56 protein-coding genes (1 of these 56 cut by a window edge) are annotated in these 56,782 nt (G+C 57.2%); 26 read left to right on the forward strand and 30 right to left on the reverse strand.

Annotation, left to right across the window (positions count from 1 at the left end):
• Positions 1–283 precede the first annotated feature (283 nt).
• The 6 genes from ABJZ52_RS12885 to ABJZ52_RS12910 form a co-directional block, all read right to left on the reverse strand.
• Positions 284–1,441, reverse strand: coding sequence for an acetyl-CoA C-acyltransferase (locus ABJZ52_RS12885; RefSeq protein WP_348190111.1), 1,158 nt, complete (start codon positions 1,439–1,441; stop codon positions 284–286).
• Entirely contained in the window at positions 1,438–2,880 is a 1,443-nt protein-coding gene (locus ABJZ52_RS12890) for an AMP-binding protein (protein WP_348190113.1), read from the reverse strand. The genes ABJZ52_RS12885 and ABJZ52_RS12890 overlap by 4 nt, the downstream gene beginning before the upstream one ends.
• A gap of 20 nt (positions 2,881–2,900) precedes the next feature.
• Positions 2,901–3,455, reverse strand: a complete 555-nt coding sequence (locus ABJZ52_RS12895) for a biotin transporter BioY (protein WP_348190115.1) — start codon at positions 3,453–3,455, stop codon at positions 2,901–2,903.
• A 62-nt stretch (positions 3,456–3,517) separates the two neighbouring features.
• Positions 3,518–4,135 (reverse strand): energy-coupling factor transporter transmembrane protein EcfT, encoded by a 618-nt coding sequence (locus tag ABJZ52_RS12900; RefSeq protein WP_348190117.1) that lies wholly within the window; start codon positions 4,133–4,135, stop codon positions 3,518–3,520.
• Entirely contained in the window at positions 4,132–4,977 is an 846-nt protein-coding gene (locus tag ABJZ52_RS12905) for an ABC transporter ATP-binding protein (protein WP_348190119.1), read from the reverse strand. The genes ABJZ52_RS12900 and ABJZ52_RS12905 overlap by 4 nt, the downstream gene beginning before the upstream one ends.
• 56 nt (positions 4,978–5,033) lie before the next feature.
• Positions 5,034–6,416 (reverse strand): PLP-dependent aminotransferase family protein, encoded by a 1,383-nt coding sequence (locus ABJZ52_RS12910; RefSeq protein WP_348190121.1) that lies wholly within the window; start codon positions 6,414–6,416, stop codon positions 5,034–5,036.
• Positions 6,417–6,525: 109 nt separating this feature from the next.
• On the opposite strand from ABJZ52_RS12910, the gene ABJZ52_RS12915 reads away from it, so the two are divergent.
• The gene (locus ABJZ52_RS12915; RefSeq protein WP_348190123.1) at positions 6,526–7,122 is read left to right on the forward strand and encodes a LysE family transporter; all 597 of its coding nucleotides are present in this window, start codon (positions 6,526–6,528) and stop codon (positions 7,120–7,122) included.
• Here the strand turns inward: ABJZ52_RS12915 and ABJZ52_RS12920 are convergent.
• Complete coding sequence (locus ABJZ52_RS12920; protein ID WP_348190125.1) at positions 7,119–7,397, reverse strand: hypothetical protein; 279 nt, start codon at positions 7,395–7,397, stop codon at positions 7,119–7,121. The two genes, ABJZ52_RS12915 and ABJZ52_RS12920, sit on opposite strands and share 4 nt — an antisense overlap.
• Before the next feature lie 101 nt (positions 7,398–7,498).
• Here ABJZ52_RS12920 and ABJZ52_RS12925 point away from each other — a divergent pair, with 101 nt between their 5' ends.
• On the forward strand, positions 7,499–8,410 hold the full coding sequence (locus tag ABJZ52_RS12925) for a LysR family transcriptional regulator (protein ID WP_348190127.1): 912 nt from the start codon (positions 7,499–7,501) through the stop codon (positions 8,408–8,410).
• 2 nt (positions 8,411–8,412) lie between these two features.
• On the opposite strand, the gene ABJZ52_RS12930 is transcribed toward ABJZ52_RS12925, so the two are convergent.
• Positions 8,413–9,186 (reverse strand): 3-keto-5-aminohexanoate cleavage protein, encoded by a 774-nt coding sequence (locus tag ABJZ52_RS12930; protein ID WP_348190129.1) that lies wholly within the window; start codon positions 9,184–9,186, stop codon positions 8,413–8,415.
• A 5-nt stretch (positions 9,187–9,191) separates the two neighbouring features.
• Positions 9,192–10,508: an aspartate aminotransferase family protein gene (locus ABJZ52_RS12935; RefSeq protein WP_348190131.1), complete on the reverse strand. Its 1,317-nt coding sequence runs from the start codon at positions 10,506–10,508 to the stop codon at positions 9,192–9,194.
• Positions 10,509–10,774: 266 nt separating this feature from the next.
• Between ABJZ52_RS12935 and ABJZ52_RS12940 the strand changes: the two genes are divergently transcribed.
• On the forward strand, positions 10,775–11,191 hold the full coding sequence (locus ABJZ52_RS12940) for a D-Ala-D-Ala carboxypeptidase family metallohydrolase (RefSeq protein WP_348190133.1): 417 nt from the start codon (positions 10,775–10,777) through the stop codon (positions 11,189–11,191).
• A gap of 6 nt (positions 11,192–11,197) precedes the next feature.
• Here the strand turns inward: ABJZ52_RS12940 and ABJZ52_RS12945 are convergent, their stop codons facing one another.
• Positions 11,198–11,569 (reverse strand): ArsC family reductase, encoded by a 372-nt coding sequence (locus tag ABJZ52_RS12945; RefSeq protein ID WP_348190135.1) that lies wholly within the window; start codon positions 11,567–11,569, stop codon positions 11,198–11,200.
• A 99-nt stretch (positions 11,570–11,668) separates the two neighbouring features.
• Positions 11,669–13,015, reverse strand: coding sequence for an FAD-binding oxidoreductase (locus ABJZ52_RS12950; protein ID WP_348190137.1), 1,347 nt, complete (start codon positions 13,013–13,015; stop codon positions 11,669–11,671).
• Positions 13,016–13,148: 133 nt separating this feature from the next.
• Here ABJZ52_RS12950 and ABJZ52_RS12955 point away from each other — a divergent pair, with 133 nt between their 5' ends.
• The 12 genes from ABJZ52_RS12955 (at position 13,149) to denD (ending at position 28,335) form a co-directional block, all read left to right on the forward strand.
• On the forward strand, positions 13,149–14,858 hold the full coding sequence (locus ABJZ52_RS12955) for an adenylate/guanylate cyclase domain-containing protein (protein ID WP_348190139.1): 1,710 nt from the start codon (positions 13,149–13,151) through the stop codon (positions 14,856–14,858).
• A 92-nt stretch (positions 14,859–14,950) separates the two neighbouring features.
• Entirely contained in the window at positions 14,951–16,108 is a 1,158-nt protein-coding gene (gene argE, locus ABJZ52_RS12960; protein WP_348190141.1) for an acetylornithine deacetylase, read from the forward strand.
• Positions 16,109–16,255: 147 nt separating this feature from the next.
• Positions 16,256–17,842 (forward strand): ABC transporter substrate-binding protein, encoded by a 1,587-nt coding sequence (locus tag ABJZ52_RS12965; protein ID WP_348190143.1) that lies wholly within the window; start codon positions 16,256–16,258, stop codon positions 17,840–17,842.
• A 60-nt stretch (positions 17,843–17,902) separates the two neighbouring features.
• Positions 17,903–18,877 (forward strand): ABC transporter permease, encoded by a 975-nt coding sequence (locus tag ABJZ52_RS12970; protein ID WP_348190145.1) that lies wholly within the window; start codon positions 17,903–17,905, stop codon positions 18,875–18,877.
• A 97-nt stretch (positions 18,878–18,974) separates the two neighbouring features.
• Positions 18,975–19,877, forward strand: a complete 903-nt coding sequence (locus ABJZ52_RS12975) for an ABC transporter permease (RefSeq protein WP_348190256.1) — start codon at positions 18,975–18,977, stop codon at positions 19,875–19,877.
• A 10-nt stretch (positions 19,878–19,887) separates the two neighbouring features.
• Positions 19,888–21,609 carry an ABC transporter ATP-binding protein gene (locus tag ABJZ52_RS12980; RefSeq protein WP_348190147.1) on the forward strand — a complete coding sequence of 574 codons (1,722 nt, stop codon included), beginning with the start codon at positions 19,888–19,890 and terminating at the stop codon, positions 21,607–21,609.
• Positions 21,610–21,962: 353 nt separating this feature from the next.
• Positions 21,963–23,504 carry an HAD family hydrolase gene (locus tag ABJZ52_RS12985; RefSeq protein ID WP_348190149.1) on the forward strand — a complete coding sequence of 514 codons (1,542 nt, stop codon included), beginning with the start codon at positions 21,963–21,965 and terminating at the stop codon, positions 23,502–23,504.
• A 122-nt stretch (positions 23,505–23,626) separates the two neighbouring features.
• Positions 23,627–25,426, forward strand: a complete 1,800-nt coding sequence (locus tag ABJZ52_RS12990) for an IlvD/Edd family dehydratase (RefSeq protein WP_348190151.1) — start codon at positions 23,627–23,629, stop codon at positions 25,424–25,426.
• Positions 25,427–25,555: 129 nt separating this feature from the next.
• Positions 25,556–25,837, forward strand: coding sequence for an SCP2 sterol-binding domain-containing protein (locus tag ABJZ52_RS12995; RefSeq protein ID WP_348190153.1), 282 nt, complete (start codon positions 25,556–25,558; stop codon positions 25,835–25,837).
• A 159-nt stretch (positions 25,838–25,996) separates the two neighbouring features.
• Positions 25,997–26,830, forward strand: a complete 834-nt coding sequence (locus tag ABJZ52_RS13000; RefSeq protein WP_348190155.1) for an isocitrate lyase/phosphoenolpyruvate mutase family protein — start codon at positions 25,997–25,999, stop codon at positions 26,828–26,830.
• Positions 26,827–27,288: a GNAT family N-acetyltransferase gene (locus tag ABJZ52_RS13005; RefSeq protein ID WP_348190157.1), complete on the forward strand. Its 462-nt coding sequence runs from the start codon at positions 26,827–26,829 to the stop codon at positions 27,286–27,288. Before ABJZ52_RS13000 ends, ABJZ52_RS13005 begins: the two co-directional genes overlap by 4 nt.
• Before the next feature lie 69 nt (positions 27,289–27,357).
• Positions 27,358–28,335, forward strand: a complete 978-nt coding sequence (denD, locus tag ABJZ52_RS13010; protein ID WP_348190159.1) for a D-erythronate dehydrogenase — start codon at positions 27,358–27,360, stop codon at positions 28,333–28,335.
• Positions 28,336–28,344: 9 nt separating this feature from the next.
• Here denD and ABJZ52_RS13015 read toward each other — a convergent pair whose 3' ends face one another.
• Complete coding sequence (locus ABJZ52_RS13015; RefSeq protein WP_348190161.1) at positions 28,345–29,544, reverse strand: citrate synthase family protein; 1,200 nt, start codon at positions 29,542–29,544, stop codon at positions 28,345–28,347.
• Between the two features lie 78 nt (positions 29,545–29,622).
• On the opposite strand from ABJZ52_RS13015, the gene ABJZ52_RS13020 reads away from it, so the two are divergent.
• The 4 genes from ABJZ52_RS13020 to ABJZ52_RS13035 all read left to right on the forward strand — a co-directional run bounded on the left by ABJZ52_RS13020 (position 29,623) and on the right by ABJZ52_RS13035 (position 31,922).
• Positions 29,623–30,732 (forward strand): citrate synthase, encoded by a 1,110-nt coding sequence (locus ABJZ52_RS13020; RefSeq protein ID WP_348190163.1) that lies wholly within the window; start codon positions 29,623–29,625, stop codon positions 30,730–30,732.
• Between the two features lie 141 nt (positions 30,733–30,873).
• Entirely contained in the window at positions 30,874–31,152 is a 279-nt protein-coding gene (locus ABJZ52_RS13025; protein ID WP_348190165.1) for a hypothetical protein, read from the forward strand.
• Positions 31,145–31,642 (forward strand): hypothetical protein, encoded by a 498-nt coding sequence (locus ABJZ52_RS13030; RefSeq protein WP_348190167.1) that lies wholly within the window; start codon positions 31,145–31,147, stop codon positions 31,640–31,642. Before ABJZ52_RS13025 ends, ABJZ52_RS13030 begins: the two co-directional genes overlap by 8 nt.
• Before the next feature lie 67 nt (positions 31,643–31,709).
• Positions 31,710–31,922 carry a hypothetical protein gene (locus tag ABJZ52_RS13035; RefSeq protein WP_348190169.1) on the forward strand — a complete coding sequence of 71 codons (213 nt, stop codon included), beginning with the start codon at positions 31,710–31,712 and terminating at the stop codon, positions 31,920–31,922.
• 206 nt (positions 31,923–32,128) lie between these two features.
• Here ABJZ52_RS13035 and ABJZ52_RS13040 read toward each other — a convergent pair whose 3' ends face one another.
• The 6 genes from ABJZ52_RS13040 to ABJZ52_RS13065 all read right to left on the reverse strand — a co-directional run bounded on the left by ABJZ52_RS13040 (position 32,129) and on the right by ABJZ52_RS13065 (position 37,634).
• On the reverse strand, positions 32,129–32,539 hold the full coding sequence (locus tag ABJZ52_RS13040; RefSeq protein ID WP_348190171.1) for a GNAT family N-acetyltransferase: 411 nt from the start codon (positions 32,537–32,539) through the stop codon (positions 32,129–32,131).
• Positions 32,540–32,655: 116 nt separating this feature from the next.
• Positions 32,656–34,257, reverse strand: a complete 1,602-nt coding sequence (locus ABJZ52_RS13045; RefSeq protein ID WP_348190173.1) for a TRAP transporter large permease — start codon at positions 34,255–34,257, stop codon at positions 32,656–32,658.
• Between the two features lie 5 nt (positions 34,258–34,262).
• Entirely contained in the window at positions 34,263–34,895 is a 633-nt protein-coding gene (locus tag ABJZ52_RS13050; protein WP_348190175.1) for a TRAP transporter small permease, read from the reverse strand.
• Between the two features lie 123 nt (positions 34,896–35,018).
• A complete protein-coding gene (locus ABJZ52_RS13055; protein WP_348190177.1) occupies positions 35,019–36,026 on the reverse strand; it encodes a DctP family TRAP transporter solute-binding subunit in 1,008 nt (335 codons plus the stop codon).
• Between the two features lie 248 nt (positions 36,027–36,274).
• Complete coding sequence (sigJ, locus tag ABJZ52_RS13060) at positions 36,275–37,198, reverse strand: RNA polymerase sigma factor SigJ (protein WP_348190179.1); 924 nt, start codon at positions 37,196–37,198, stop codon at positions 36,275–36,277.
• A gap of 1 nt (position 37,199) precedes the next feature.
• The gene (locus ABJZ52_RS13065) at positions 37,200–37,634 is read right to left on the reverse strand and encodes a carboxymuconolactone decarboxylase family protein (protein ID WP_348190181.1); all 435 of its coding nucleotides are present in this window, start codon (positions 37,632–37,634) and stop codon (positions 37,200–37,202) included.
• A 241-nt stretch (positions 37,635–37,875) separates the two neighbouring features.
• Between ABJZ52_RS13065 and ABJZ52_RS13070 the strand changes: the two genes are divergently transcribed.
• Positions 37,876–38,148, forward strand: coding sequence for a hypothetical protein (locus tag ABJZ52_RS13070; RefSeq protein ID WP_348190183.1), 273 nt, complete (start codon positions 37,876–37,878; stop codon positions 38,146–38,148).
• A 76-nt stretch (positions 38,149–38,224) separates the two neighbouring features.
• Here the strand turns inward: ABJZ52_RS13070 and ABJZ52_RS13075 are convergent, their stop codons facing one another.
• From ABJZ52_RS13075 to ABJZ52_RS13100, 6 genes are all read right to left on the reverse strand, one after another.
• Positions 38,225–39,553 (reverse strand): sigma-54 dependent transcriptional regulator, encoded by a 1,329-nt coding sequence (locus ABJZ52_RS13075; RefSeq protein WP_348190185.1) that lies wholly within the window; start codon positions 39,551–39,553, stop codon positions 38,225–38,227.
• Positions 39,554–39,559: 6 nt separating this feature from the next.
• A complete protein-coding gene (locus ABJZ52_RS13080) occupies positions 39,560–41,350 on the reverse strand; it encodes an ATP-binding protein (protein WP_348190186.1) in 1,791 nt (596 codons plus the stop codon).
• Between the two features lie 7 nt (positions 41,351–41,357).
• Positions 41,358–42,491, reverse strand: a complete 1,134-nt coding sequence (gene modC, locus ABJZ52_RS13085) for a molybdenum ABC transporter ATP-binding protein (protein ID WP_348190187.1) — start codon at positions 42,489–42,491, stop codon at positions 41,358–41,360.
• Positions 42,484–43,191, reverse strand: a complete 708-nt coding sequence (modB, locus tag ABJZ52_RS13090; protein WP_348190188.1) for a molybdate ABC transporter permease subunit — start codon at positions 43,189–43,191, stop codon at positions 42,484–42,486. Before modB ends, modC begins: the two co-directional genes overlap by 8 nt.
• A 39-nt stretch (positions 43,192–43,230) precedes the next feature.
• Entirely contained in the window at positions 43,231–44,004 is a 774-nt protein-coding gene (gene modA, locus ABJZ52_RS13095; protein ID WP_348190190.1) for a molybdate ABC transporter substrate-binding protein, read from the reverse strand.
• Positions 44,005–44,130: 126 nt separating this feature from the next.
• Positions 44,131–45,744 (reverse strand): GMC family oxidoreductase N-terminal domain-containing protein, encoded by a 1,614-nt coding sequence (locus ABJZ52_RS13100; RefSeq protein ID WP_348190192.1) that lies wholly within the window; start codon positions 45,742–45,744, stop codon positions 44,131–44,133.
• Between the two features lie 208 nt (positions 45,745–45,952).
• Between ABJZ52_RS13100 and ABJZ52_RS13105 the strand changes: the two genes are divergently transcribed.
• Positions 45,953–47,134 carry a hypothetical protein gene (locus ABJZ52_RS13105; protein WP_348190193.1) on the forward strand — a complete coding sequence of 394 codons (1,182 nt, stop codon included), beginning with the start codon at positions 45,953–45,955 and terminating at the stop codon, positions 47,132–47,134.
• Here the strand turns inward: ABJZ52_RS13105 and ABJZ52_RS13110 are convergent.
• A complete protein-coding gene (locus tag ABJZ52_RS13110; RefSeq protein ID WP_348190195.1) occupies positions 47,121–47,585 on the reverse strand; it encodes a DUF1203 domain-containing protein in 465 nt (154 codons plus the stop codon). The two genes, ABJZ52_RS13105 and ABJZ52_RS13110, sit on opposite strands and share 14 nt — an antisense overlap.
• Positions 47,586–47,666: 81 nt before the next feature.
• Here ABJZ52_RS13110 and ABJZ52_RS13115 point away from each other — a divergent pair, with 81 nt between their 5' ends.
• Entirely contained in the window at positions 47,667–48,263 is a 597-nt protein-coding gene (locus ABJZ52_RS13115) for a class I SAM-dependent methyltransferase (protein WP_348190197.1), read from the forward strand.
• On the opposite strand, the gene ABJZ52_RS13120 is transcribed toward ABJZ52_RS13115, so the two are convergent.
• Together ABJZ52_RS13120 and ABJZ52_RS13125 are read right to left on the reverse strand one after the other, a co-directional pair.
• Positions 48,260–49,003, reverse strand: coding sequence for a tellurite resistance TerB family protein (locus tag ABJZ52_RS13120; protein ID WP_348190199.1), 744 nt, complete (start codon positions 49,001–49,003; stop codon positions 48,260–48,262). The two genes, ABJZ52_RS13115 and ABJZ52_RS13120, sit on opposite strands and share 4 nt — an antisense overlap.
• A 97-nt stretch (positions 49,004–49,100) precedes the next feature.
• Positions 49,101–49,568: an Lrp/AsnC family transcriptional regulator gene (locus tag ABJZ52_RS13125; protein ID WP_348190200.1), complete on the reverse strand. Its 468-nt coding sequence runs from the start codon at positions 49,566–49,568 to the stop codon at positions 49,101–49,103.
• A 121-nt stretch (positions 49,569–49,689) separates the two neighbouring features.
• Here ABJZ52_RS13125 and hppD point away from each other — a divergent pair, with 121 nt between their 5' ends.
• Together hppD and ABJZ52_RS13135 are read left to right on the forward strand one after the other, a co-directional pair.
• Positions 49,690–50,802, forward strand: a complete 1,113-nt coding sequence (hppD, locus tag ABJZ52_RS13130; RefSeq protein ID WP_348190202.1) for a 4-hydroxyphenylpyruvate dioxygenase — start codon at positions 49,690–49,692, stop codon at positions 50,800–50,802.
• A 109-nt stretch (positions 50,803–50,911) separates the two neighbouring features.
• Positions 50,912–51,661, forward strand: a complete 750-nt coding sequence (locus tag ABJZ52_RS13135; RefSeq protein WP_348190203.1) for a DUF3800 domain-containing protein — start codon at positions 50,912–50,914, stop codon at positions 51,659–51,661.
• A gap of 155 nt (positions 51,662–51,816) precedes the next feature.
• Here the strand turns inward: ABJZ52_RS13135 and gshB are convergent, their stop codons facing one another.
• The 3 genes from gshB to rsmI all read right to left on the reverse strand — a co-directional run bounded on the left by gshB (position 51,817) and on the right by rsmI (position 54,617).
• On the reverse strand, positions 51,817–52,761 hold the full coding sequence (gene gshB, locus ABJZ52_RS13140; protein ID WP_348190204.1) for a glutathione synthase: 945 nt from the start codon (positions 52,759–52,761) through the stop codon (positions 51,817–51,819).
• 538 nt (positions 52,762–53,299) lie between these two features.
• Positions 53,300–53,689 carry a YraN family protein gene (locus ABJZ52_RS13145; RefSeq protein ID WP_348190206.1) on the reverse strand — a complete coding sequence of 130 codons (390 nt, stop codon included), beginning with the start codon at positions 53,687–53,689 and terminating at the stop codon, positions 53,300–53,302.
• 19 nt (positions 53,690–53,708) lie between these two features.
• Positions 53,709–54,617: a 16S rRNA (cytidine(1402)-2'-O)-methyltransferase gene (gene rsmI, locus ABJZ52_RS13150; protein ID WP_348190208.1), complete on the reverse strand. Its 909-nt coding sequence runs from the start codon at positions 54,615–54,617 to the stop codon at positions 53,709–53,711.
• Positions 54,618–54,843: 226 nt separating this feature from the next.
• Here rsmI and ABJZ52_RS13155 point away from each other — a divergent pair, with 226 nt between their 5' ends.
• Entirely contained in the window at positions 54,844–56,076 is a 1,233-nt protein-coding gene (locus tag ABJZ52_RS13155; RefSeq protein WP_348190210.1) for a penicillin-binding protein activator, read from the forward strand.
• A 23-nt stretch (positions 56,077–56,099) separates the two neighbouring features.
• On the forward strand, positions 56,100–56,782 hold the 5' portion of the coding sequence (coaBC, locus tag ABJZ52_RS13160) for a bifunctional phosphopantothenoylcysteine decarboxylase/phosphopantothenate--cysteine ligase CoaBC (RefSeq protein ID WP_348190212.1). It continues 553 nt past the right edge of the window; 683 of the gene's 1,236 nt are visible here — the first part of the coding sequence; it begins with the start codon at positions 56,100–56,102; its stop codon lies beyond the right edge, outside the window.

Consider the following 56,782-nt stretch of genomic DNA (forward strand, 5'->3'; position numbering starts at 1 on the left):
TAATTTTGGACGCAGTGTCCGTCCGCCAGCGACGTTGCCGCCGTCGATGAACGTGGTTATAGGTCCACTCCCCATAACCGTCAACGCCTAAATCCAAAAAAAACAAACTAAATAAAAATTCAAAACATCAATTGTGGACAACGACAAAAAGGGGACAGGGAAAGGCAGCAAAACTCTACGTAATTCAATGACATGGTAAATTTCAGGGACATTCTCCTTCGGCGCTTGAGTGCCTTTCCCGGCCTCAGGTCCATGCGCTGGCAAAGGAATTCATCGAAGCCCTCTAGCGCATGAACGCCAATGCCGTGCCGAGCCCGCCGGCGGCCGCGATGCTGCAAAGTCCCTGAGCACCGTCGACCTCGTGCTGAAGCTCCTGAACGAGACGGACCGCCAGTATGGCACCCGACGCGCCGATTGGATGTCCACGGCCAAGAGCCCCTCCTGAACGGTTGATGCTGTCTTCGGGCCAACCCATCGCCGCCGCCGTAGCCATGGCCTGAACCGCATAGGCCTCCATCAACTCAAGACACGCAAAATCCTCAGGTTTCTTGTCGTGAGCCGCGAGCAGGGTTCGCATGGCGTCAATCGGCACGCGTGCCGTATCCTCAGGCGGGCCGCCGCGAGAGACACCGTCCAAGATGACCGGCGGAGCAGGAAGGCTGGTGGAGGAACTCAGCTCCTGTGCGAAACCTTCTGCCACCACGAGAACGGCGGCAGCTGCGTCCGCCTCGACCGCGACTGTCGCGACTGAGACACCCGTCCCTCTATCACCTGCAAGGATCGGGGCCCTCAAAGCCGTTGCCTGTGTGAGCGATCTCGCAAAGGCGTCCTGCTCAAGAGGAGCGACTGGCAGGATGACAAGTTCGGCAAGGCCGGGAGCCTGCTTCCTGGTGGCCAGTGCCTTTGCATGCGATTGAACCGCGTAATCGGCCTGGGCCCGCCGCGAGATCTGCAACTCCGCGGCCAAATCTGCAGCCGCCACGGTCAGATCCGGGTCGCGCTCGGGGAAAGGCGCGAAGGACGGGCGGTCATAGGCCACCGGCTCTTCTTTGCTTGTCGCTGGTCGATGCATCCGGATCGGCGCACGTGAATAACTCTCCATGCCACCGGCAATCACGCAACGGGCGGCACCCGAGCGGACCAAATGGGATGCCATCAAGATCGCATCGAGGCCGGAGCAACACTGGGTGTCAAGCGTCAAAGCCGGAACACAATCTGGAAGGCCGGCACGCAAAGCTGCCAATCGGGCCGGATTTCCCCCGCCATAGAGCGCGTTGCCGAAAATGACATGATCGACCGATGCCCGCTCGACACCAGAGTCCAACAGCAGTGCCTCGATCACCGGCGCAGCCAGTTCGTCGGCTTGCAGGGCTCGGAAAGCACCGCCGCGCGGTGCCACCGCCGTTCTACGTGCGGCCAGGATCAGCGGATGTGCGGTCATTGGGCTTGCTCGGAGTTCTGAAGCTCGGCCTCGAGCCTCATCAGATCAATCTTGCCGCCAGGTGTCAGCGGAAATTCAGAGCGAAACAGGAAAGCGCGTGGCGTTCTGGACCGTCCCAAACGTTCGGCACAATGGCGGCGAAGATCAGCCTCCGAGACGACAGCACCCGTTTCAAGACTTACGACCGCAACGAGCTCGCTGCCGCGAATAGGGTCAGGTCGCGCTACGACCGCTGCGAGCGCCACACCTTCATGGGAGAGAAGCGTGTGTTCGACTTCTTCCGGGTAGATATTTACGCCAGAGGTCACAATCATGCGCTTTTCCCGGCCGCTCAGGAACAGGAAGCCGTTTGCGTCGATGAACCCAAGATCTCCGACCGTCAGCCAGCCGTCCTCCCAGGCAATTTCAGATCCGCCGCCGCAAATATAGCCATCGAACAGCATGTCGCTCCGCGCCCAAATCAAGCCAGTCTGACCCGGCGCCAGCGTTTCGCCCGCACTGCTCCGGATGTCGAGCGACACGCCGTTGGCTGCGCGGCCAACGGAACCGGAGGGAACGTTGTCTTCCGGTGTTGCAAGGGTCAGGAAGCTCATTTCAGATGCCCCATAAAACTCGACCAACCGAGCCGCCGGAAAGACGGCTGCCATCGCGATGCGGTCAGCGTCACGCCACTTGGCCCCACTCGCAAGAACGAGACGGAGGTTCAGGGCAGGGCCAGACCGTCGCAGTTCCTGGGCGACATAATGGATCTGGGTCGGCGTCGCATAGAAGACCGCCGACACGGATTGACGCAAATTTGCCGCCACCAGACGAGGGTTGAAGCGCTCCGCCACATCAACATGCGCCCCGGAGCAAAGCCCCTGCACCGCGCCATAGAGATGCAGCGAATGCACCATATTACCTGGAATGATGACCTGATCGCCCGCCGCGATGGCAAATTCACACGCACTGACGTTGAAGCTCTCCAGCCACGACTGGTGCGACCGGCAATAGCCCTTTGGCACACCTGTGGAGCCGGAGGTAAAGCCCACATAGAACGGATCTTGCGCATCCGGCTGGCGTCGCGGCCCCTGTGAAAGGAGCCCCTCGTCCATCAATGCGGTCAAAACATCGTCGAAGCTGTCCTTCTCCAGAGTAAGGGCAGGCTGCACCGATTGATCAATCCATGCACGGCGCTCCTGAGGCCACTCCGGGTCATAAATCATTGCGATTGCGCCTGATCTTGCAACCGCGAAAAAAGCAATCAGCAGAAGGACAGGGTCGTCCAGGCACAAAGCGACCCGCGCTCCTTTCGGAACGCGGGCCTGAAGGGCCTCTGCAAGAACAAGAACCTCGGAGAAAAACTGCGCTCTCGTCCAAAGGCGGCCTGCGCAACTTATCGCGGGAACCTGGGGATCAGACTTGGCGAGGGTTTCAAGTGTCTCGCCAACAAAAGCCATCCCGGTGCACCTTACCGCCGTCAGGCGCGCGAAAGCAGTGCGCGTGGAAGTCCACGAGCAACCGTTTCCGCGACCACAGCCGTGATGGCGACCTTGATCAGATCACCTGGAATATAGGCTGCACTGCCGATCGCCGCGGACACCAAAGGCAAATCAGCCATAAAGGCGACGCCCGGAATACCAATCAGATAGACAATGCCGATGCCGCCAACGGATGCGGCGATGGCCGCCGCAGGCAAAACCCGCAACGTACCGGTGGTCTGCATGATCAGACCGGCGACAAACGCTCCAATCGGCCATCCGATGAGAAAGCCGACCGATGGCGAGGCGAAAACACCAAGGCCGCCACGGCCGCCGGCCAAAAGCGGCGCGCCCACAGCAACGAGAAACAGAAAAAGCAACACAGCCAATGCGCCGCGAACCGGGCCAAGCATGACACCGGCAAGCATGACACCGAGCGTTTGTGCGGTGATCGGCACACCGCCCATAACGGGAATTGCAACCTTGGGCAGGAGCCCCAGCGCCGCGATCAACGCGGCGTAAAATGCAATCTGGACCAGGGAACGGTCGTTCATCATGTCTTCCTCATCAAGACGCCCTGAGGCGCAGTATTGTCTGCCTGTAAACCCAATAAGGGTCAGGCTTTGTCTTGGCGCAGGCCATCTGCTCCACCACGGGCGCTCAGTGCCTCGGCGACATTTTCCGACATCGCCAGCGACTGCAGGAGGAACGGCGCCATCAGTCGCCAGCTCGTTCGCTTGCCGCAGCGTGCCTGATAGGCTTCGCGCAGGGAGGAATATACCGACAGCAACACGGGCGCAAACCGCAGAACCAATGTGACCGCAAGTGCCGGTTTTCGCGGCGACATTCCGAACACCTTCAGGGGGGCGAACAGCGTCATCACCGCTTCCATCATGTCGTCCATGCGTGTCGTGATCGAAACAAGGTTTGCAAGCAGGACCATAGCGACAAGCCGTAGGACAGCTGTAACGCCCTCGAGCCAACTGCCGGCGACCACATGGAGAAGAAAGATAATGGCAACCAGCGAAGCGAGCGGCTTCAGGGCCTTCAACTGGCGCAGACCCTGCGGGCCCAGACTGCCATAGAGCGCCACGACGACGATCAACACAACGCCCAGAAGGCGTGGATCGGAGATCGGAAAAATCAGCAGGCTCGCGACAGCAAGAGAGAACAGCTTCAAACGGACCGAGCAGCGATGGAGCCAGCTTTGACCCGGAAGATAGAGGGAGATCAAGGCTGAAGCCCCTCAGGGTCGCGCGCGGCACGCTGCTCCAGATCCGCTTCGTAGGCCGGAAGGACGTCACCGGGTGCACCGTCCATGTATATCTTGCCGTCACCCACCCAAAGCACACGATCAAAATTCCGCAACAAGCCCAGATCGTGGCTGATCATGACGATTTTCTGGTCCAGTTCGGCCAGTTTCCGCTCGATCCTCCTGGTCGCCAATCCATCCAGCGATGACATGGGCTCATCCAGAATCAGGAGTTTCGGCTTCATCACAAGAACCGCCAACAGACAAATGAGCTGCTTCTGCCCCTCGGACAGATCGGCGAACGGTTTTTCCGCCAAATGTCCGCAGTGATGCCGGACCAAAAACGCCAGGGCCTGATCACGCGCCTCGGCCCTGGCAAAACCCAGCTGTGTCAGGCCGAAGGCAATCTCTTCCTCAACTGTCGGGAAAATAGCCTGATGATCCGGGTTCTGAAACACAAAGCCAACATAACGCGGCAACTCCGCGCGCATGGCTTCCGTCGAAACGCCGAACATGCGCACTTCACCGCCGGTCGGAAGACGCAAGCCGTTCAAAAGACGCACAAGACTGCTTTTGCCAGATCCATTCAGTCCGACGATCCCGACACGCGCTTCTTGCAGCGACAAGGAAATGTCCTGCAGCACCGTGCGTCCCTCAAGCTCCAGCGAAACATTTTGCAGCACCGCATATGGCTTGCCCGAGGCGTCGAAGTCCGCGGCAATAGCCTCTTCCTTCGACTTGGTATCTTTGCTTTTTCGGGTCCAGAACGCCATTTTCCATCCGGTTCCATCCGGCTGATCAGCCGTAGACAGACAGTTGCTCAACAGTTTTCCTGCTTATTGACGCAGACCAAGACAATGTCAAAGAGAGGCTGCGGTGACTAACCAACCGGCAACGCCCTGAACCGCTCTCCAGGCTCGGATGTACGGGCCCAGTCAAGAAGCTCCAGGGCCCTGCGAAATTCGATATCGCCAACGATTGAACCGAAAGTCACGCGCATATATGGCTTCACACCCCGATCAGAGACCTGGAAGTATCTTGACGAAAGCGCCGCGACGCCCTGATGAGCCAGACTAGCCTCAACCCTACCAGGATCAACGCCATCAGGGAGGCGCAACCAGGCGAACACCTTGTCAGTTGCACCTTGCAAACAAGACGTTCCAAGAACCGTGGACGCCAATTCGTAACGTATTGCATTGGCCTTGCGCTTTTCGGCGAGCGTACGTTTGAGAGTTCCATCGCGCACCCAGCCCGAGATCAATTCTCCGGTGATGGGCGATGCCATCCAGGTGCTTTCGCCGATCAGGTTCCGAACCGAGTTGCCATATTCACGCGGCACATGAACGAAACCAATGCGGCTTCCTGGTGAAATGAGCTTGGAAATGCTGGCAATTGAGGCCGTGAGTTCTGGCGCCAGCACACCGAAGGCTGGAAGGCTTGTTTCGACGAACGGCGTGTAGGGATCATCCTCAATAATTTTCAGCCCGAACTCGCGTGCAACTACGACAATCGCCTCCCGCTCTTCCAGCGTCATCGTGTGGGTCGTCGGATTGTGCATGTTCGGCATCAGAAAGACGCCTTTGACGTCCTGGGTCCTTGCAGCTTCAGCCAAAGCCGAAGGATCCATGCCGATAAACTCTCCACTTACCGCCTGCATCAATGGAATTGGCACAAGCTTAAGGCCGAGATGCGGAGCGGAATTCAGGATCGAGGGATAGGTAAACTCGTCGACGGCCACAGCATCACCGGGACGAAAGAGCGCCTGCAGCAGGACCTGAATCCCATGTTGGGCGCCGCAAGTCAGAGCGATGTTGGAGGGGTCCGCCTTGAGATGAAACAGATCGAACAGTAACGCTCCCGTTTCCCGGTGACTGGCAAGACCTTCGGATGGCACAAAGCCGTTCAACCTGTCGATGCCAGGGGTCCTGGCGAGCCGTGCAAGCCCCTTGCTCAGGTCCGGATTAAGATGCGGATAAGCAAAATTCCGAGCCAGATCGAGATCCGAGCTCCTGTCCTCGCGCGGGATCAGCGGCGAAACATCCATTTCTTCGGGTGCAACGTAGGTTCCCCGCCCTGTTTCGCCGCGCAAAAGCCTCCGGCGTTCCGCTTCACGATATGCCCGCGTCACTGTGCCGAGGGTAACGCCCAGCTGGTAGGCCAGCTCCCTTTGCGGCGGCAGACGCTCACCAACCGCAAGTGCGCCGGAGCGAATGTCTGCTTCGATGGCGTCTGCAACGGCCAGATAGATCGGCCCGGAGGCCATGCTGAGGTCAGGGCACCATATTGTCATGACTACAATAAATACATTGACCCAAGACATCGATCAAGCAATAGCTTTTTAGCGACTTAATTGTATCTATTGTAGCGAAATTATGGATCTCTCGACCCTTGCCGCCTTCGCCCTCTTCGTAGCGGTCATGACCGGAACGCCCGGTCCGGGCAATCTGACCTTCATGGCAATCGGAGCAACATCAGGCTACCGAACCGCTTTTCCCGTGATTGTCGCCTCGCAGCTGGGATCACTGGTGCTGAACCTCTGCGTCGCCTTCGGTCTGGGGCAAGTGATGACCGAGGGCGGGCCGCTGGTGACCGTCTTCAAGGTGTTGAGCATGACCTATATGGTCTATCTCGCCTGGCGCATCGTCTCCTTGAGCATCAAACCGAAGGGAGATGTCCGTCTGCCAAGCTTTTGGGAAGGAGTCCTGATCCACCCTCTCAGCCCCAAGACATGGGCCATGAGCCTCGTTGCATTCACAACGTTTTTCGCCGGCAATGGCTTGGCACTTGAGCAGAACGCCGTACTTCTGACCGGCGGTTTTCTCATCGGCGGCACAATAGCCCATTCCATCTGGGCTCTCGTTGGAGTCTCAATCCTCGCGATTCTGGGAGATGGCCCGCTCCTTCGAGTGACAACCATCACCATGGCTTTCGGGATGCTCGCAGCGACAGCCTGGGCGATGCTGCTTTAGTATCTGGCCTTACGGCGCTGTTCATTCGCCGCCTTGCACGCCAGCATCACCTGCAGCTCACGCCGCCACTTGTCATCCAGATCAGTCCCATCCGAACCAGCTCGATCCAAGCCAATATCTGCGAGCGCGTGGGTCGGGGACTGAGGGTCGATCAAGTTGATGCGCCCCGGTGAATTGCGACCACCGAGGAACTTCCGCAAAAGACCCCAAATTTTGGACAAGAGGCGCAAAGGCAAAACGGTAGCGCCCCGCCGAGCCGATCGGTTGGCGGTCATTTAACTAATTTCTCCAATGTATTGATGATTTCAGGATGTCAAGGAACAGGCTTTTGCACCAACCGGTTTTACGCTATTCTGCATAAGGAGACCTTATGCATATGACCCACCCTCTGCCCCCACTCGCTGCTATACGTGCCTTTGATGCTGTCAGCCGGCATGTGAGTTTTACCCGTGCCGCAGATGAACTAGGCATGACCCAGGCGGCGGTGAGCTACCAGATCAAGTTGCTGGAAGAAAAACTCGGCTTTGCGTTGTTTGTGAGAAAGCCGAGGCAGATCGAACTTACTGAGAAGGGCAAGCGCCTGGCAGGCCGCATCACATGGGCGTTTGAGGAAATCCGACAGTCGTTCGACGAAATTCGCGAGGAAACCGCCAACACGCTGATTGTCTCCAGCAACACCACCTTTGCCGTCAATTGGCTCGCGCACCGGATCCACGCCTTCGAGGCACAACACCCGAACCTCAATGTCCGGATCATTCCCTACGGTCCCGCTGCAAGTCCCGAATTCGACACCGCCGACGTAGTCGTCTCGGCCTGCTATCCGCCGCCACCGGACTGGACCAACCACGCCATTGTCCGAGCGCAATTCACTCCCATGCTGAGCCCAGCGCTCGCTGACACGATCGGCGGCGTCAAAGAGCCCGCCGACATTCTGAAATTACCAATCATAGATGCGCGCGACCCCTGGTGGGGCATCTGGTTCAAGGCAGCTGGCATTCCGGAGGTCAAGCTGGACCATCTACCGTTTTCGCGGATGGGCTCTCAAGCCCTTGAAGCAAACCGTGCCATTGCCGGGCAGGGAGTTGCGATCCTCACGCCTTATTTTTGCAGGGAGGCGTTGGCACAGGGCCTTCTTATTCAACCGTTCGGCATTCTGGCCGAAGTGCCAGACGAAAAGTGGTCACTCTGTTACGCGCCAACTGTCCGGAACAAGCGTAAGGTTCGCCTGTTCCGGGATTGGGTTCTCGCGGAGTTGGAAAAAGACAAAGCTGCTGAACAGGCTGCCTGAGGTCAGCTGCTCACCGCGGCAACGAGTTCACGAACCCGGTCGGCATTGTCTGCGGCAAGCTCGCCGTTTCTGTTCCAAAGCCCGTTCTCAAAGCCGATACGCGCCTTGCCCCCATTGGATATCGCATATGCCAGACAATCGGTTTCACGGTGCCCGAAGGCGCAAACACCCCAATCAAGTTCAAGCTCAATCGACGCGTTTGCCTTGGTTGCCAGAAACGCATCGAGATCAGAAGGCGCACTTTCCTGCTGTTCTGCGTATCGTCCGAGTACAAAAAGCAGCTGATGCTCGTGGCCTTCAAAGACCCCCAGCTCGACCATTTTATAGAAACGGCCAAGATCTTCCACGCTGTAGAGAATGTGTTGGACCGCAATGCCAGCTTCACGAGTCCAGGAATAGAAGTCACGAACTTCGCTTGAAGGGTCATCCGGGATCATTTCCCGCACCGCGATTGAAACAAACTCAGGCACGACATCATGGACCAGCTTGCGTTGCTCGGCGGGGCTGTAGCGCCCAACGGCTTCCGTGGTGATCTGGACTGCCATCTTTGGCGCCTGTTCGCGCATCTCAGTCAGGAGCTCACGATAAAGGCCCGCATCCAGAACATGGGCGCCTGCTTCGTCGCGTACGTGGGCATGCAAGCCCTCGGCCCCGGCCTCATAACAGGCAACAGCGGCCGCGACGGTCTCGCCAATCGTCACGGGAAGGGCCGGATGATCGGCCTTGGTCCGGCGCGCACCGTTGGGCGCCACCATGATCTTGGGCAGGGAATTCATGAAACTTAAAGCTCCTTCTTGAAGGCAACAGCCAATTTATCGACCACTTCGCCGATCTGTGCCTCAGTCATGATGAAGGGAGGAGCCAGAAGAATATGGTCTCCTCGAACACCATCGATCGTGCCTCCCATTGGATAGCAGGCCAAACCGGCTTCAAATGCAGCCTTTTTCAGTGCCTTGTTGACGCCCCGCTTCGGATCGAACGGCGCCTTGGTATCACGATCTTCGACAATTTCCATGCCACGAAACAGGCCGCGGCCGCGAATGTCGCCAATATGCGGGTGCTGGCCGAATGCATCCCGCAAAGCTCCATCCAGCATGTTTCCCAGCGGATTGACCTGATCGACCAATCCTCCAGTCAACTTCCTGAGCACGGCAAGCGACGCCGCACAGGCCGTTGGATGGCCGATGTAGGTATGGCCATGCTGGAAAAAGCCCGAGCCGTTTTCGATCGCCTCATAGATCTTGCCGGAACAAAGCATCGCGCCGATTGGCTGATAACCAGCGCCAAGACCCTTGGCAATCGCCAGAATGTCAGCAGTTACACCATCCTGCTCACAGGCAAAAAGGGTTCCGGTGCGCCCCATGCCGCACATGACCTCATCGAGAATCAGCAGGATGCCGTTGGCGTCGCAAATTTCTCGGATCCGCTTGAAATAGCCATCAACGGGAGGCACTGCGCCCGCCGTCGCGCCGACCACGGGCTCGGCGACAAACGCCATGACATTCTCAGGCCCCAGACGCTGGATCTCTGCTTCCAGTTCGTTTGCAACCCTCTGCCCGTAGTCAAAGGCGCTCTCACCATCTTCGCGTCCTCGGTACTCGTAGCAGGGCGAGATATGAGAGGTTTCGATCATCATGGGCGCGAAGGGTTCACGCCGCCAGGCGTTGCCACCGGTCGCCAGGGCTCCCAGGGTGTTGCCGTGGTAGCTCTGGCGACGTGCAATCACCCGGTGCCGACCAGGCTCGCCGATCTCGAGAAAATACTGACGGGCCAGCTTGAGCGCAGCTTCCATCGCTTCGGACCCGCCCGATACAAAATAAACACGCTCAAGCCCGTCCGGCGCATGTTCAATCAGAAGATCTGCAAGTTCCTCGGCAGGCTCGGAAGTGAAAAACCCGGTGTGTGCAAAGGCAATCTTCTCGACCTGTGCCTTGATCGCCGCCGTCACATCCGGATCGCTATGGCCAAGGCAAGAGACAGCCGCGCCACCTGACCCGTCAAAATACCTCTTGCCGGCGCTGTCGATCACATAGCAGCCATCGCCGGCCACGGCGACGGGGTGACTGGCCTTCGTGTGACGTGGAAATACGTGAGACATCGGGATTGTTCCTGGCAGAAATCATCATCCTGCCGCGCGGTACGAGGCAGATTTTCAACATAAATGCCTAGCGTATCGTCAGATACCCCGCCATAGGCAATTGCGCGCTGCGACAAGATCGTTGTGCGACTTAGTCGATTTTCTTAACAAATCTCGGCATTTGCATCTCGGATTTGCCTGAGCCTTAACCACGTTTTTCATGACAATTTTAACTTTCAGGCCGGAAAATGGACGCTTAAATCCCCAGCTCAAACGTGGTCTGCGTCATGGTTTCGCGTATCAGATCCATCCTCATCATCAGCGCCGTTTCACTCGTCCTTGCGGGATGCGGAAGCGTTGCGGGCGTGACTGGTTTCGGCTGGATGACCGGGTCCCACAGCGCGGTTTCCTACAACGACACCGCCTGGTGCGTTCCGCGCAAGTTGAAGAAAGTCCTCAACCGGGTAGCAAAGCGCTACGGCTCGGTACAGGTTCACTCGACAAAGCGTTGGTGGCTGGAAAACTGGTGGAAGGGCGGAGCGAAAGATTCCTACCACCTGAACTGTCGCGCCGTGGACTTTTCCGTTCGCGGCAGTCCGTCTTCGGTTATCGCCTTTTTGAAGGCACAGCCCGAGGTAGGAGGATACAAACACTATTCCTCGGGCCACTATCACATCGACACGGGACCCAGACGCACCTGGTAGGCTGGTCTATTTCAACTCACCAAGTTCGAGGGACATTTCCCAGGCGACGGGATCGAACCCGATAAAATTCTTGCTCTGAGCTTCAACGATCGGCCGCTTGATGGTTGATGGATTGTCGATCATCACCGCCATCGCGCTTTGCGCGTCGGTCACACTCTCCTTCACTTCGTCATCGAGCTTGCGCCAGGTGGTGCCTTTTTTATTCAGGACCGTATCCCAGCCAAACTCTGACACGAACGCCGCCAATTTATCCGCGTCCACACCTTCCTTCTTGTAGTCGTGAAAGCTGTATTCCACACCGGCTTCCTCCAGGAATTTCCGGGCTTTCTTGACGGTGTCGCAGTTTCGGATGCCATAGAGCTTCACAGCGCTCTCCATATTCTAGATATCTTTGAGCCGGACCTTTGCCGCTCTGCCAACAGCTTTCAAGGGCGCTGATCGAAAGGACGGGGAAAACCAGCCCGCCAAACTACGCGCCTAAGGGAGAAGCTTGCCCGGATTCATGAGCGCGTGAGGATCGGCAATCCGTTTGAACTCGGGCTGCGGCGCGTCGACCCTCTTCCAGCCCGCGTTATCCAGAACATAGGTATGGGGATTGGAAACCTGAGCCCCGAGGGCTTCGATCCGCTCAATGACCTCATATAGCCGCTCGTCAGTCGAATAGGTAACAAGCGGAAGTGCAGAGCAGGTCACGCGGCCGAAACGCCTTTGAAATTCAAGATGAAACTGAACTTCATCGCCAAATTCTGACGCCACCCGGTTCACGATCTCCAGATTGTTTTCAGGCGGAAACTTGACCTGCAGATAGGTTATCGCCGGATCACGCTTCAAGGCATGCAGCGTGGTGTGGTTCCAAGTGTATTCATAAAGGGGTCCGTAGGTTCCGTGACCCTCAAAGGCCGCGCTCTCCGCCTCCTTTGCGCCCCGTTCGAAAACCACGTCTCCATTGTGAAGCCGGGCGAATTCGGTCATGGCCCCCGCCTGAGGCTCACTGACCATCACGATCGCCGCAGCTTTTCCCTCGGGCACAAGTTTGCCGACGCGCCCCAGCTTGGGCGGTATCCGCGGATCGAAAACCGACACAAGCTTTTTTGCAATGCCATCAGCTTCTGTAAAAGCCTGTCCGAAAGCTGCAGCCTCTTCAAACGTCGGGAAAGCCACGATTCTCTCCGCCCATGGGTGCGCGGGAGCCAGGGGAACCGTAACAGAGACGATAATCCCGTTGACGCCGTAGGCGTGGAGCACCTTGCGCACATCTGAGCCCTCCAGGGTCATGACACGGGGCTCTTCTTCAATAGTTACGACATCAACGGCCAGGACAGCGCCAGGATCAGCGAGCTGACCCCAGGTGCAAGAGCCCGCTCCTGCAGCACCCCCGGCAACAAACCCGCCAATGGTCGCCTGCTTACGGGTCGAGGGATAAAACCGCAGCTCCCACCCCCTCGGGGCGAGCGCCTTGTCGATCTCCAGCATGGTCGCACCTGCCTCAAACGTACCCACGCCAGGAGCAGCCGAGATTACACCATCCAGCGAGCCCATATCGAGGATGACTCCACCCTCGAGCGGCACCGCCTGACCATAGTTACCCGTGCCGCCGCCACGCACTGTGATCTTGCTGCGTGTTTTTGCGACAACCGCCGCGATTTTCATCACCTCTTCGATGTTTCGCGGCCTTACGACCACGTCCCCTCGACATTCCTCGAGTTGGCGCTTCAGTAGTGGGGAGAACCAGAAAAAGTCCCGGCTTTTCAGCCGCAAGGTTGCCGGATCATCGGCAATTTCAATGCCGCCGAGCTCTGCAATCAATGCAGGCAAATAGTCCATCAAGATTTCTCCTTGGAGGGGCTTGCATCCGGGCGCAAGGCGGTCAGAATCTGCGCAACACCTTTTCAAAGCAAGGCGTGCGCCAGATTTTGACCCAGACCGGAAAGACATCTCCAGATAAATGACGGCGAAGATGAAACGACACCCGCCTGGTGCAGGTCCGATCGAACAACAGCTCCGCCTTTACGCCGGGCTGGTTCTCTTCGTTTTCGTGTCGCTGCATTTTCTCAATCATGCGCTTGGCAATATTTCGCTGGCGGCCATGAGCTGGGGGCAGGATCTGCGCTATTCCATCTGGCACTCAAGGATTGGCAGCTGGGTTCTCTATGGCGCCATGTTCACTCACGTCTCGCTGGCACTGTGGAAAATTGCGAAACGCAGAACCTTCAAGATGCCGGTCTGGGAAGCCGTTCAAATCGCTCTCGGCCTTTTGATTCCTTACGTTCTGATCCAGCACATTGTCTCGACGCGCGGGGCAGAAGTCGCCTTTAATTCTTATATCGATTACCAGCACGAGCTTTCTGTTCTCTGGCCAAACCACGCCTTCTTGCAAAGCAGTCTTCTTATCATCGTCTGGCTTCACGGCTGCATCGGGCTGCACTACTGGCTAAGAATGAAAAGCTGGTATGCTGCTGTCAGGGCTCCGCTGTTGCTCCTTGCGGTGATGACCCCGCTGCTCGCCCTCACAGGCTGGATTTCAGCCGCACGTCGGCTCGTCCTTGAAGGCCAGGTCAAGGTCAACGTAACCGCATCCCAGAAGGCCGAGCTTCTTGCGATCACAGAAGCAGCAAGAGGCGTCTTCTACGCGATCGCAGCGGGAATCCTTCTGTTTTTCATCCTTCGCAAGGTCGCAGATGCCCTGCGTCATCGCATTTCCATTCGCTATCTGGACAAGCGCACGATCAAAACGGCCCCAGGCCCGACGCTTCTGGAGATCAGCCGGATGAAAGGCATTCCCCACATGTCGATTTGCGGCGGACGGGCACGCTGCTCGACCTGCCGCACGCTTATCTTGTCAGGGCAGGCGACAATCAAGGAACCGGGCAACACAGAGGCGCAGGTGCTTAAACGCATCGGGGCCAGCAGCAACATCCGGCTCGCCTGCCAAATACGCCCGACATCGGACATGACTGTCCGTCCCCTATTCTCTGTCGGACGAGCCATCAGCGGGGAAGGCCTTCTGGATCGCTACCGCTGGGGTGTCGAGCAAAAGATCGCGATCATGTTCATCGATTTGCGCGGTTTTACGTCACTGAGCGAGGGTAAGCTGCCGTTTGACGTGGTGTTTATTCTCAATCGCTACGTGGACGGCGTTGTCCGCATCATCAAGAATAACGGCGGAATGGTCGACAAGATCATGGGCGACGGCATCATGGCCCTGTATGGCGTCGAAACCTCTTTCGAAGCCGGGGTTCACTCGGCGCTCGCAACGCTTGCCGATCTTTCCGAGGAACTCAGACGCGTGAATGACGACCTGTCCGGTCATCTCAACACTCCCTTGCGGGTCGCCGTGGGCCTTCATGGTGGAACTGCCATTCTTGGCCGCATCGGACTTGACGGCAAAAACGGGGTTGCATCCGGACTGACCGCCCTTGGAGACGTTGTCAATGTAGCGGCCCGACTTGAAGGCGTTGCCAAGGAAGAAGACGCCATGGCTGCGATTTCACGCGAGTTGCTGGAGGTTGCTGCCGTCAGCCCAGGCGCCGACGGCTCTCGCCGATCGGTCGTTGTGCGCGGCCGCCAGGCAGCTCTTGAAGTGGTCTGCTTTTCAGACTTTACGCCTTTTGAAAGGCAAACCCAGATACCGGGTGACCTCTCACAAAAACAAAATGCCAGTCTTTAAAGGGCCTTGAAAAAGAGGGCCTCAAAGCGTCTCATTCGCGCGTCGGACCCGATGTTTCGACCACATACACACTCTCCAAACCGGAGGTGCCTTTGGCAACCCGCTATTCTCCCACCGAAATGCTGGCGAAACTCGTCAGCTTTCCGACAGTTTCCGATCGCAGCAATCTTGACCTGATCGACTTTGTTGAGGCCTACCTTGCCGAACATGGCATTGGCTCAACCCGTGTCTATGACGAGACCGGTCAAAAGGCGGCCCTTTTTGCGACCATAGGTCCGGAAGTGAACGGCGGTGTGGTGCTGTCAGCCCATACGGATGTCGTTCCGGTTGCCGGGCAGGACTGGACGTCAGACCCCTTTGTTTTGCGCGCAGACAATGGCCGGCTCTATGGACGGGGCTCGGCCGACATGAAGGGCTTTGCCGCGAGCGCGCTCGCCGATGTGCCGAATATGCTGGCATCAGACCTCAAGGCCCCTATTCACATAGCTCTTTCGTACGACGAGGAAGTCGGCTGTCTTGGTGCGCCCCCGATGATCGACCGCATGCTTGAGGCGGGGTTAAAACCCCGGTGTGTCATCGTTGGCGAGCCGACCAATATGCAGGTCGTCACGGGTCACAAGGGTATCAAGGTGCTGCAGACCCGCGTACTCGGTCATCCTGTGCACTCCAGCCAGCTGGACCGCGGCGTCTCGGCAATCTCGGTGGCAGCCCGGCTGATTTCATGGATGGATGCCCGCACCGCAGAGAACAGGGAGCGGGCTGATCCCGACTGTCCCTTCGATCCACCTTACACAACGCTCCATTGCGGCATGATCAAAGGCGGCAGTGCCCACAACATCACCGCCGCAGAATGCGAGTTCGTGACGGACATCCGCCTTTTGCCTACAGAGAACGGCGACGAATGGGTCGCGCGGTACCGCAGCTTCATCGAAGAGGACGTGCTCCCGGACATGAAAGCGATCTCCGAAGCATGTGATATCGAGGTGACGAAGACAGCCGATGTTCCAGGCCTGAAACCCGAGGAGAACGGTCCGGCCGAGGAGCTTGTGCGTCAGCTGACTGGCGACAATGCGAGTCACGTGGTGGTCTACGGGACGGAAGGCGGACAGTTTCAGGAACGAGGGCTCTCCAGCGTGGTTTGTGGTCCGGGATCCATCGATCAGGCGCACCAGCCCGATGAGTTCATCGAAGTTGTGGAACTTGAGAAGTGTCAGGCTTTTCTCGAACGCTTGCGAACGAAATTGTCTTGAAATTTCTTCAAGATAGGGCTGGACTGCCAAAAAATGTCGCGCCATGATGCATGCTGAAATTTTTCGCAGATCGCAATATCTGCATTCACGTTCGAGCCTCGGCTGCGAGGCTTGCAAATCCGGAAACCGGAACACCACGAGGGGAACATGAAAAAATTCAATCTGGGGCTCGCTTCGGCCATTTTGGCTGCCGGCCTTTCCACTTCCGCCGCACAGGCCGAAACGCTGAAATTCGCCTTCCAGGGCGCATTGAACCAGCTTGACCCGTATAGCTTGAACGAGACCTTCACCCTGTCGGCGCTCGGCAACGTATACGAGGGCCTGACCCGCCGTAACGAAAATCTGGAAATCGAGCCGTCCCTGGCCGAGAGCTGGGAAGTGGTCGAGCCGAACCGCTGGCGCTTCCATCTGCGCAAGGGCGTCAAGTTCCACAACGGCAACGATTTCACGGCTGAAGATGTCGCGTTCTCCGTCGAGCGCCTGCATGGCGAAGGCTCCGACCTTGCCAAGCGCGTTGGCGCCGAAGTGAAGGTCGAGATCGTCGACGATCACACGGTCGACTTCGTTCTGCCTGGCCCGAACCCGATCCTGCACTACGAGTGGGACACCTGGTACATCATGGACAAGGAATGGACCGAGGCGAACAACGCCGTGGCCATCACGTCCGCATCCGACACCACTCCTAACCACGCTGCCCTGAACGCCAATGGCACCGGCCCCTTCAAGCTGGTCAGCCACGAGCCGGGCGTGAAGACCGTCTACGAAAAGTATGACGGCTGGTGGGACGAAGCCAAGCACAACCTGGATGGCGTAGAATTCACCCCGATCAGCTCCGACGCAACCCGCGTCGCGGCCCTGCTGTCCGGCGAACTGGACATGGTCTACCCGATCCCGGTTCAGGACGTTAAGCGCGTCAACGACAATGCCGGCACCAAGGCAATGACCGGCCCGGAACTGCGCACCATCTTCCTCGGCATGGACCAGATGCGCGATGAGCTGCTCTATTCCGATGTGAAGGGCAAGAACCCGTTCAAGGACGTTCGTGTCCGCAAGGCGTTCTATCAGGCGATCGACATCGAGGGCATCAAGCGCAAGATCATGCGCGACCTGTCCACGCCGTCCGCAATCATGATTTCGCCGTTCCTCTTCTCCAAATCTGGTGATTTCGAGCGTCTTCCCTATGACCCGGATGCAGCCAAGGCGCTTCTTGCCGAAGCCGGTTATGGCGACGGTTTCTCTGTTGGCATGGACTGCCCGAATGATCGCTACGTCAACGACGAAGCCATCTGTCAGGCTGTTGCTTCCATGCTGGCCCGCATCGGCGTCAAGGTTGATCTGAACGCCCAGCCAAAGGCTAAATATTTCGCCAAGGTTCTGGCTTCCGCCGGTTATGACACCTCGTTCTACCTGCTCGGCTGGACCCCCGGTTCCTTCGACAGCTGGAACATTCTGGACAACCTGATCCAGTGCCGCGACGAAACTGGCAAGGGCGGTGCCTTCAACCTCGGCGGCTATTGCAGCGCCGAAGTCGACGCTCTCGCAGACAAGATCCTTGTCGAGAACGATCCGGACAAGCGTGATGCCCTGATCGCCGAAGCCTACACCCTGTCAAACAATGACGTAGCTCACATCCCGCTTCATCAGCAGGGTCTGGCATGGGGTGTTGCTGAAGGCGTGGAGCTCGCCCAGCGTGCTGACAACCAGTTCCACTTCCGGTTCGTCACCAAGAACTAAATCGATCACCATGCCCCCGGCGCAGGCTGGGGGCATGGCATATCCCTGGAAAGAGCCGCCATGTTTGGTTTTGCAATACGTCGCCTGCTGCAGGCGATGATTGTCATGTTGGTCGTCGCCCTGCTCGCATTCACGTTGTTTCGTTTTGTCGGCGATCCCGTCAACCAGATGGTCGGCATTGAGACATCCATCGAGGAACGTGAAGCCCTGCGCGAGCGACTTGGGCTTAATGACCCGATCCCCGTCCAGTTTTTCCGGTTCGTGACCGACGCTGCGCGGTTCGACTTCGGAACCTCCTACCAGTTCCGGCAGCCTGTCTCGGATCTGTTCGCCAAGCGAATCCCGGCGACGCTTGAGCTCAGTTTCATGTCCGCCCTCTTCGCCTTGGTTGTCGGCATTCCGATGGGTATTTACGCGGGCCTGAACCGCGAATCCGCCCTTTCGAAACTGTTCCTGTCGGTTTCACTGGTCGGCATTTCCCTACCGACATTCTTCATCGGCATTCTGCTGATTTTCCTGTTTTCGGTGACCTTGCAGTGGCTGCCCAGCTTCGGCCGTGGTGAAGTGGTCGAGGTTGGTTCCTGGTGGACCACCGGCTTCCTCACGATCTCTGGCCTGAAAGCGCTGGTTCTGCCATCGATCACCCTTGGCCTCTACCAGATGACGCTGATCATGCGCCTGATCCGCGCAGAGATGCTGGAGGTCATTCGGACCGACTACATCAAGTTCGCAAGAGCCCGTGGCCTGCCTGACCGGATCGTGCACTTCCGCCATGCGCTCAAGAACACCATGGTCCCGGTCATTACCATCACGGGCCTGCAACTCGGCTCGATCATCGCCTTTGCGACCATCACGGAAACGGTTTTCCAATGGCCCGGCATGGGGCTGATGTTCCTGCAGGCGGTACAGAACGTCGACATCCCGATCATGGCAGCCTACCTGCTTTTGACCGCTTTCCTTTTCGTCGCGATCAACTTCATCGTCGACATCCTGTATTTCGTGATCGACCCGCGTCTGCGGATCGGACGGGCCTGAGCGGAGAAACATCATGCCTTTATTCGGCAACGAAGACGTCAAGGCCGCGGTCGCAGACAGAACTCCGGATGGCTCTACAGAGCCTCGGCGCAGCAGCATGTCTGCATTCCTGGACAGTGACATCTTTCACTCTTTCCTGCGGTCGAAGGTAACGGTCGCAGCTGCGCTCGGAACTGCGATCCTGTTCCTGCTGGCGCTTCTGGCTCCCTGGATTTCACCTCACGATCCCTTTGATCTGGCCTCTCTATCGATCATGGACGCCCGTGTGCCGCCGGTATGGATGGAATATGCGGATCCTCGTTTCATTCTGGGAACAGATGACCAAGGTCGCGACCTGCTGTCCGGCATCTTTTACGGCATGCGGATCTCGCTAATCGTGGGCTTTTGCTCGGTGATCGCAGCGGCAGTTCTCGGTATCAGCCTTGGTCTGGTTGCAGGCTATATGGGTGGACGCGTGGATGCCGTTATCATGCGCATCGCCGACATCCAGCTGACCTTTCCGGCGATCCTGATCGCTCTTCTCGTGGACGGGGCCGCGCGCGGTATCTTCGGCGGCATCGACCGCGAAGTCTTCTCTTTCTGGATTTTGATCTTTTCCCTCGCTCTCTCCTTCTGGGTTCAATACGCCCGCACAGTGCGAGGTTCGACAATGGTGGAAAAGAACAAGGAATATGTTCAGGCCGCACGCGTGATCGGCATTCCGTCTGTGATCATCATGGTCCGACATATCCTGCCGAACGTTACCGGGCCGGTACTCGTCATCGCAACGATCAACCTGGCCCTGGCGATCGTGACTGAAGCAACGCTGTCGTTCCTCGGTGTCGGCATGCCGCCCACCCAGCCTTCGCTGGGCACACTGATCTCCATCGGCAACGACTTCCTTTACTCCGGAGAGTGGTGGATCGCGATCTTCCCCGGGGTCGCCCTGGCGATGCTGGTTCTCAACGTCAACCTTCTGGGCGATTGGCTGCGCGACGCCCTGAACCCGAAACTGCGATAGGGAGGTCAGCATGAGCGTTCTCGATATTCATGACCTCAAGGTCGAGTTCCCGGGCCGGAAGTCGACATTTGTCGCCGTGGAAGGCGTCACGTTGAAGCTTGAAGCGGGCAAGGTCCTTGGCGTCGTCGGGGAATCCGGCGCCGGCAAGTCAACCGTTGGCAATGCGGTGATCGGGCTTTTGCAGGAGCCAGGCCGGATTGCCGAGGGTGAAATCTTTTTGCACGGCCAGCGCATCGACAATCTCCCCGACAAGGAGAAGCGCCTGATGCGCGGCCGTCGGATCGGGATGATTTTCCAGGATCCGCTCACCTCGCTTGATCCGCTTCAAACGGTCGAATCCCAGCTGGTCGAGACGATCCGCACCCATATGCCCTTCAACGCGGATGAGGCGCGAAAGCGGGCGATTGAACTGATTGATGCGGTCGGCATCCCCGACCCCGCCGAACGGATCAAACAGTATCCACACCAGTTTTCAGGCGGCATGCGCCAACGCGTCGTGATTGCGCTCGCGCTGTGTGCGGAGCCCGAGCTGGTGATCGCCGACGAGCCGACAACCGCACTCGATGTTTCGATCCAGGCGCAAATCCTCGAGCTGATGAAGAAGCTCTGCGAGGAGCGGAATGTCGCCATGCTTGTGATCACGCACGACATGGGCGTGATTGCCGACATCACCGACCATGTTGCCGTGATGTATCAAGGCAAGCTGGTGGAATACGGCGAGACAACACAAGTGTTGGGTGCCCCGAACCATCCCTATACCCAGAGTCTGATTTCAGCCGTGCCGCGGCCTGACGTTCGCATCAACCGCTTTCCGGTCGTGAACTACATAGAAAAGGCAGGAGTTCCGACCAAACACATCGACATTTCGACACATTGGCTGGGACAGTCCCGCAATTATGAGAAGGCGAGCGGTGCGCTTCTGTCGATCAAAGACCTTGAGATGCGGTTTGAAACCCACGGGTCAATCATCCCCTCCAGGCGTCGTTATTTCCATGCCGTCAAGAAGGTGAGTTTCGACATTCACGAAGGCGAGACCTTTGGCCTCGTAGGCGAATCCGGATCCGGAAAATCGACCATCGCACGACTTGTTACCGGGCTTTATCACCCGAGCGGCGGATCCATTCTCTTTGCGGGGCAGGAGCTTACGTCTCTGAAAGACCGCAAGCAGGTGCTTGCCATGCGGCGCCAGATGCAGATGATCTTCCAGGATCCGTTCTCGTCGCTGAACGCGCGCATGCGTGTCCGTGACATCATCGCCGAGCCGATCAAGTTCCACAAATTGGCGTCGTCCAATTCAGAGGTCCATCAAATCGTGGCCGACCTTCTTGATCATGTGGGTCTCGGCGCGGCCGCTGGCCAGAAGTTCCCGCATGAGTTTTCGGGCGGACAACGGCAGAGGATCTCGATTGCCAGGGCTTTGGCGACACGTCCCCGGTTCCTGATCTGCGACGAACCGACCTCGGCTCTGGACGTGTCGATCCAGGCCCAGATCCTGAACCTCTTGAAGGATCTGCAGGAAGAGCTTGGTTTGACCATGCTCTTTATCAGTCACGACCTGGCCGTCATACGCCAGATGTGCAAGCGAATCGGTGTCATGCGCCACGGAGAACTTTGTGAGGTGTCGGATTGCGACGCGTTGTTTGATGCGCCCCAGCATGACTACACGCGCCAACTGCTCGGTCTGATGCCGTCCCTTGACCTGCTGTCGCGGGACAAGTTGCAAACGGTCTAGCTTTTTTGAAGCGATCGGCGCCTGCATTAAAAAAGGAGGGGGCAAGCCCCCTCCTGTCTGAAACGCTCAAAAAACAACACAGAATATAATGTTCTGATCCCTAAATATCGCGGATCAACTCAAATTCCGTAGGGTAATACTAGCAATTCTTGCCATGGTTTAAAACCCATAATTGCACCAATTTTATTCAAATCCTTTTTTTGATCGCCAAAATCGAGTCCATCGTGCCTCATTCTTGACAGATCCAGCCTGTTGATCGGCGTGCGGGACGGACGACAACAATGCCGTTCTCCCGTAAAGTGAGCAGCTCGAGTCTGCTTCCGGACTCCGATTTCCCATTTCAGGCCTCTTTGATGACCGCGATACGTTTCAACGTACTCTCTCGACTGCTGTCTGGCGCATGCGCCCTGCTTTTTGCCGCTTCCCTTCTCCTGACTGTCCTCTCGACAATCCGCGGGTCAATCATGCCGGGTGCAACGATAGAGCTGATCACGCTGATCGTGGCCTTCGCCAGTGGAGCCGGTCTTCTGGCTTGGCAAATGGCGGGCGACTTGCGCCGCAAACTGGACGTGGCGAGCATGGCTACCGCGATCCTTAGCCTCGCAGGCTCCGGAACGTTCTACCTGACCGGCACCGAGCCGGAGCAGATCATCAGCCCCCTCTTCGGCACCGTCTGTCTTGCAAGTGGACGCGCGCTTGCAAACGCAGCACGCCAAGGGTTCCTCGATGCCGCGGACCAGTTTGAAGCACCGGCGCTGCGGCAAGCCTATGGCGCGATTGTCCTTGCCCTCGTCAGCCTGATTGGCTGGTGGGCGGTCTCCGACCCTATGGACGGTTTGATAGCCGGAACAGCAGCCCTTGCGCTTGCGTGGCCATATGCGCCGGAGCTCACGAGGGCCCTGATCCTGCAAATTGGAGCTCGAAAAGCACAAGACATCGGTGTGGAGTTAAACGGGGCCGATGCACTCAGTGTCTTAGCCTCCAGCACTGCCATCGCCTTTGACAATCCAACTTTGCTTGCGGACGATCAGTTGGTCGTCACCGATGTTCATGCCTTCGACAAGGGGTCAGAGCGCCTGCTGGCCGTCGCAGCCACCACAGAACGCTATGCAAGACATCCGATCGGTGCTGCCATCTGCTCCATTTCAGAGGATTGGTCCCTGCCCCGGAACGCACCCGACGAGTGGGAAGAAGTTCCGGGTCTCGGGGCCGTGGCCCTGATTAACGGAAGATCTGTTGCAGTTGGAAACACGGCTCTCATGGCCCAGCTGAAAGTCGACTGTTTCATGGCCAATTCGCTCTGCAAACCGCTTCAGGCCGCCGGAAAGGCCTGCGTGATCGTCTCGGTCGGCGAGCGGGCCGTCGGTATTCTTGGTCTTCAGGGCACATCACATCCGCAAGCACATGAGCTTATCGGCCGACTCAAGACAATCGGCATCGAAAGCCTCCTTCTCACAGGAGCAAACCTTCAAACGGCGGAAGCGGTCGGTGCAAGTCTTGGCATTGACAACGTGACCGGCGACATCAGGCAAAGAGACCGTTTCGCGGTCGCGCAATCGAAGTTGTCCGAGGCAAGGGGGCTCTATGTCGGGATCGGGGCAAGCGACCGGCGCGGTGTTTTTGCCCTGTCCTCGGAAACAAGAGACGAAGCCGATCTGCTGGCCACCCTGCCCGAGGGGCAACTCGAACCTCTCGGCGATCTGTTGACCATGGTCTCGAGACTGGCTGAACAAACACGCCTGGCGCAGGGCTTCAATCTTGGACTGGGCGTAATTTCAGGCCTCCTGGGTGCCGCCGCACTTGTTCCCACGACAGCGGTACCGGTGGTATTTGCCGTCGGGCTTTTGGGAACCTGGCTCATCGCGGACAGACTCGCGAACCGGCTGAAGTTCTGAAGCAACTGTATTTCGACAATCGAACCACTTTGGTGAAATCGCGACTTTACAGACGTTGGGGTCGGTGGTGTTAATCGGTTCAAATTCAACTGCGCCGCAAAAATCCTGAGGGGGAGAAACTCATGTCCAGCAAGAAGACACCCAAGTTGCGATCAACTGCCTGGTTCGACAATCCGGACAACCCGGGCATGACGGCGCTTTACATCGAACGCTATCTCAACTTCGGCCTGACCCGGGAAGAACTTCAATCCGGCAAACCGATTATCGGGATCGCGCAGACTGGCTCAGACCTTTCGCCCTGCAATCGCCATCACCTCGAGCTTGCCAAGCGCGTGCGCGAAGGCATCCGCGAGGCCGGCGGCATCTGTTTTGAATTTCCGGTGCACCCGATCCAGGAAACCGGCAAACGTCCCGGCGCCGCGCTGGACAGGAACCTCGCATACCTCGGTCTTGTTGAGCTGCTCTACGGCTACCCGATTGACGGCGTCGTACTGACGATTGGTTGCGACAAGACCACCCCCGCCTGTTTGATGGCGGCGTCAACCGTAAACATTCCGGCCATCGCCCTTTCAGTTGGCCCAATGCTCAACGGTTGGCACAAGGGTGAACGGACAGGATCAGGCACCATCGTGTGGAAAGCGCGCGAGATGCTGGCTGCAGGCGAGATCGACTACACCGGCTTCATGGATCTTGTGTCCTCGTCCGCGCCATCTGTCGGCTATTGCAACACCATGGGCACGGCCACAACGATGAATTCCCTGGCCGAGGCGCTCGGCATGCAGTTGCCAGGATCTGCCGCGATTCCAGCTCCTTACCGTGAACGTGGCCAAATATCCTACGAAACCGGCCGGCGCATCGTCGACATGGTGCATCAGGATATCAAGCCTTCCGACATCATGACCCGAGAGGCGTTTGAAAACGCGATCGTGGTGAATTCAGCAATCGGCGGCTCGACCAATGCCCCGATCCATCTCAACGCAATCGCCAGCCACCTTGGTGTGCCGCTCGACAATGACGATTGGCAGGATCTGGGCCACGAAATTCCCCTCATGGCCAACCTTCAGCCGGCTGGCGAATACCTTGGCGAGGACTATCATCACGCTGGCGGTGTTCCCGCGGTCGTTGGCGAATTGATGAAACACGGCAAGCTGCCCCATCCGGGCGCCATGACGGTCAACGGAAAAAGCATTGGCGATAACTGCGGCAATGCCGAGATCGAGATGGCAGAGGTCATCCTGCCGTTTGACGAGCCATTGAAGGAAAGCGCCGGCTTCATCAACCTGAAAGGCAATCTCTTCAACAGCGCAATCATGAAGACCAGCGTGATCTCCGAGGAATTCCGCGATCGCTACCTTTTGAACCCGGATGATCTGAACGCCTTTGAAGGACGCGCGGTCGTGTTCGAAGGCCCTGAAGATTATCATGACAACATAGACAACCCCGAGCTCAACATCGACGAGCATTGCATGTTGTTCATCCGCGGCACGGGCCCGATCGGCTATCCGGGCGGAGCTGAAGTCGTCAACATGCAGCCGCCGGCAGCCCTGATCAAACGCGGCATTCATTCGCTGCCTTGCATCGGTGATGGCCGCCAATCCGGGACCTCCGGCTCTCCCTCGATCCTCAATGCATCGCCAGAGGCTGCGGCGATGGGCGGCCTCGCCCTGATCCAGACAGGCGACCGGGTGCGGATCGATCTTGGCAAGGGCACGGCCAACATCCTGATCTCAGACGGGGAACTGGCTGAGCGGCGCGCGACCCTCGAAGCCGAAGGCGGGTTTGCCTACGCGGAGCACCAAACGCCATGGCAGGAAATTCAGCGTGGCATGGTGGATCAGTTCGACAAGGGCATGGTGTTGAAACCCGCCGTCAAATATCAGGACGTTGCGCACACGAAGGGCCTTCCACGCGACAATCACTAAGCGCCCTTCGGTCAGGACATGAATAAAGCCAGACAACAGCGCGCTTCTGACTTGACGATTACGTAAAGGTCATGCTTCATCTCTCCCGAACCGGCGCTGCTGGCGCCGTAGTGTTTACGGAGGAATGACATGAGCCTGGAACAATTGACCGAGACAGTACGCGGCAAGGTCGCAGGCGGCGGCATCGACGAGAGCGTGAAGTTTGACCTGGGCGAAACCGGCAAGATCTTCGTTCAAGGCGCGAACGTCAGTAACGAAGATGCCGATGCCGACTGCACCATCACGATGTCACCAGAGGATCTTTCAGAGATGCTGGCAGGTGACCTCAACCCGACGGCGGCCTTCATGGGCGGCAAACTCAAGGTCGATGGTGACATGAGCGTCGCCATGAAGCTCGGCAGCATCGTCTAAAAGATTTCGGCCAAACGGTCGGGTTTCAAGAAAAGCGCTGATCCCTGAGGGATCGGCGCTTTTTTCGTTCGACCCTCCGTTGTTCTGCCAATTTTGACATGACCAACCATCGGCGTTCTACTCTCGCGTTGAATGGAACTGGCACTCAGGAGACTTCCGATGCAGACCTTACAGGATCGGCGGACCCGTTTCATGGCTCTCCATCAAGACGCCTGCGCCTTTCTCATGCCAAACCCTTTCGACAAGGGGACGGCCCAAATCCTTGAAGGACTCCGCTTTGACGCGCTTGCCACGACCAGCGCCGGATATGCATTCTCACGGGGCCTGAAAGACGCTGAAGGATTGATTACCCGGGATATGGCGCTGTCCCATGCGGCTGAAATCGTTGCCGCAACGACCCTTCCGGTCAACGGTGATCTGGAAAACGGGTTTGGCGACACTCCGGACGACGTGGCCGAGACGGTGCGCGGCGCGATCGAAGCCGGTCTCAGCGGCTGCTCGATCGAGGATTTTTCAACGGATCCTGTTGCACCTTTTTACTCTCTGGAGCTTGCAGTGGAGCGCATCCGCGCGGCTGTAGACGTCAAGCAGCAACTTGCGCCGGATTTCGTTTTGACCGCCCGGAGCGAAGCGCCGATTGCGGATCCCGAACACCTGGAAATGACGATCAAACGCCTGAATGCGTTTGCAGAGGCGGGCGCAGACTGTCTCTATGCCCCTGAATTGGTGAAGCACGACGACATCGAAGAGGTGCTCGGAAAGATCGCCAAACCACTTAACATTCTGGCAGGAAGGCAGCATTTCAACCTGACGCGCAAGGAATTGGCCGACATGGGGGTTGCGCGGCTCTCGATCGGCTCGGGCCTTGCGCGGATCGCCTATGGCGCATTCACCGCTGCTGCCGAAGACATGAAGGACAGCGGCACCTTTGGCTGCTTTGACCGGGCCGTGGGGCTAACAGACTTTGATCCCTTCCTGAAGGGACAAGGATGACCCATACAGGCGTCCTGCACATGCAACGCGCGGACGCCAGTGATGCACCAGCGCTCACCGACCTGGCGAACCGCGCCTACCGGGACTGGATTGATGTCATTGGTTCCAAGCCCCAGCCGATGGGCGCGGACTATGATGATCTCATCAACAAGGACGAGGTCTGGCTAACCGGCCCACGGGACAGACTGAAAGGATCTCTCGTGCTGAGGCAGGAGGCCGACCATCTCTTGCTCTGGAGCATCGCCGTCGCACCGGGCACACAGGGCACAGGCCTTGGCAATAGATTGCTTGATTTCACCCTTGAGAGGGCCAGGAACCTTTCATTTTCAGAGGTTCGCCTCTTCACCAACGTTAAGATGCAAAGCAACCGGGACTGGTATGCCCGGAAGGGCTTCTGCGAAACCGAGCGCAAGATGATCGGCACAAAACACGTGGTCCTGATGACGCGATCAGTTTGATCCGCACTTGGCCCAACCATCCTCCTGAGCTTACTGTCGATCAATGACAATGACGGGAGGACACATCGGATGACTGGCATTCTTGTAATCGGAGCGGCCGGAATGGTCGGGCGAAAGCTGGTGAATGAGCTGATTGCGCGCCAGAGATTGCGCGGCGCAGAACTCAGCAAACTCAAACTCGTCGATATCACCGAGCCTGAGGTTCCATTGGGCGCGCCCTGTCCGGTGACAGCCATTGCCTGCGATTTTTCCACCGAGGGCACGGCCGAAAAACTCATCTCCGATCGGCCGGATGTCATATTCCATCTGGCGGCGATCGTGTCCGGCGAAGCAGAATCAGACTACGACAAGGGCTATCGGATCAATCTGGACGGTTCGCGGCAGCTGTTCGAGGCGATCCGGAAAGCAGGTGACAGCTACTGCCCCCGGGTGGTCTACACCTCCTCGATTGCCGTCTTCGGCGCACCATTTCCCGACACTATTCCCGATGATTTTCACCTCACGCCGCTGACATCCTACGGCACGCAAAAGGCAATGGGAGAGATGCTTCTGGCCGATCTGACACGGCGGGGCATGATGGATGGCATCGGCATTCGCTTGCCAACAATCGTAGTGCGTCCGGGCAAGGCCAACCTTGCGGCGTCCAGCTTCTTTTCCGGGATCATTCGCGAACCACTCAATGGTCAGGAAGCGATCCTCCCCGTCGAGGACGACGTTCTGCACTGGATGGCCAGTCCACGCTCCGCGGTGGGTTTCCTGATCCACGCGGCAGAGCTGGACGGAGAGGCCATTGGACCGCGGCGCAATCTCACCATGCCGGGCGTCGCGGCAACGGTTGCTGAAGAAATCGAGGCTTTGCGCAAGGTCGGTGGCGAAGCCCGTGTGAAGCTGATCCGCCGGGAGCCGAACGAGGTCATTCAACGCATCGTGAGCGGCTGGCCGCGCCGGTTCGATGCAACTCGCGCTGCCGGACTCGGCTTCAAGGCAGAAAGCTCCTTCGAGGCAATCGTCAGAACATATGTCGAAGATGAAAAGATCCGCGTGTAGCCTTCGAAATCACGATGAGTTTGCAGTTTGAAACACGTCTTTCCGAGGGCGCTCACCAACGTAGGTCGCCCTCGGTCTGATTTGCTCCGGGGTTGCATATTGTTCAAGAGCATGGGCGATCCAGCCGACAATTCTGCCTGCGCAAAAGAGGATTTTGCCGGCGTCTTCAGGCAGGTCCAGCGTGCGCTGAGCCGCCGCCAGAACAAAGTCGATATTGGGCCTCACACCGAAGAGATCATCCGCTGTCTGAACGATCTCCGGCAAGAGTCTGGCGAAGGGATGCGCGCCCGCTGACTCTGCGAGGATCCGTAAAAGGCAATCAGCCCTCGGATCCTTCCCGGTATAGACGCCGTGGCCAAAGCCAGGCAATTCCTCGCCTCTGGCCAACCGTCCGCCGAGAACAGTTTCAATGTCTCGCTCTTCGGAAATTTCGGTCAACCAGGCTCTTGCACGATCCGAAGCAGCGCCATGACGGGGACCGGAAAACGCTCCGATGCCCGATAACAGCGCTGCGTGCAACGGTGCGCGGGTCGAGGCAGCGCACCGTACGGCAAAAGCGCTGGTGTTGAGTTCATGGTCCGCAAGCAGGACGAGAGCGGCGCGCAAAACCTCTCGGCCTGCGTTCGAAATGTGCCAAGCGTCAGCGAATTGTACGTGGACCGGCTCTGTTTGCGGTTCCGTTTGCAGCAGAACCGCCACGCCATAACGCAGAAGCTGAGCACCTTTCTTGCGCAACAGCTGCGGTGACAGCGTATAGGCGGCACGATCTGAAGCAGGCCAGACGGCATAGGCCGCCATCAATCGGTCGACCGGGCCGAGTGCTCCGGGAACCTCGGGAAGTTTGATCTCAGGCGCGGCCAGGAATGGGTCATCGCTGCAATCCCAGAGCAGGGTCGCGATCGCTTCCAGGGTTGATGCTTGGGCCAAGTCCGTTGCCAGAAGACCTCGATAGAGAGGACCTTCCTCGGTGATCATCGTCAGCCGCGTTTCAAGTACCGAGTGCCCAGACAAACCCGGTGTGCCGGGCCCTTCATCGGTCTCCTTGCGGGTCTTGAGCCGTCGAACATCGGCAGCATCATAACGCTTCTGTTTGCCGGGTCCTGGAACGGACTGGATCAACCCGCGGCTGACATAGGCATAGAGAGTTGCCGGGCGAACACCCAACTCTGCGGCAGCCTCCTGAGCGGAGAGATAGATTGGCGTCGACATATATTGATTGTATTTATCAATATTGACGATATCAAGAGTAGTCGGGTTATGTCGTTGCCAAATCAAGGAGCATTACCCATGACCACAGCCCTGAAGCACACCGAGCTGACACCGGCCAACGCCCCCGGACTGGAAGGCATCATCGTTGCGAACACAATTCTCAGCGATGTCGACGGGACCAAAGGCGAACTCCTCCTGAGGGGGAAATCCATCGAGGCGCTCGCCGGTCATCTTTCCTTCGAGGGCGCCATCGCTCATCTTTGGCAAGATCTCGTTTCCCTGCCATCGGATGATCTGCCGCGCGCGTTCGGCGCGGCAAGGGTTCGGGCTTTTGCTGGCGTCGCGGCCATGCAAGCGGCACCAGCTGGCCTGACAGTCTTTGAACGCATGCGCGTGGGGCTAAGTGCACTCTCACTTCCTGAAACACAAATCCCTGATGTCGTTGCAATATCGGGTGCCATGCCCGTTCTTCTGGCAGCCGCGCAGCGTATCAAGGAGGGTCTACCCCCGATCGCCCCCGATTCCAGCCTTCTCACCGCTGAAGATCTTCTACGCATGCTTATGGGTGCAACCGCATCGGTCCATGCTATCGAGGCCGTTGACCGCTACCTGGTCACGATCCTCGACCACGGCCTCAACGCATCGACTTTCACTGCCAGGGTTATCGCGTCGACCCAGGCCGACATGCGCGATGCCGTGATAGGCGCGATGGGAGCTTTGAAGGGGCCTCTTCACGGCGGGGCACCCGGTCCGGTGCTCGACATGCTTGATGCCGTGGGCCAGCCTGAAAATGCCGCCAGCTGGGTTGATCAAGAGCTGTCCTCCGGCAAGCGACTTATGGGCTTTGGCCACCGGGTCTATCGCACCCGTGATCCCCGGGCTGATGTGTTGAAAGCCGGGCTGCGGAAACTGCCTCAGGACAATCCGAAGCTCGTTCTGGCAGAAGCGGTCGAAATCGCCGCCCTCGCCGCACTGGCAAAAGCCAAGCCGGATCGTGCGCTGGACACAAATGTGGAATTCTACACTGCCGTGCTTCTGGATGCGGTCGGGATCGACCGGTCCCTGTTTACCCCGCTCTTCGCAGTTGGCCGGACACCGGGGTGGTGCGCTCATATTCTGGAACAACAGGCGACCGGAAAATTGATCCGTCCGGCCTCACGCTATGTCGGGCCGAAGCCTAGTTCGTGATGCGGCTAAGACCTCCATTTTGAATACCGTCAGAGTCTATATATGTCATGATGTTATGCGATCTTGACCAACTACATTTTATATGATTGTATCAATTCTATAAACATCTTTTGATTGAAATCATTTTATGGAAGTCAGCTTATGAAATTTAAAATCGAGGATATCGTTGTTATGCCTTACGATATCGACATGGGAGATGTTGAATCAGCAACTCCCGTACGAACTTACTCTGTAAAGCGTCATTCGAATGGTGATCTAAAAGACTACGATGAGGATGATTTACGACATGTACCAATGCAAAAAGAGAGATTTCAAAAGAAGTCTTTTTATTGGGTAATAGAAACTCGCTGGACAGGTAAAACTCACGTATTGGTGAACCAAGCATATAGGAACTGCGGTAGGCGAATAAAAGATGCCTAATCCTTTCAATCCATTTTTCTCAATCTCCGACAAGACATCAGGATTTGGAAATAAAGCAGTGATTTTTTCCGCTATAGCTTTGATTTCTTCTAAGTTTAGCCTAGAGCTTGCAAAAATACCGTTCCTCAATATTGATATTCCTGATAATTTTTCACTACCTACCTCAGGTATATTCTTTCTTTTGAGCTCATACTTCCTATTTCTATTTCTCATAAACTACTTTGAAGAAGTAGCTTCTTTTGAGAACAATGAATACATAAAAATAATTGACGAAATGAAAGAGAGCGACGAATACTCAAATTTAGATTCGAATTCCAAGGAAGTTATACGATCAATATATAGAAAAATTCACATCAATGCATCAAAATGGAAGTTTATTGGCTATGTTCAAACCTCAATAAACTTTCTATTGCCTATAGTCGTTTGTTTCTACACTTTACGGGCCGATTGGAATAATATAATTAACACTTTTTTAGCGATCTTGAATTGATGATAAAGCCAAATCAGTTTATTTTTCTCTAGTGAGTGCCATCTGTCTTTTAAGAGAGGGTGTTAGGATGAAATCACTCGCACAATTCACATTTGTAACAGATTCGGGTCACGAGGTTGCAGCTCATCGCTGGAAAAACCCCGATGGTTCTGTTGGCGGATGGGTCGCTGAAACCGCGACGATCGGAAAAGATTCGATAGTCGAGATAGACGCGATCGTTTTCCCAGATGCAATTGTTAAACCCGGCGACATCATCAAAAGTGGCCAACAAGTATTGTAGAAATTGTATTTAATTGTGAGTCTAGCATGCGCTGAGAGTTTTTTCGCGCAATTTGTTGAATATAATAAATTCAATATTAACCAGAAATAAGATTCTCAAGACCAAGGACTGCATTTCCCGCTTCAATATAGCTTCTGGATCAGAAGTCGGTGTGCTTGGGCGATAATAGAGATTGCTGATCTGGCTGGCTGGCTGGCTGGCGAGTATTACTCCCCATTCTTGAAGGCCATGCCGATGGTCGCCGGCGCCGTTTCCCGAAAGCCGAATTTCTCGTAAAGCCTGTTTGCCGGCACGTCGGCAAGCAGGTTCACATAGGCTGTGTCGGGAATGTTTGAGGTGATGAAGTCGCTAAGTGCCTGAACGATCAGGCGACCATAGCCTTTGCCGTGATATTCCGGTCGAACAACGATATCGACGATCTGCACAGAAAGGGCGCCATCTCCGACGATGCGTCCCATCCCGATGTCTTCGCCGCCCAGCTCAAGCACGACACAGTGGAGAGAGTTCGGGAGGCCCAACCTTGCGGCTTCCAGGGAATAGCTGCTCAGGCCGCCGGCCGCACGCAGGTCCAGATATGTCTGCGGATCAGGCAGGCGCTCAACAATCTCAGGGGCCAAGAACTTTTCCTCCTTGTCACGGTCCGGGCCGAAGATTTGACGAAAACAAGCGCGACTTCAATGAAAAAGGCCAGAGCAATGCTCCGGCCTTTTTGTAGATGCTTTGGCAACGCCACCTATTGAATGACGATCTCCGGACCCATCAGACTATATGGCAGCCAGGTCGACAGGATCGGCACATAAGTGACGAGAACTAGGAACAAGAGCAGCACCAGAACGAATGGTGCGGCAGCCTTGACCACTTGCAACAGGCTCATGCCAGTGATGCCCGATGTCACGAACAGGTTCAGGCCGATCGGAGGTGTGATCATGCCGATTTCCATATTCACCACCATGATGATGCCCAGATGGATCGGGTCGACGCCCAGCTCCATGCCGATCGGGAACACAACCGGTGCAACGATCAGAAGCAAGCCGGACGGCTCCATGAACTGACCGCCGATCAAAAGCAGGATGTTGACCGCAATCAGGAACGTGAACCAGTTGAAGCCGGCTTCGACCATCCAGTCAGTGATCACCTGAGGGATCTGTTCCGCCGTCAGCGTATGCGCGAACAAAAGCGCATTGACGATGATGAACATCAGCATGATCGTCGTCTTGGCCGAATCCGAGAAGACCTTCTTCGTGTCCGCATGGAACAACGCAGGGAAGAACTTCAGGACGATGACGCCAAGATTTCTGCCCCAGGCCGTTGCGCCTCTGGCATAGGTTTCCGGCAGCTGTGCGGGTGAAAGACCAGCACGCAGAACGGGATAGGCTACCATCACGGCTGCGATGACAATCCAGAACCACATCGTCCAGAAGGTCGCCGTCACCTCGAAGGCAACCAGCAGACCGGAGACCGCAAAGGCTGCAACGATTGAGTAAAGGTAGCTCTTGAAACCGGTCAGTCCCAGCGCGCCATCTCTTTCCTCGATCCAGGCGATGCCCGTCAGCGGGCCCATGTCACGATAGACGAAGAGTGCGATCAGGCAGGCGTAGACCGCAGCGACAGCCGCCGCTTCCGTCGGTGTGAAGATACCGCCGTAGATACCGCCAAGAATGATCACCATCAGGAACAGGCCAACGGCTGCTTCTGCCAGCGCGCCCCAGATTTCCTTGAAACCGGGCCATGGCTGGGCCGGCAGGTTCTTGACGCGTGCCATGATGTAGATCGCGGTCATCAGCATCAGGCCGGCCAAAATGCCCGGAATGACACCTGCCAGGAACATGCGGCCGACGGAGACGTTGGTTGCCGCAGCATAGACGACCATGACAATGGATGGCGGAATCAGGATGCCAAGCGTACCGGCGTTGGCAATGACGCCTGCCGCAAAGTCCTTGGTGTAGCCGGCCTGACGCATGCCGGCGATGGCGATGGTGCCGATGGCGACCACGGTAGCCGGAGAAGAGCCGGACAGCGCAGCAAACATCATGCATGCAAAGACCGCCGCAATGGCAAGACCACCACGGATCGAACCGACCGTCGCAATGGAAAAGCGAATGATCCGCCGCGCCACGCCGCCGGTCGACATGAAGCTCGACGCCAGAATGAAGAAGGGGATCGCAAGCAGCGTGAAGTTCTGCGAGGCGTTAAACAGCTGGACCGCCACCGAACTCATCGAGTCATGGCTGAACAGTGCTATGTAAAGGACTGCGGACAGTCCCAGCGAGACGGCAATCGGCACGCCCAAAAACAGGAAGCCGAAGACGAAGATGAAAAGAAAGGCTGTTTCCATGGGTCTCAGTCCTTCAACGCATCTTTGTTCTCAGCCACAAGCTCTTCGGCTTCATGGGCTGCAATCATGGAATCTTTCTGACCGGTCGCGATCATCCATAAAGCCTGGGCTGCACGGAAGCCGAGAAGGACCAGACCGATCGGCAAGATCACATAAGGCATCCAGCGCGGGACGCGCTCGCGCACTTCAAAGGTTTCCTGAACCCAAAGAGGCCACTTGAGATCCTCCATGCCGATTGGCAGCTTGTAGAACTTCGCAACGTAGGCATAGGCACCGCCCGTCGAGCCCTTGTTTTCAAGGCCGAACAGAGTTCCAAACCAGCTGGCGTCGAACAGAAGTGCCGCATAGAGAACCGTCAATCCGGCGCCAAGCAGAGCGGCGATGCGGAACAGGGGTTTCGGCAGGAGGCGAATGACCGCGTCGACGCCCAGATGGGCCCCGATCTTGATTCCGTAGCTCATGCCAAAGAGGATCAACCACGCAAAGAGAACGCGCGTGAATTCCAGCGCGCCGCCCCAGCCGGAATTAAATCCGTAGCGCGCCACAACCTGGCTGAATGTTACGAGTGTCATCAGCGCCAGAATGGCCGCGATGAAATTTTCTTCTGCGGCGTCGATGAACCGCCCGAGACGGGACATGAGTGCCTCCCCCTACCCTGCAGCCTGACGGCTCCATGGACATCAATTTGTTGAATTAGGTATCCGTTTGCAACGAAGGGCCCGGAGATCCGGGCCCTTCGGCATAAGGTCGATCCTTAAGGCTTAGCTTGCCTTGTTGGACGCAACAGCTGCGTCGATCACGTCCTGACCGATGTCGTCGCGGAACTGGTCCCAAACCGGCTTCATGGTTTCGACCCATTCGTTGCGCTGTTCAGGTGTCAGGTTGCGAACAACACCACCGGCATCCATGATCTGCTTCTTGTTGTCTTCGTTGATCGAAGCAGCGCGCTCGTTGTACTCGTCGCTGACCTCGGTGAAGATTTTCAGGAACTGGTCACGTACAGCTGGCTCCAGGCTGTCGAGCCATTCTTGCGACGTCACAGCAAGATAGGTGAGGAGCTGGTGGTTGGTTTCGGTCGTGCCGTCCTGCACTTCGAAGAACTTCTTGGTGTAGATGTTCGACCAGGTGTTTTCCTGACCATCGACAACACCGGTTTGAAGCGCGCCATAGACTTCCTTGAACGCCAGCTTCTGGGCGTTTGCACCCATCGCTTCGATCATGGCAACAGCCACGTCAGATGTCTGAACGCGGAACTTGAGGCCTGCAGCGTCGGCCGGAACGTTGAGCGGCTTGTTTGCAGAGAACTGCTTCAGGCCGTTGAAGACGTAACCCAGGCCAACGAAGCCGTATTCGGACATCGCGCCAAGAAGCTCCTGACCCTTGTCACCCTTGGTGAAAGTGGTCACTGCGTCCATGTTCGAGAACAGGAACGGCAGATCGAAAATACGATACTTGAGCGTATAGGATTCAAACTTCGACAGGGACGGAGCAGCCAGCTGCACATCTCCCAGAAGCAGAGCTTCCATCACCTTGTTGTCGTCGAACAGCTGTGACGACGGGAAAACCTGCATGCAGGCAGTGCCGTCCATCTCGTTGTTGATGCGGTCTGCGAGTGCAGAAGCCATTTCACCCTTGGGGTGGCCCTGAGCGGACACAACATGGCTGAACTTGATGACGATTTCGCCATCGGCGCACTCATCGGCAGCCTGCGCAACGCCTGTGAACGCAAAAGAGGCTGCTGCGGCGGCAGCCAGAACGAACTTTTTCATGAAATGTCCTCCCAGACATTTTACTGACACTCCGGACACGGACGCATCCGGCAGCGCGGTTTTCACGCTGGCGCATTGTTAGCAACGCCCATGCCAATCAGGCAAAAAGCCCACATTCCGCCGGAAATTCGCCATCCTTTTTCAGCGCCGCACCGTTCCTGCGTCAAATTTGGGTCGAAATCGACACGCAAAGAAAGTATTAATGTGTCGAAATCGACACATAGTGGCTTCACGTGACTCTTCTCCAATCAAAGTCGGTTGATGCTCAAGCCACCGTTGGAAATTTCATGGTGCGCGCGCAGCCGCAGGGTTTGCAGCTTTTCCGGGTTGCGGGTGATGAAGATCTGGCGCGCCATGCCATCGTTTGCAAAATCTGCGCTCAGAACCGCAACTATCTCGCCGTTTTCAGAGGCAATCAAACCCTGCCGCCCGTTGATCTCAGCTCTTTCGAGCTCATATCCGGGCCACGTCTTACACAGCACATGAAGCAGAAACTTCTCGATTGTCTCCCGGCCAAAGAGAACGCGCAATGCAGCCCGAACCTTACCGCCGCCGTCAGTGTGCAACTCGATGTCCTCGGACAAGAGCGTGCTGAGAGACGCCATTGACCCCGTCGACACCGCCTCCTGGAAGGCTGCCAACAAGGCTTCCTGACGCTCCTGACTCGGCACATAGCGCGTGGTGTCCTTGCCCACGGTGCGTCGGGCACGCGACACCAGCTGCCGACAAGCCGTTTCTGACAGGTCCAGGGTCGCCGAAACTTCGGCATAGGAATGCCCGAAGACCTCCCGCAGGAGATAAGATGCGCGTTCTTTCGGACTAAGCCGCTCCAGCAAGAGAAGAAAAGCTGTCGTCAGGGACGCTGCCAACTCATGGCTTTCTTCCGGTCCGGCAACGGTTTCGGTCTGAAGCGGTTCCGGCAACCAGGGGCCAACATAGTCCACCCGCTTGCGGCCAGCAGATTTCAAGATATCAAGGCATCTGTTGGTGCAGGCCGTGGTCAGCCAGGCGTCGGGATTTCGAATGTCCGACACCTCAACGCTCTGCCACTTCAAAAAAGTATCCTGAACAGTATCTTCCGCATCCGCCCAGGAGCCGAGCAAGCGATAGGCCAGCCCCAACAATCGGGGCCTGGCCATTTCAAATTGATCGAGTTTGATGCGATCATTCATGTCAGTAGTTCGATATCCGAATACGGTTCCAAAGGTTTATCATGGCAACCGCCGATGTCAGCAGACTGATCTGCTCTTCCTCAAAACAAGCACGAAGTGCCGCACGCAAGGGCCCAAAGTCCCGGTCAGGGTCCACAACAGTCAAAGCTTCTGCCCATGCAAGAGCCGCCTTTTCCCCCGCGTTGAAATCATCCACGTGACGCCAGACGATCAGACGCTCCAGACGTTCAGAACTCTCTCCGGCGTTCCGGGCTTCCCTGATGTGCATCTTGACGCAAAAAGCGCATTGATTGATCTGCGAAACGCGTAAATCCACCAAATGCTGAAGTTTCGGATCAAGCCCGTTTTGTGCAAACGATGCCGAGACATTTCCCAGAGCCTGAAGCACCTGCGGGATCTGCTTGTGATGGTCTATGTGAGCTGTTTCGATTGTCATTTGTGTCACCTCGTCAATGGATCGAAATTGGTTCGATATCTGGTCGACGAGACAGCTGCCGCTGCTGTGACATGCGGTCAATTTTCAGCCGCGCTTAAATCTACCATTAATTGTATAAATTCAATTTGCATATTTATAGTCTAAATCACCTCCCCAACTCCTTAACCTCAGATTGCATTTTTTATTTCAACAATTTTGAGGCACGCACTCCTGCCCTGCTTCAAATCGGGAGAATTTGGAAATGACTGAAATGCCTAAAGATCTTGTCAGCAAGCTCGAAGTAGACGGACTGACCAGCAAGGTTGGAAAAGTCACAGCAATTTGCGACTTTGCCGACGGCTCACCCTCGACACTTTTCTTTCGCGAGAGCAACGATCCGAACTACTACGCGTGGTTTCCCATGACCGCCGAGATGCATGCAACCGTCATTTCAAAACTAAATGATCAGGATCATTTGGCCGGCATCTATGTGGACGCACAAAACAAACTCAATAGGCTGATTTTTTACAGCTAGGATCACTATTTCCGAACAGGCCTCTGTTTTTTGAGAGGCCTGTTTCGGGTTCAAGACGCTGAGCCATAACTGGCATTCATTGGGCGTCCTTGCGCTCAAGGCCGTATTTCTTCATCTTCTCGTATAGCGCTTTTCGAGACAGACCCAGGTTCTCGTAAGTCGCCTTGATCGATCCGTCGTTGCGCTTCAGTTCCGCTGCTATCAAGGTCTTTTCATAAGCGGCGACCTGATCAAACAGGTTTGATGCAGCTTCTGTCTCCGCCTCTGCTGAGCTTTCCAAACCCAATACAAAACGGTCCGCCACATTGCGCAGCTCGCGCACATTTCCCGGCCAGTCACGCGCCATCAGCTTGGCCAGATAACCCTCGGAAATATCGGGGATTTCCCGCCGATAGCGCGCCCTCGCTTCCACCGCAAGGTGCTGGAATAGCAAGGGAATGTCCTCCAACCGCTCTCTCAGAGGAGGAATTGCGATTGACACGACGTTGAGACGATAGAACAGATCCAGGCGGAACCGGCCTTGCTTGCCAGCTTCCTCCAGATCCTCCTTGGTAGCCGCGATAAAACGAACATCAAGCTCGATCGACTTGTTGGAGCCCAGGCGTTCAATGGTTCTGGTTTCGATCACTCGTAGCAGCTTGACCTGCAACTCGAGCGGCATGGATTCGATCTCATCAAGAAATACCGTGCCGCCGTGGGCGTGCTCCAGCTTGCCGATACGCTGCCCGCTGGCGCCGGTAAAGGCACCTTTTTCATGGCCGAAGAGTTCAGACTCAATGATCTCAGCAGGAAGCGCACCGCAGTTGAGCGCGACAAAAGGCCTGTTGTGGCGCGGCCCCTCATCGTGAAGAGCCCGGGCAACCACTTCCTTGCCCGCGCCCGTTTCACCGACAATCAGAATATCAGCATCGGTCGCAGCGAGCGCCAGAACATCCCGACGGAGCTTGTCCATGGCCGCTGCGCGCCCGACGAGACGGCTCTCCAGGCCATCGCGGTCAGCAAGCTCCTCGCGCAATTTGCGGTTCTCAAGCACAAGCCGGCGCTTTTCAATGCCCCGCTCGGCCACTGAAGCGAGGCTCGAAACAGAAAAGGGCTTCTCCATGAAGTCGTAGGCGCCCGCGCGCATGGCCTCCACGGCCAATGGTACATCGCCATGACCGGTGATCAGGACGACCGGCAAGGCCGGATCGATCTCAAACGCCTTGCGCATGACGGCAAAGCCATCGGTTCCGCGCATCCTGATGTCGGTCACCAGGATGCCGTAGAAGCCGCGAGTGACCAGCTCCAGCGCTGCTTCGGGATCACCCGTGGCAACAACCTTGTGGCCGGAAAGTTCCAGACCTTGCGACAGTGATGCCCGCAGGTCTTCCTCGTCATCCACCAGCAGAACGCAGGCCTGATCCATCGTCGTTTATTCCGCCGCCAGGGTTTGCGCATCCTGCATTGGAATACGCATGACAAACCGGGCTCCGCCTGCCTCATCGTTTTCGGCAGCAAGAGTTCCGGAGAAATCGTGAACGATCTTGTAGGCGATCGAGAGCCCAAGGCCCAGCCCCAAGCCGACATCCTTCGTCGTGAAAAACGGGTCGAAAATCTGCGGCAGAACCTCAGCATCGATACCGCCGCCATTGTCAGAGACGGTAATGACGGCATGCGAGCCGGTCCGTTCCAGAGTGAGTTCAATGCGCGGCTCGGAGGCCGACCTGACGGCATCGAGCGCGTTGGAAACGAGGTTCATCACCACTTGCTCAAGACGGATCTTGCCACCTCGTACGATGATATCGTCTTGCGGCAAGGAAGTCTTGAGCTCGACACCGTTCTGCTTGATCTGCGGCATCAAAAGCAGAAGCGCCTCGTCGATCACCTGGCGCAGGGAAACCGGCTTGATATCGGTTCCGGCACGACGCGAGAAACCCTTCAAGGTTCTGGCGATTTCGGCCATCCGGTCGACCATTCCGCCGATGCGTCCGAGATTGGCGGCCGCCTTGCCAGGGGTGCCGCGCGCGATCAGCATCTCGGCAATCTCTGCGTCTGACTTTATCGCTGCCAAGGGTTGATTGTATTCATGGCTCAGTGCTGCCGACATCTTGCCAAGGGTCGCAAGCTTGGCAGCCTGGACCAGCTCCGCCTGCGCTTGGCGAAGATCCGACTCGGCCTGTTGCCGATCACGAACCTCTTGCTCAAGCTGTGCATTCGCTCTCCGCAACTCTGTGGTCCGGCTTCGCACCCGTCGTTCAAGGCGCAAGGACGCTGCCTGGTTTCGCCGAGATCGGCGCACCTGCTCCTCGCGCCGATTCAACATCGCCCACAAAACGCCTCCAACGATGACGCACAGAAGAAGCGCGATCACCATGGCCCGCGCAGACTGCCGCCGCGCCTCGGTCGTATCTGCAAAGATCACGACGTTCCATCCGAGCACGGTAAGCGGCTTGCCCAACTCAAGCCGGCTGCTGCGAGGGCGCCGGTTCGCCAACTGGACAAAGTTCGATGGACTGCCGTCCTCGATCACCAATCTCAGATCTGCATCCGTTTCAACCTCGGAAACACTCAGGCCGCGCCAGCTTGCGACATTGCTCACGAGGATCTGCCCGTCGCTATCGATCGCGATGATCGGATCCTTGCTGAGCGCCCAGGCCTGTTCCACGACCGCAAGGCTCACCATGACCGCAAGCACCCCGACCGTTTGACCTTCGAGGCGCACCGGAGATGCGAAGACGTAGCTTGCCGGACGAGAAGCGGATCCTTCTATGAACTCGCGTCCGAGCTGGCCCTGCATGGCCTGGTCAAATGCATCAGGAATTGCCCGGCGGCCTCCTGCGGCGATGGATTTGCTCGATGCGTTGCTTGAAGCAATCGGAGATCCATCCGCGGACAAGAACCAGACTTCCTCTGCGCCCGCCATGCCGGCGGATATGGCGGCCATACGGCGGCCCGCGCTCCCGTCCTGGCCAGAAACGATCCCGGACGCATCCGGACTTCGGGCCAACAGAGGCGACATCAGGCGAAATTTGTCGAGCAGACCTTCAAGAACGGCGGCTTGAACTTTCAGGCTTGCTTCCGAGCGGGTTTTCACGTCGCTGACGAAAAAACCAAGGCTGATCACTCCGGTGACCCAGATTACGGCAACACTCACAATGAGCATTGCAGAAATGCTGAGGAACTTGGCCTTGCGTGCCTGCCTGCGTCGGGTCACCGTCTTCATGGTGGCATTATACCAGCGTTTGAACCGATGCGGCATCATCGTTCGTCAGGCCAGGTGCCGGTGCGCTCTGGCGGCGATCGATGGCGACACTCTTGATCAGAAGATAGATCTGCTTTCCTGGCTGCAACCCCAATTGCGCGACAGACGCCCGCGTCAAGCGCGCACGCACATTCTGGCTGCCAGCAGAACACAGGACCTCTGTATAGGGTCCTGCTTCATCGGATATCGATTTGACCTCGCCGACAATGGCATTTCGAATGCTGATACCCTCCGGCTTCTGCAAGGCAACAGCCACATCACGCGCGCGAATCCGCAACCGAATGGCCTCACCGAGAGCTGCATCGAGGCCTGGGACCTGAACAGACTGCCCCTCGCCGATCTCAACGTGGCTGAGGCCCCACTCCTGTTCGATGCGCACCACCCTTCCCTCAAGCAGCGCACTCGCCTCATGACGGCCCGTTGCACGTCCGAGGTCAACTCGCGACAAAACATCCGCCACCGGCCCATGCGCGATCGTTTTGCCTTTAGAGACGATCACCAGCGTCTGGGAGAGACGCGCGACCTCTTCCATGGCATGACTAACGTAGAGGATCGGAATACCTGCTTCAGTTCGCAGCCGGTCCAGATAGGGCAGGATATCGGCCTTCCGGCCCTGATCGAGGGACGCCAGAGGCTCGTCCATGAGCAGAAGACGCGGTCCGGACAGAAGCGCTCGCCCAATGGCCACCCGCTGGCGCTCCCCACCAGAAAGATTGCCTGGTCTCCGATCCAGAAGGTTCCCAATTCCGAGCAGCTCAACCACTTCAGGAACAGGCCGGGCGTCCGTTCTCCCTCCCGCCCATCGCGCAAAGGTCAGATTGGCTTTGACCGACAGATGCGGAAACAGACGCGCATCCTGAAACACATGTCCCACCCGGCGCCTTCGCACCGACAGATCTATGCCCTTCCGGCTGTCGAAAAGCACTTCACCATTGACAGCGATCCGCCCGTGATCCGGGCGCAGCAATCCGGCAATCATGTTGGTGATCGTCGACTTGCCCGCACCCGACTGGCCAAAGAGTGAAGTCACCCCGGAAGACCCGACAAATGTCGCCTTCACCTGAAAGGTGCCAACATGCCCCCTGATATCGACGTCAATCATCAACGCCCCCAATCCGTTTGCGCAGTCTGCGGGCCCAGACTTCAGACGCAATCAGAGCGCCAAAAGCGACAATCGCCGCAATGAGGGTCAGGCGGAAAGCCGCCAAGTCACCGGACGGCGACTGGGTCGCAGTATAGAGCGCCAGGGAGAGGGTTCTGGTTTCGCCGGGAATGTTGGAAACGAAGGTGATCGTCGCCCCAAATTCCCCCATCGCCTTTGCAAAGCCGAGGATTGCTCCGCCAAGGATGCCGGGAAACGTCATTGGCAAAGTGACAACCAGAAACGTCACAAGGCGGTGTGCTCCAAGAGAAGAGGCCGCTTCTTCCAACTTCGGGTCAACCGCCTCAAACGCAAGGCGGATCGGCCGAACCATCAACGGAAAGGCCATCACTCCAGCGGCGACAGCTGCTCCCGTCCAGTTGAAGGCAAAGCTAATGCCGAATGTGTCCCAGAGAAAGCGGCCGACTGCGCCGCTGCGCCCAAAGAGAATCAGCAGGATATAGCCGGTGACCACCGGAGGCAGAACCAGAGGCATGTGTATGAGGGCGTTGACGATGCCGTGGCCGGGAAATCGCCATCTGGCAAGGCCATAGGCAGCAAAGATTGCGAGCGGCAGCGCGAAAGCCAAAGCAACCAGAGCGACCTTCAATGTCAGGGCCAGGGCCTGCCATTCCTGGGGCTGGAGCTGAAGAAACGCCAAATTCTACCCTGTCTCTCACCGGGTACCCGGTGCCGTGTCCTATTTCACTTGTGCAAATCCTGAACGCCGGAAAACATCCTGTGCTTCAGCGCCAAGCAAAAACGCCATGAAGACAGCTGCTGCTTCAGAAGCCCCCACCGTCTCGGCTGCAGGATAGCGGATCTTCGGGTGAGATTCTTCAGGAAATACAGCAAGGACCTTCACTCTCGGCTCGACCAGGGCATCCGAGCCATAGACAAGGCCCAATGCCGTGTCACCGCGCGCGACAGAAGCAAGCGCAACCCGCACATTGTCCATGGGCGCGAGAGTGCTGGAGACACCTTGCCAGAGGCCGGTTGCCTCAAGCGCGGCCCTTCCATATCGGCCGGCCGGAACGGTCTCGGGATCTGCCATTGCGAGACGGTTGCCCACCAGTCGTTCGCTGATCTCGTCGGAGTTCAGTCGGAGCGGCTCCGCATCTTCAGCGCCAACGAGCACAAGATTGTTGGCCGCCACCGCGCGAATTGTATCCGGTTCGACTGCGCCTCTGGCGCGTACATAGTCCATCCAGGCTTCGTCGGCTGACACAAAGACATCCGCCGGAGCACCTGCCTCGACCTGGCGCGCCAGTGTGCCAGTGCCTGCAAACGAAAAGACGACCTCTGTGCCGGTCACAGCTTCAAATTCCTGACCAATTTCCGTCAGGGCTTCGGTCAGGCTCGCCGCCGCGAAGACCGTTATTTTTTCTGCCGCCTGCGCCTGGTCGCATATCATCTGGCTGCACAGCATCTGACCGACCACAAACAAGCCGGCGATTTTACTCATCAAGGACATGGAAGAACCGTCGCAATCGATTTTGCGGTTGATCGTAGGCGTCGGACAATCGGGTTTCAAGTCAACCAGGCACCGATCGGGTCAGCGCTTCGAATGAGCCGAAACGCATGAGGCCAAACGCGTGGCTCAATGACCAGCTCGACGATCTTCCCTTATCATCTCGGCGCCCTTTTCCGCGATCATGATCGTCGGCGCATTGGTGTTGCCCGAGGTGATCCTGGGCATAACCGATGCATCAATGACGCGCAGGCCGTTGATGCCCCGCACTCGCAAACGCTCATCAACAACTGAGTCCGGGTCTGCGCCCATCCTGCAAGTACCGACAGGGTGGAAGATCGTCGTGCCAATGTCGCCTGCCGCCTTTGCAAGATCTTCGTCAGTCTCGTATTGCGCACCGGGCAAATACTCTTCAGGCGCATGTTTGGCGAGCGATGGTGCGGTCATGATCTTGCGCGTCAACTTGATCGAATCGGCAGCGACTTTTCGGTCTGTCTCGGTCGAGAGATAGTTCGGCTGTATCTCTGGCTGTTTGTCACGGTCTGGCGACGTAATGTGGATGTGGCCGCGGCTTGCGGGACGAAGATTGCAGACACTGGCAGTCACCGCTGGGAAGTCGTGCAAGGGTTTTCCGAACTTGTCCAGCGACAGCGGTTGGACATGATATTCAACGTTCGCGGTCTCGAAAGAAGGGTCGGTCTTGGCGAAAACGCCCAGCTGGCTCGGGGCCATGGACATGGGACCGGTCCGCTTCAGCATGTATTCCAGACCGATCTTGGCCTTTCCGAACCAGCTGCCAGCCATCTGGTTCAATGTGACAGCGTCCTTGATCTTGTAGATCGTGCGCAACTGTAGGTGATCCTGCAGGTTTTCACCGATCGCGGGCAAGGCATGAACGGTTTCGACACCAGCATCCTGCAGGACTTGCGGATTGCCGATACCGGACAGCTCCAGCAGCTGCGGGGAGCCGACCGCACCTGCCGACAAGATCACTTCGCCGTTGGTCGAAACCTTTGCCGGTGCACCTTTGACCGTCAGCTCCAGTCCCGTGACATTACCGTCCTCAACCAGGAGACGACTTGCGTGCGCCTGGGATATCACGCGCAGATTCGGTCGGCTCATGGCAGGTTTCAGGAACCCCTTCGCGACGCTCCAGCGGACACCGGATTTCTGTGTGACCTGAAAATAGGAGGCGCCGAAATTGTCGCCCTTGTTGAAATCAGAGATCTTGGGAATACCGACTTCGTCACAAGCATCGCGGAATGCATCCAACACGTCCCAGGATAACCGCTGTTCTTCGACCCTGACCGGACCACCCTGGCCATGCATGTCGTCATTCAGTGCGTAATGGTCCTCGGATTTGCGGAAATAGGGCAGGACATCGTCCCAGCCCCAACCGCTCAGGCCGAACTGGCGCCACTGGTCATAGTCCTGTGCCTGACCACGCATGTAGATCATGCCGTTGATTGACGAGCAGCCACCGATGACCTTGCCGCGCGGATACATCAGCGACCGGCCGTTCAAGCCAGGATCCTTGGCTGTGTGGAAACCCCAGTCCGTGCGCGGGTTGCCCATGCAGTAGAGATAGCCGACGGGAATATGGACCCAGATGTAGTTGTCGTTCTTGCCCGCTTCGAGAAGCAGGACAGTGACGTTAGGGTCTTCGGAAAGGCGGTTGGCCAGGACGCAGCCGGCAGAGCCCGCTCCAACAATTACATAGTCCCATGTGCCAAGATCCTGCATGCCACCTCCCGTTCGACATTTTCTCCCAACGTGATGGAGCCACGTTGGGTGACAAAGGGCAAGCGGAAGTCACGCACATTGGAACTTTACTTGACGCACAATCAACCCGTAAATGCCGCTCTTTGCTGTGCATTTTTGCAAGGTTTACGTAAAAATTACAGAGATGCGAGAGCGTGCACGTAGACGTCGAATTTAGCCGGAGCGACCCGTGAACCCTGCCGCCAGACTTCTGGAAACCTGTTTTCTCACGATCTATCGCGGGACCTGCAGACTTTATCGTCCGCTCCGGCATGTGATCGGCGCTTTGGTGCTCGCGGTTTTCGCGCTCATGGTGGCGGCAGTCGTCCAGATCTACCCAGTGTCCAACTGGGATATGGTCGCCTATACGGCAAGCGTTCTGGAAAGCGACATTTCCGATCCAGCCGAACTGCACGACCGCTCCTATGCCCTGTTGAAGGAAAATGTTTCAGACGGCGAGTTTCAGGCTCTGACCGGGGATCGCGACTATCGTATCCGACAGTATGAAGATCCGGACGCCTTCGCGACCATGCTCGGCTTTTACCGGTTGAAACTTGGCTATGTTGAAACCGCACGCGTTCTGTCTGGCTTCATGGATCCGGTCAAATCCCTCAGAATGATCTCGATGCTTTCCGCCGTCGCCGTCGCCGGGGTCCTTCTGGTCTGGCTCGCGCGGCATGGGGCATTGATGTACGGCCCGATCGTGGTCGCCATGCTGATCATCGCCGATTTTGGCGGGTCGGCCGCGCTGCTGTCACCCGACCTTTATGCCTCGGTCTTTCTGCTGCTGGCCGGTTTTCTTTATATCGAGCGACAAGACCTTGCCGCAGCTGCCAGCCTGATCGCGGCACTTTTCATCAGGCCTGACCATCTCGCCTTTATCGGCGTCTTCTTTGTCTTTGCGCAGATCTATGGTCCCGGTCGATGGATCATGACCGCAACCTTTGTCCTTGCGGCCCTGGCCTATACCTTCGTCCTGAAGGACGAGAGTCATCCGGGCTGGTGGATCCATCTCTGGTTCACACATGTCGAATATGTGCCGACGCTCGAAGGTTTCGATCCACCCATGTCACCCTTGATCTATCTGCAGATGCTGGTTCGTTCCACCGTGCGGTCGCTAATGAACAACACTTGGCTCGCCGCCTTGCTGGCGCTCGTCATCTTCTTCACAAGGGTCATCAGGCCGGCGCAGATGGCAGATCGTGCAAGGATACTGCTCTATGCGATCTTCACATCAATCTGCGCCAAATATCTGGTATTTCCGCACTACGAGACGCGGTTCTACTTCCCCTATCTCATTGCGATGGGGATGATCTTGCTGATCGCGTGGCATCAGCAGGACAAGACAGCAAGCGGATCTAGTCCCGCCTGACTTCGGCGGCAAAACAGCCCCTGCGGGCATAATGCAATTGAAGATAGTCGACTGACGGATTGTCGAACATCCTCGCGATGATCCCTTCGACGTCACGGCCCTCAATGACTTCTGCGTCAACGATGGCGTGCTCTGCATCGAATGCGCGCACCGACAGCAGGCGACTGGCGATGCTCTCAGGGATCGTATTCACGGCCGGATGGCGCGAAACGGCGTCTGCCTTGACGAAAATCGCGTGGCTTGCCCGATAAGGCGTGTCATTGGGCTGATGTTCGAAGTGAAGCAGGAAGACCGTTTCACCGATCTCCGCATCTTCAAGGCTGACACGGCAGGGAAACCCCGGTTTTGCGTCAGCGACATAGGTCTTGATGTGTCGTGCAGCGAGCTCTTCCTCTGACAGTGCGGAGAGAAAAGCGAAGTCAGTGGACGGAAGCGGATGGATTTGAAACACTTTAAAACTCCTTGAAGTTGGTTCGCTATATTTCAAGGAATCGCTCAAGGAATACGACCCGATTTGCGAGCCCGACCAGGTATGAGTCACGACGATCAAACGCTGGATTTTTATGCCAGGGAGGCAGAAGCCTACACTTCACGCGAAAAGGTGGAAAATCGACAGAGGTTGCTTACCTTCCTATCCGCTTTGCCCGACAACGCGCGCATTCTCGAACTCGGGTGTGGGGCCGGGCAGGACAGCGAATTCATGATCTCGCAGGGATATTCCGTGCAACCGACCGACGGCTCACCTGAGATCGCCAAAGCCGCGCAAGCCCGATTGGGCATCCCGGTCCAGCAGCTTCTGTTTGAGGATCTGGACGATCAGGCAGCATATGATGGCATTTGGGCCAATGCCTGCCTGCTCCACGTTCCGCGCACGAGCTTGGCCAGTGTTCTCGCGCACGTCTTTGCAGCGCTGCGTGGCGGTGGCCAATTCTTTGCAAGTTTCAAGGCTGGCGAAGAGGACGGTCGCGACCGGTTCGGCAGGTACTATAATTATCCCTCAGCCCGGAGGCTGAAGGAACTCTATGAGACCTTGCCATGGCAAAGCATCGTGATTGAGTCCGGAAAGGGCGGCGGCTATGACGGCCTTCCAACCGACTGGCTCTACGTCACAGCCACCAAGGCCGGTTAGCCTTCTTCCGCTTCGCGAACGGCCATCTCGATTTCGTCAACCAGGGCCGGATCAAGGTCAAGACGCGCGGCCAGCATCTGGAGATAGGCCTTTTCCGCACCATGGTCCGGATCGATCGCAAGCCGTGATGCCGCGTAGATTTCCGCAGCATGTTCCGGCGTGTCGGCGCTGGCCACGACCTTGTCGAGATCCAGCGGCGCGCGGAGCTCATCCATCAGGAAGGCCTTGGCTTCACTGTCGAGACCAGCCTCATCGATCTTGGAAAAAATCCGGTCCTGCTCGTCCGCATCGATATGGCCATCGGCCTTGGCGGCAGAAATCATCGCGGTCAACAAGCTGATTGCAAAAGCGTTTTCGCCGCCCTGCGCCCCGGCAGGATCAAAAGCTGTGCCGCGCGGCGCGTCCAGCGGCACGGAGCCGGTGTCTGGGTACTGCGGCCGTGGCGCGCCCTGCTGGTTGGCCTGATAGCCTTGGTAGGCCTTGTAGGCGAGGCCCGCCACCAGCGCCAGACCGCCATATTTGACCGCGCCCTTGCCAATCTTACGGCCGGATTTCGTGCCCAGCATCAGGCCGGCGAGGCTGCCGAGCGCCAGACCGCCTCCCTGGGAGGACAGAAAGTCCTTGCCTTGGGACATCAGATCGCCTGATGAGCCATTGCCGGACCTGCGGTCGGATCCACCGGTCGCGGCTCCGCCCGCTCCACCGAGGAACTGGTCCAGCAAAGACTTGGCATCAAACATTCTCATTTCTCCTGCATCCGGCAATCAGGCCGATCATTTCAATTCCACTTCGATTTGGGGCGCCTTGCCCGCTCGCGCAAGGTTTTTTGCCAATTCTTCACGAAAGAGGCAGGAAATTGTCGTCCTTCAGTGTCTCCATGGCGATGGAGGAGCGGACATTCTGCACCGCGTCATGGGGCAGCAATTCGTCGTTGATCACCCGGCTGAGCGCCTTCAGGTCTTTCACAACCACTTTCAGCATGTAGTCGACATCGCCGGTCAGGGTATGCGCCTCCTGAACCTCAGGCATTGCGGTCACCATTTCTCGGAACCTTCGGGCGTTTTCCCGGCTATGCGCACCGAGCGTGACCCCGACATAAGCCGTGACGCCAAGACCAATTGCGTCGGGATCAAGCGTTGCCCGATACCGACGGATGACTCCCCCTTGTTCCAGCCTTTGACGACGGCGCGACACCTGGCTGGCGGATAGGCCAATTCGCTCGCCGATCTCCTGATTGGTCAGGGCAGCATTATCCTGAAGAACGCGCAGCAATTTCAGATCAAAGCCATCTAATGCAACTGACATGCATGAAATCCATGCTTTTTGAGATTTTCTCGCACCACTTTACGGAATTCCACGCGATTTGCACACACTTTGCGCGTCCGCGCGCGCATTCTGGGAGGAGCTTTTTCTGGAGGAGAGATTCATGGGCCCGTTTCCCCACGACGCACCGGTCGCGACGATCACCGAAGACAATCCGGCCGGCACCGACGGATTCGAGTTCGTTGAATTTGCCCATCCGGAACCGGAAAAGCTGGCCGAACTCTTCACGCGCATGGGTTACACCAAGGTCGCGACCCACAAGTCCAAAGATATCTCGGTCTGGCGTCAGGGCAATGTAAACTATCTGGTGAACGCGGAGCCGGGCAGTCACGCCATGCGCTTTGTCGATGACCACGGCCCCTGTGCACCTTCCATGGCCTGGCGAGTTGTCGATGCAAAACACGCTTTCGAACATGCTGTTTCCAAGGGCGCCGAGCCCTACGAAGGCAACGACAAGGCACTCGATGTTCCGGCCATCGTCGGGATCGGCGGCTCGCTGCTTTATTTCGTCGATCAATATGGCGACAAGGGCTCCGCCTACTCAGCTGACTTCGACTGGATCGGCGGCGTTAATCCGAAGCCGGAAGGGGTCGGCTTTTATTACCTCGACCACCTGACCCACAATGTCTATCGCGGCAACATGGACAAGTGGTGGGCCTTCTATCGCGAGCTGTTCGGCTTCACCCAGATCCATTATTTCGACATCGATGGCCGGATCACCGGGCTCGTGAGCCGTGCAATCACCTCTCCTTGTGGCAAGATCCGAATTCCGCTGAACGAATCCAAAGATGAAACCAGCCAGATCGTCGAATATCTGAAGAAATACAAGGGCGAGGGCATTCAGCACATCGCGGTGGGAACGGACGGCATCTATGACGCCACCGACAAGCTCGCCGCCAATGGCCTTAAGTTCATGCCCGGCCCGCCTGAGGTCTATTACGAGAAGAGCGCCGACCGGGTTCAGGGCCATGACGAGCCGATCGAACGCATGAAGCAGCATGGCATTCTGATTGACGGCGAAGGCGTCGTGAACGGCGGCATGACCAAGATCCTGCTGCAGATCTTCTCCAAGACCGTGATCGGCCCCATCTTCTTCGAGTTCATCCAGCGCAAGGGCGACGAGGGCTTTGGTGAAGGCAACTTCCGCGCCCTGTTCGAAAGCATCGAAGAAGACCAGATCCGCCGCGGCGTGATCGAAGTCGATGCGGCGGAGTAGGCTATAGCTAACTGAGAAAAGCCTACCTAAATCCGGCGAGCTCTCAATTCGATATCAAATTCACTTGCGTTTATCCTGTTTTTTTATCACTTTTGGTTGCATGTATTTGATGTACGTTGATGAAAGTGGAGACACAGGTCTTAGTCGATCTCCTACAAGGTATTTTACGCTATCTGGAATAGTAGTTCATGAAACTCGTTGGCGAGATTTTCTGAATGCGCTAATTGAATTCCGGCGCACCATGCGTCGTGTTCATAATCTTCCAATGCGAGGCGAGATTCATTCGTCGGAGTTTGTAAACAAACGCCCGTTTGATTTGGACAGACATACTAGACTTACAATTCTGAGAAATTGCTTAGATGAGATCGCTAAGCTTGATTTTCTGTCCATTACCAATGTCGTCGTAGATAAGAAAGGAAAGGCGGCTGATTTTGATGTATTCAACAAAGCTTGGCTAACTCTTTTCCAACGATTTGAGAATACTCTTGTTCATTCTAATTTCCCCGGCAATTTCAGAGGTAATAACGGCTTAGTGGTTACAGATGCAACTGCGGGGAAGAAACTATCGATGCTTGTTAGAAAAATGGCGGTACATAATTACATTCCGCATGATCTAGGAATAAATGAGGGCGCTCGAAACATCCCAATCACACGGATAATCGAAGATCCTCATGGAAAGGACTCAGCACAGACCCTTCCAATTCAAATTTGTGATGTCGTGGCCTATTTTCTACAGCAACGCTTCTGCCCAAACAGTTACATTCGCAGAAAGCGCGCGCAATACTATTTTGATAGATTGTCCCCAGTACTAAATCTTCGGGAAAGTAGATTTAATCCGCTCGGAATAGTATTAATATAGAAAGGGCGGACAGCTTTCGCCATCCGCCGGGGGAATCCTACTTCTAGGATAGGCCTAGTTTCAGATTCCGGGTGAATCTTAGCAATAAATCTATTGACAAACAATTTATATTTTTCAACAAGCTAAGTGATTCTACGCTTTGATATTTTGAGCTTTCAACCCTTCACCTTGGCCTCCAGAACATCCCAGACCCTTGCGGCAATATCCGGGCCGCCGAGTTTTGCGACAGCGCGGATGCCCGTGGGTGCGGTGACGTTGATCTCCGTAAGGCGACCGTCGATGACGTCGATGCCCACCAGGATCAGACCCTTTTCCTTCAGGGATGGGCCGAGACGCGCGCAGATTTCCCGCTCCTTTTCAGTCAGCTCGCTTTCCCTGGCCGCACCACCGCGCACCATGTTGGAACGCAGGTCGCCTTCGGCCGGAACCCGATTGACCGCGCCGGCAAACTCCCCATCGACTAGCAAAATGCGCTTGTCGCCATGCTTCACGTTGGGCAGGAACTGCTGGATGACCCAGGGCTCGCGGAAGGTGGCGGCAAAGAAGTCATAGAGAGAGCCGTAGTTCAGGTCATCCCGGGTGATGCGGAAAACTGCCGCACCGCCATGGCCGAACAGGGGCTTCATGACGATGTCGCCATACTCTGCGCGGAACAGATCGATTTCGCCGCGATCGCGGGTGACGAGCGTCGGCGGCATCAGGTCAGCAAACTCTGTAACGAAGAGTTTTTCCGGCGCATTTCGAACCTCTGCCGGATCGTTCACCACCAAAGTGTTCGGATGAACCTTCTCCAGAATGTGAGTCGCAGCAATATAGGAAAGATCGAACGGCGGATCCTGGCGCATGAGCACCACATCCACATCCGCCATGTTGAAACGCTGCTTCTCGCCAAGCGTGAAGTGATTGCCGACTTCGTCACGCACCTCGACCGGCTCCAGACCGCAGAAAACGTCGTCGCCAATCATCGCCAATCGGTCGGGCGTGTAATGATACAGCTCGTGACCGCGGGCCTGAGCTTCGAGCATCAATGCAAAGGCGCTGTCTCCAGCGATGTTGATCGAGGAAATATGGTCCATCTGGACCGCGACCTTGAGGGCCATGTGAGACGTCTCCCGGCAGGGGCGCTGAGTTCGCGCGAGGGAATTTTGGTTCGGTTGGTCCAGATATGCGGTCGCCGCAGGCCTTTGTCCAGTGGTGCTTGATCGCGAGATGGAAGTGCTATGCGTTTGAGGGAGGCTTGAACGTCTTTCCGCGCCTAGGAAGCAAATGCGCTGTCATTCGATCGGCAAAGCTGAGACCTAACCTTAATGTCTCAGCTTCTTTTTCCTCGAACAAAGCGTCAACGGTCTCGTTATATGCCAAAGCTCGAGCCGCAGAGTAAGCCGGGGGCTCTTCACCTGAGATTCGATATATCTCGGAGCGCACTAACCCCGCCTTTTTATCGGATGAACTGAGTTCAAGATCGGCAAGTAGCGCTGCGTACCGCGCACGAAATATTCGATGCTCTCTAGCGGCGGCGGCGGCGGGGGTTTAGGTTTATCGTTCATGCTTGGCTCCCCTTCCCTATCAATTATGTCTTCTACAACTTATAATTATATCTCAGTTTTTACAATCCAGCCCCTCAGCCCCCTGACGCCTTCACTCCCTTGCCTCGAAGGCGCTGACGATCCGCTCGGGCCAGCGCCAGGGACGTACGATCATGACATCGAAGCGCAGGGTGTAGAAGCCGGCCTTGGGATGTTCGGTGACGAAGATCTTCGCGGCCCTGGTGATCCGCTTTTGACTGGCCGGCGTGACGGCCTCCATGGCAGCATCCCGAGTCTTTCGCGCCTTCACCTCGATGAAGACCACTGTCTTGCGCCGTTTGGCAATCAGATCAATCTCACCCGCCCTGGTCTTGTAGCGGCGCTTCAGGATGCGCCAGCCGGTCAAGCGCAAGGCCCATGCAGCACGGGTTTCGGCGAAATGGCCGAGGCGATGGGCCTTTTGACGCCTGGCCGCGCCGCTGCCGTCCTGTCGTCCTGCCATGATCAACTTCCACCTCGTGTCAGGTGCCCGCATCCGCCTTGAGCTCAAGCGCACGTTTGTAGAGCTCATTGCGGTCGAGACCTGTCTGTTTCGCGACCGACTTGGCTGCAGCACTGACAGGCATCTCCCTCAGCGCCTCGCTCAGAAGCGCATCGGCGTCCTCTGCAGCGGCCTCCGGGCCATCTTCTGGTGGGGCAATCATGATGACAATCTCGCCCTTCGGCGCATCGCCGGAGAAGGTCTCGGCAAGCTCGGCCAGGGTTCCACGTTCGAACGTTTCAAACCGCTTGGTAAGTTCTCGGGCCACCGCAGCTTCGCGTGCCTCACCCATGATTTCGGCCATGGTCGCAAGCGTTGCCCCGAGCCGGCGCGGGGATTCGTAGAGAACCAGCGTCGCCGGAATCCTTGCCAGATCCGCCAGCCTGGTCTTTTTCGGGCCGCCCTTTTGCGGCAGAAACCCGGCAAAGAGCACAGTATCACTCGGCAATCCGGAGCCAACGAGACCAGCGAGCAAGGCAGAGGCACCAGGGATCGGAATGACCTTGTGGCCCGCAGCGACCACATCGCGGACGAGCCTGTAGCCCGGATCTGAAATGAGCGGCGTGCCCGCATCGCTGACAAGGGCAACTGCGTCGCCGCGCTCGAGCGCTTCGAGGATCTTCGGTCTCTGGCGGTCCGAGTTGTGCTCATGATAGGGCATGAGAGGTGTTTTCAAGCCGAACCGATGGGTCAAGGTCCCGGTCACGCGGGTGTCCTCGCAGGCAATGACGGACGCTCCCGCAAGAGTTTCCAGACCACGGACCGTGATATCGCCAAGGTTGCCGATTGGTGTGGAAACGATATAGAGCGCCGGCTCCAGACGGGGCGCGGAAAAGGCGTGTTCCGACAAGATGTAACGACGTTGATCAGTGCTTTGGGCGGAGGTCATGCGCTTCCCGGTTCGATCCTGGCAAAGAACTGTTGCCCTGCAGATACTTGCAGCGCACGGATGCCTCAATGCAGGCTAAAAATGGTCCATCTCTCTGGCTAATGGTGAGCGAACCCGAGCGCAAGCGCAAATCGGGAGCCATACGGCCCCGCCAAGAACCGCTTGGAAACTGGACAGACGCACAGTGAATCCGTAAGTGTTTGGAAAGCTGTTCGAGGAGGCAGAATTGATCGACACAGGCGCATTCACCGGCTGGAGCCGGACCGCAGGAAGACTGAAGACATATCTGCGCGCAGGTTTTGTCGGTCTTGGCGCCCTGACGCTCGCCGGTTGCATGGGGTCCACGCTCGGCTCCTATCCGGGTCAGTCGATCAATGCCGGCGAGCCGGTCACGACCACCGGAGAAGTCGTTGGCACCGGCAGCGTTCGTGTGGGCTTGCTTCTGCCAATGAGCGGCGGCGGCAGCGCAACCTCCATTGCCACAGTGTTCAAGAATGCTGCCGAACTTGCCCTCGCCAATTTCCCGAACGCGGATGTCCAGCTCTTGGTCAAGGACACGGCCGGCACGGCACAGGGCGGCCAGGCAGCGGCGCGGGCAGCAATTTCCGAGGGCGCTGAACTGATCCTCGGCCCGGTCTTTGCGCCTGCCGTTTCGGGTGCGGCCACCGTGGCGAAATCCTCCGGCGTGCCCGTCGTCGCTTTCTCGACCGACGTTTCCGTCGCCTCGCGCGGTGTTTACCTGCTGAGCTTCCTGCCACAGACCGATGTCCGGCGGATCATCGGTTATGCGGCCAGCCAATCGAAACGCTCCTATGCGGCGCTGATCCCTGATGACACCTATGGCGCGGTCATCGAAGCCGCCTTCCGGCAGGAAGTCGGGCGAACAGCCGGGCGAATTGTCTCCATCCAACGCTACAAGCTCAACGGCACAGATACCGCAGACCTGCTTGCCAAGACCCGGGCGCTGTCGTCGACCATGGGTCAGATCGACAGCCTGTTCATTCCTGCGGGCGGCGGCGTCGCTCCAGTGGTCATGCAGACACTGACGTCAGCGGGCTCCAATCTTGGCCAAGTCAAGATCCTGGGAAGCGGCCAGTGGGATACGGCAGACATGAAGTCGAACCCGCTCATGGTCGGCAGTTGGTATCCGGGGCCCGAGGACAAGGGTTTTCAGGCCTTTGCAAGTCGCTATCAGGGTGCCTATGGCACGCCGCCTCCACGCAACGCCACGCTCGCCTATGACGGGGTGACACTGGCTGCCGGACTGGTTCGTTCTGCAGGGCCTCAGCGCTTTGCAACCAATGTGCTGACCAATCAAGACGGCTTCATCGGAATCGACGGCCTGTTCCGGTTCAAGTCGAACGGCCAGAACGAGCGCGGACTTGCCGTATATCAGCTCACAGGCAGCGGCACCCAGGTGATATCCGCGGCGCCGAGAGATTTCCGGTCCGGCACCTGACGGGCCATCAGGAGCAAAAACAGATGCTCACCGACAAGCGTGTGGTGCTGATCATTTCCGGTGGCATCGCCGCCTACAAGTCGCTCGATCTGATCCGGCGTTTTCGCGAGCGCGGAGCCCTCGTGCAGGCCGTGATGACGCGAGGGGCGCAGCAGTTCATTACGCCACTAGCGGTCGGCGCGCTGACAGCCAGAAAGGTCTATACCGAACTTTTTGACCGGGAAGCGGAACAGGACGTGGGCCATATTCGCCTCGCCCGTGATGCAGATCTGATCCTGATTGCACCGGCAACCGCGGACCTCATGGCAAAGATGTCCCACGGCATCGCCGACGACCTAGCAACTGCGGTTCTTCTGGCAACGGACAAGCCGGTTTTGGTCGCGCCAGCGATGAACCCAAAGATGTGGTCCCATCCGGCGACGGCTCGCAATGTTGAAACGCTCAAGGCAGACGGCCTGACGTTCATTGGCCCCAATGCCGGCGAAATGGCCGAAAGCGGTGAAGCCGGGGTCGGACGCATGGCGGAACCCGTCGAGATTGCCGATGCCGCCGAGCGCCTGATCTCGGATACGCCTTCCCAGGACATGCCGGAGCTGCCGCTTGTCGGCCGTCATATCGTCATCACCTCCGGCCCGACCCATGAGCCAATCGATCCGGTGCGCTACATTGCAAACCGCTCTTCCGGCAAACAGGGTCACGCCATTGC

Origin of the sequence: Roseibium sp. (assembly GCF_039982295.1) — a bacterium.
In the GTDB taxonomy this organism is placed as follows: Bacteria; Pseudomonadota; Alphaproteobacteria; order Rhizobiales; family Stappiaceae; genus Roseibium.

Coding starts and splice junctions, on each gene's coding strand:
- ABJZ52_RS12970 (WP_348190145.1), top strand. CDS start 17,903: ATGTTTGGTTTTGCAATACGTCGCCTGCTGCAGGCGATGATTGTCATG.
- ABJZ52_RS13080 (WP_348190186.1), bottom strand. CDS start 41,350: ATGAAGACGGTGACCCGACGCAGGCAGGCACGCAAGGCCAAGTTCCTC.
- ABJZ52_RS13000 (WP_348190155.1), top strand. CDS start 25,997: ATGCAGACCTTACAGGATCGGCGGACCCGTTTCATGGCTCTCCATCAA.
- modA (WP_348190190.1), bottom strand. CDS start 44,004: ATGTCCTTGATGAGTAAAATCGCCGGCTTGTTTGTGGTCGGTCAGATG.
- rsmI (WP_348190208.1), bottom strand. CDS start 54,617: ATGACCTCCGCCCAAAGCACTGATCAACGTCGTTACATCTTGTCGGAA.
- ABJZ52_RS12935 (WP_348190131.1), bottom strand. CDS start 10,508: ATGTCTCACGTATTTCCACGTCACACGAAGGCCAGTCACCCCGTCGCC.
- ABJZ52_RS12965 (WP_348190143.1), top strand. CDS start 16,256: ATGAAAAAATTCAATCTGGGGCTCGCTTCGGCCATTTTGGCTGCCGGC.
- ABJZ52_RS12925 (WP_348190127.1), top strand. CDS start 7,499: ATGACCCACCCTCTGCCCCCACTCGCTGCTATACGTGCCTTTGATGCT.
- ABJZ52_RS13065 (WP_348190181.1), bottom strand. CDS start 37,634: ATGACAATCGAAACAGCTCACATAGACCATCACAAGCAGATCCCGCAG.
- ABJZ52_RS13030 (WP_348190167.1), top strand. CDS start 31,145: ATGCCTAATCCTTTCAATCCATTTTTCTCAATCTCCGACAAGACATCA.
- ABJZ52_RS13015 (WP_348190161.1), bottom strand. CDS start 29,544: ATGTCGACGCCAATCTATCTCTCCGCTCAGGAGGCTGCCGCAGAGTTG.
- ABJZ52_RS13075 (WP_348190185.1), bottom strand. CDS start 39,553: ATGGATCAGGCCTGCGTTCTGCTGGTGGATGACGAGGAAGACCTGCGG.
- ABJZ52_RS12990 (WP_348190151.1), top strand. CDS start 23,627: ATGTCCAGCAAGAAGACACCCAAGTTGCGATCAACTGCCTGGTTCGAC.
- ABJZ52_RS12955 (WP_348190139.1), top strand. CDS start 13,149: ATGAAACGACACCCGCCTGGTGCAGGTCCGATCGAACAACAGCTCCGC.
- ABJZ52_RS12890 (WP_348190113.1), bottom strand. CDS start 2,880: ATGGCTTTTGTTGGCGAGACACTTGAAACCCTCGCCAAGTCTGATCCC.
- ABJZ52_RS13070 (WP_348190183.1), top strand. CDS start 37,876: ATGACTGAAATGCCTAAAGATCTTGTCAGCAAGCTCGAAGTAGACGGA.
- ABJZ52_RS13005 (WP_348190157.1), top strand. CDS start 26,827: ATGACCCATACAGGCGTCCTGCACATGCAACGCGCGGACGCCAGTGAT.
- ABJZ52_RS12945 (WP_348190135.1), bottom strand. CDS start 11,569: ATGGAGAGCGCTGTGAAGCTCTATGGCATCCGAAACTGCGACACCGTC.
- ABJZ52_RS12950 (WP_348190137.1), bottom strand. CDS start 13,015: ATGGACTATTTGCCTGCATTGATTGCAGAGCTCGGCGGCATTGAAATT.
- ABJZ52_RS13035 (WP_348190169.1), top strand. CDS start 31,710: ATGAAATCACTCGCACAATTCACATTTGTAACAGATTCGGGTCACGAG.
- ABJZ52_RS13045 (WP_348190173.1), bottom strand. CDS start 34,257: ATGGAAACAGCCTTTCTTTTCATCTTCGTCTTCGGCTTCCTGTTTTTG.
- ABJZ52_RS13120 (WP_348190199.1), bottom strand. CDS start 49,003: ATGTTTGATGCCAAGTCTTTGCTGGACCAGTTCCTCGGTGGAGCGGGC.
- gshB (WP_348190204.1), bottom strand. CDS start 52,761: ATGGCCCTCAAGGTCGCGGTCCAGATGGACCATATTTCCTCGATCAAC.
- ABJZ52_RS13020 (WP_348190163.1), top strand. CDS start 29,623: ATGACCACAGCCCTGAAGCACACCGAGCTGACACCGGCCAACGCCCCC.
- ABJZ52_RS12940 (WP_348190133.1), top strand. CDS start 10,775: ATGGTTTCGCGTATCAGATCCATCCTCATCATCAGCGCCGTTTCACTC.
- ABJZ52_RS13025 (WP_348190165.1), top strand. CDS start 30,874: ATGAAATTTAAAATCGAGGATATCGTTGTTATGCCTTACGATATCGAC.
- ABJZ52_RS13050 (WP_348190175.1), bottom strand. CDS start 34,895: ATGTCCCGTCTCGGGCGGTTCATCGACGCCGCAGAAGAAAATTTCATC.
- ABJZ52_RS12930 (WP_348190129.1), bottom strand. CDS start 9,186: ATGAATTCCCTGCCCAAGATCATGGTGGCGCCCAACGGTGCGCGCCGG.
- hppD (WP_348190202.1), top strand. CDS start 49,690: ATGGGCCCGTTTCCCCACGACGCACCGGTCGCGACGATCACCGAAGAC.
- ABJZ52_RS13100 (WP_348190192.1), bottom strand. CDS start 45,744: ATGCAGGATCTTGGCACATGGGACTATGTAATTGTTGGAGCGGGCTCT.
- ABJZ52_RS12980 (WP_348190147.1), top strand. CDS start 19,888: ATGAGCGTTCTCGATATTCATGACCTCAAGGTCGAGTTCCCGGGCCGG.
- ABJZ52_RS12915 (WP_348190123.1), top strand. CDS start 6,526: ATGGATCTCTCGACCCTTGCCGCCTTCGCCCTCTTCGTAGCGGTCATG.
- ABJZ52_RS12995 (WP_348190153.1), top strand. CDS start 25,556: ATGAGCCTGGAACAATTGACCGAGACAGTACGCGGCAAGGTCGCAGGC.
- ABJZ52_RS13145 (WP_348190206.1), bottom strand. CDS start 53,689: ATGGCAGGACGACAGGACGGCAGCGGCGCGGCCAGGCGTCAAAAGGCC.
- ABJZ52_RS12910 (WP_348190121.1), bottom strand. CDS start 6,416: ATGGCCTCCGGGCCGATCTATCTGGCCGTTGCAGACGCCATCGAAGCA.
- ABJZ52_RS12975 (WP_348190256.1), top strand. CDS start 18,975: ATGTCTGCATTCCTGGACAGTGACATCTTTCACTCTTTCCTGCGGTCG.
- ABJZ52_RS12895 (WP_348190115.1), bottom strand. CDS start 3,455: ATGAACGACCGTTCCCTGGTCCAGATTGCATTTTACGCCGCGTTGATC.
- ABJZ52_RS12885 (WP_348190111.1), bottom strand. CDS start 1,441: ATGACCGCACATCCGCTGATCCTGGCCGCACGTAGAACGGCGGTGGCA.
- denD (WP_348190159.1), top strand. CDS start 27,358: ATGACTGGCATTCTTGTAATCGGAGCGGCCGGAATGGTCGGGCGAAAG.
- ABJZ52_RS13135 (WP_348190203.1), top strand. CDS start 50,912: ATGTACGTTGATGAAAGTGGAGACACAGGTCTTAGTCGATCTCCTACA.
- ABJZ52_RS13055 (WP_348190177.1), bottom strand. CDS start 36,026: ATGAAAAAGTTCGTTCTGGCTGCCGCCGCAGCAGCCTCTTTTGCGTTC.
- sigJ (WP_348190179.1), bottom strand. CDS start 37,198: ATGAATGATCGCATCAAACTCGATCAATTTGAAATGGCCAGGCCCCGA.
- ABJZ52_RS12920 (WP_348190125.1), bottom strand. CDS start 7,397: ATGACCGCCAACCGATCGGCTCGGCGGGGCGCTACCGTTTTGCCTTTG.
- ABJZ52_RS12985 (WP_348190149.1), top strand. CDS start 21,963: ATGACCGCGATACGTTTCAACGTACTCTCTCGACTGCTGTCTGGCGCA.
- ABJZ52_RS13115 (WP_348190197.1), top strand. CDS start 47,667: ATGAGTCACGACGATCAAACGCTGGATTTTTATGCCAGGGAGGCAGAA.
- ABJZ52_RS13125 (WP_348190200.1), bottom strand. CDS start 49,568: ATGTCAGTTGCATTAGATGGCTTTGATCTGAAATTGCTGCGCGTTCTT.
- modC (WP_348190187.1), bottom strand. CDS start 42,491: ATGATTGACGTCGATATCAGGGGGCATGTTGGCACCTTTCAGGTGAAG.